The 57,671-nt window shown below is 72.5% G+C and carries 50 protein-coding genes (1 of these 50 only partly in view); 28 read left to right on the forward strand and 22 right to left on the reverse strand.

The features are described 5' to 3' along the window. Positions 1–464 carry the final stretch of a gamma-glutamyltransferase gene (ggt, locus tag ACIPUC_RS16170; protein ID WP_446589986.1) on the forward strand. Its footprint begins 1,336 nt before the window's first position, so the window shows 464 of its 1,800 coding nt (coding positions 1,337–1,800); its start codon lies beyond the left edge, outside the window; its stop codon occupies positions 462–464. Positions 465–467: 3 nt separating this feature from the next. On the opposite strand, the gene map is transcribed toward ggt, so the two are convergent. Further along, a complete protein-coding gene (map, locus tag ACIPUC_RS16175) occupies positions 468–1,235 on the reverse strand; it encodes a type I methionyl aminopeptidase (RefSeq protein ID WP_446589987.1) in 768 nt (255 codons plus the stop codon). A gap of 64 nt (positions 1,236–1,299) precedes the next feature. Between map and ACIPUC_RS16180 the strand changes: the two genes are divergently transcribed. The 8 genes from ACIPUC_RS16180 to ACIPUC_RS16215 all read left to right on the forward strand — a co-directional run bounded on the left by ACIPUC_RS16180 (position 1,300) and on the right by ACIPUC_RS16215 (position 9,320). Beyond that, a complete protein-coding gene (locus tag ACIPUC_RS16180; RefSeq protein WP_446589989.1) occupies positions 1,300–1,569 on the forward strand; it encodes a helix-turn-helix domain-containing protein in 270 nt (89 codons plus the stop codon). A gap of 282 nt (positions 1,570–1,851) precedes the next feature. Next, positions 1,852–2,232 (forward strand): PPOX class F420-dependent oxidoreductase, encoded by a 381-nt coding sequence (locus tag ACIPUC_RS16185; RefSeq protein ID WP_446589990.1) that lies wholly within the window; start codon positions 1,852–1,854, stop codon positions 2,230–2,232. 46 nt (positions 2,233–2,278) lie between these two features. After that, on the forward strand, positions 2,279–3,883 hold the full coding sequence (locus tag ACIPUC_RS16190; protein ID WP_446589991.1) for a hypothetical protein: 1,605 nt from the start codon (positions 2,279–2,281) through the stop codon (positions 3,881–3,883). A gap of 167 nt (positions 3,884–4,050) precedes the next feature. After that, positions 4,051–4,893: a nitrilase-related carbon-nitrogen hydrolase gene (locus ACIPUC_RS16195; RefSeq protein WP_446589993.1), complete on the forward strand. Its 843-nt coding sequence runs from the start codon at positions 4,051–4,053 to the stop codon at positions 4,891–4,893. Between the two features lie 8 nt (positions 4,894–4,901). Then, positions 4,902–6,185, forward strand: coding sequence for an aspartate aminotransferase family protein (locus ACIPUC_RS16200; protein WP_446590436.1), 1,284 nt, complete (start codon positions 4,902–4,904; stop codon positions 6,183–6,185). Positions 6,186–6,195: 10 nt separating this feature from the next. After that, positions 6,196–7,596, forward strand: coding sequence for a dihydropyrimidinase (gene hydA / locus ACIPUC_RS16205; protein WP_446589994.1), 1,401 nt, complete (start codon positions 6,196–6,198; stop codon positions 7,594–7,596). Between the two features lie 21 nt (positions 7,597–7,617). Beyond that, positions 7,618–8,616, forward strand: coding sequence for a TIGR03842 family LLM class F420-dependent oxidoreductase (locus ACIPUC_RS16210; RefSeq protein WP_446589996.1), 999 nt, complete (start codon positions 7,618–7,620; stop codon positions 8,614–8,616). Positions 8,617–8,786: 170 nt separating this feature from the next. After that, positions 8,787–9,320 carry a hypothetical protein gene (locus ACIPUC_RS16215; RefSeq protein ID WP_446589997.1) on the forward strand — a complete coding sequence of 178 codons (534 nt, stop codon included), beginning with the start codon at positions 8,787–8,789 and terminating at the stop codon, positions 9,318–9,320. A 44-nt stretch (positions 9,321–9,364) separates the two neighbouring features. Here ACIPUC_RS16215 and ACIPUC_RS16220 read toward each other — a convergent pair whose 3' ends face one another. Further along, a complete protein-coding gene (locus ACIPUC_RS16220) occupies positions 9,365–10,432 on the reverse strand; it encodes a lactonase family protein (protein ID WP_446589999.1) in 1,068 nt (355 codons plus the stop codon). A gap of 132 nt (positions 10,433–10,564) precedes the next feature. Further along, entirely contained in the window at positions 10,565–11,602 is a 1,038-nt protein-coding gene (locus ACIPUC_RS16225) for a PP2C family protein-serine/threonine phosphatase (protein WP_446590001.1), read from the reverse strand. A 228-nt stretch (positions 11,603–11,830) separates the two neighbouring features. Between ACIPUC_RS16225 and ACIPUC_RS16230 the strand changes: the two genes are divergently transcribed. Both ACIPUC_RS16230 and ACIPUC_RS16235 read left to right on the forward strand, forming a co-directional pair. Continuing rightward, on the forward strand, positions 11,831–13,258 hold the full coding sequence (locus ACIPUC_RS16230) for a lipase maturation factor family protein (protein WP_446590002.1): 1,428 nt from the start codon (positions 11,831–11,833) through the stop codon (positions 13,256–13,258). A gap of 97 nt (positions 13,259–13,355) precedes the next feature. Then, positions 13,356–13,739: a hypothetical protein gene (locus ACIPUC_RS16235; protein WP_446590003.1), complete on the forward strand. Its 384-nt coding sequence runs from the start codon at positions 13,356–13,358 to the stop codon at positions 13,737–13,739. A 27-nt stretch (positions 13,740–13,766) separates the two neighbouring features. Here ACIPUC_RS16235 and ACIPUC_RS16240 read toward each other — a convergent pair whose 3' ends face one another. The 3 genes from ACIPUC_RS16240 to ACIPUC_RS16250 all read right to left on the reverse strand — a co-directional run bounded on the left by ACIPUC_RS16240 (position 13,767) and on the right by ACIPUC_RS16250 (position 16,038). Beyond that, complete coding sequence (locus tag ACIPUC_RS16240) at positions 13,767–13,976, reverse strand: hypothetical protein (protein WP_446590005.1); 210 nt, start codon at positions 13,974–13,976, stop codon at positions 13,767–13,769. A 95-nt stretch (positions 13,977–14,071) separates the two neighbouring features. Beyond that, a complete protein-coding gene (locus ACIPUC_RS16245; RefSeq protein WP_446590006.1) occupies positions 14,072–14,851 on the reverse strand; it encodes a hypothetical protein in 780 nt (259 codons plus the stop codon). Continuing rightward, a complete protein-coding gene (locus ACIPUC_RS16250) occupies positions 14,848–16,038 on the reverse strand; it encodes an ATP-binding protein (RefSeq protein WP_446590007.1) in 1,191 nt (396 codons plus the stop codon). The genes ACIPUC_RS16245 and ACIPUC_RS16250 overlap by 4 nt, the downstream gene beginning before the upstream one ends. Positions 16,039–16,242: 204 nt before the next feature. Here ACIPUC_RS16250 and ACIPUC_RS16255 point away from each other — a divergent pair, with 204 nt between their 5' ends. The 4 genes from ACIPUC_RS16255 to ACIPUC_RS16270 all read left to right on the forward strand — a co-directional run bounded on the left by ACIPUC_RS16255 (position 16,243) and on the right by ACIPUC_RS16270 (position 20,588). Beyond that, positions 16,243–17,631, forward strand: coding sequence for a cytochrome P450 (locus ACIPUC_RS16255; protein WP_446590437.1), 1,389 nt, complete (start codon positions 16,243–16,245; stop codon positions 17,629–17,631). Between the two features lie 139 nt (positions 17,632–17,770). Continuing rightward, on the forward strand, positions 17,771–18,592 hold the full coding sequence (locus ACIPUC_RS16260; RefSeq protein ID WP_446590008.1) for an inositol monophosphatase family protein: 822 nt from the start codon (positions 17,771–17,773) through the stop codon (positions 18,590–18,592). A 59-nt stretch (positions 18,593–18,651) separates the two neighbouring features. Beyond that, positions 18,652–20,070: a phytoene desaturase family protein gene (locus tag ACIPUC_RS16265; protein WP_446590010.1), complete on the forward strand. Its 1,419-nt coding sequence runs from the start codon at positions 18,652–18,654 to the stop codon at positions 20,068–20,070. Next, positions 20,070–20,588, forward strand: coding sequence for an O-acetyl-ADP-ribose deacetylase (locus ACIPUC_RS16270; protein WP_446590011.1), 519 nt, complete (start codon positions 20,070–20,072; stop codon positions 20,586–20,588). Before ACIPUC_RS16265 ends, ACIPUC_RS16270 begins: the two co-directional genes overlap by 1 nt. Positions 20,589–20,595: 7 nt before the next feature. On the opposite strand, the gene ACIPUC_RS16275 is transcribed toward ACIPUC_RS16270, so the two are convergent. Then, positions 20,596–21,585: a GlxA family transcriptional regulator gene (locus ACIPUC_RS16275; RefSeq protein WP_446590012.1), complete on the reverse strand. Its 990-nt coding sequence runs from the start codon at positions 21,583–21,585 to the stop codon at positions 20,596–20,598. Between the two features lie 147 nt (positions 21,586–21,732). Here ACIPUC_RS16275 and ACIPUC_RS16280 point away from each other — a divergent pair, with 147 nt between their 5' ends. After that, entirely contained in the window at positions 21,733–22,323 is a 591-nt protein-coding gene (locus tag ACIPUC_RS16280) for an isochorismatase family protein (protein WP_446590013.1), read from the forward strand. Here the strand turns inward: ACIPUC_RS16280 and ACIPUC_RS16285 are convergent. After that, a complete protein-coding gene (locus ACIPUC_RS16285) occupies positions 22,309–22,800 on the reverse strand; it encodes an Lrp/AsnC family transcriptional regulator (protein ID WP_446590014.1) in 492 nt (163 codons plus the stop codon). The genes ACIPUC_RS16280 and ACIPUC_RS16285 overlap by 15 nt on opposite strands. Positions 22,801–22,957: 157 nt before the next feature. Here ACIPUC_RS16285 and ACIPUC_RS16290 point away from each other — a divergent pair, with 157 nt between their 5' ends. The 4 genes from ACIPUC_RS16290 to ACIPUC_RS16305 all read left to right on the forward strand — a co-directional run bounded on the left by ACIPUC_RS16290 (position 22,958) and on the right by ACIPUC_RS16305 (position 30,864). Next, positions 22,958–23,962 carry a DMT family transporter gene (locus ACIPUC_RS16290; protein WP_446590015.1) on the forward strand — a complete coding sequence of 335 codons (1,005 nt, stop codon included), beginning with the start codon at positions 22,958–22,960 and terminating at the stop codon, positions 23,960–23,962. Then, positions 23,955–25,175 carry an aromatic amino acid transaminase gene (locus ACIPUC_RS16295; protein WP_446590016.1) on the forward strand — a complete coding sequence of 407 codons (1,221 nt, stop codon included), beginning with the start codon at positions 23,955–23,957 and terminating at the stop codon, positions 25,173–25,175. Before ACIPUC_RS16290 ends, ACIPUC_RS16295 begins: the two co-directional genes overlap by 8 nt. Positions 25,176–25,499: 324 nt before the next feature. Next, entirely contained in the window at positions 25,500–28,766 is a 3,267-nt protein-coding gene (locus ACIPUC_RS16300; RefSeq protein ID WP_446590017.1) for a DUF3376 domain-containing protein, read from the forward strand. A 31-nt stretch (positions 28,767–28,797) separates the two neighbouring features. After that, positions 28,798–30,864, forward strand: coding sequence for a SpoIIE family protein phosphatase (locus ACIPUC_RS16305; RefSeq protein WP_446590018.1), 2,067 nt, complete (start codon positions 28,798–28,800; stop codon positions 30,862–30,864). 55 nt (positions 30,865–30,919) lie between these two features. Here the strand turns inward: ACIPUC_RS16305 and ACIPUC_RS16310 are convergent, their stop codons facing one another. Further along, positions 30,920–33,715 (reverse strand): SpoIIE family protein phosphatase, encoded by a 2,796-nt coding sequence (locus ACIPUC_RS16310; RefSeq protein WP_446590019.1) that lies wholly within the window; start codon positions 33,713–33,715, stop codon positions 30,920–30,922. A 176-nt stretch (positions 33,716–33,891) separates the two neighbouring features. Beyond that, the gene (locus tag ACIPUC_RS16315; RefSeq protein WP_446590020.1) at positions 33,892–35,040 is read right to left on the reverse strand and encodes a glycerate kinase; all 1,149 of its coding nucleotides are present in this window, start codon (positions 35,038–35,040) and stop codon (positions 33,892–33,894) included. Between the two features lie 143 nt (positions 35,041–35,183). Between ACIPUC_RS16315 and ACIPUC_RS16320 the strand changes: the two genes are divergently transcribed. From ACIPUC_RS16320 to ACIPUC_RS16330, 3 genes are read left to right on the forward strand one after another with little or no spacing between them, the layout of a single operon-like run. Next, complete coding sequence (locus ACIPUC_RS16320; protein WP_446590021.1) at positions 35,184–36,899, forward strand: BCCT family transporter; 1,716 nt, start codon at positions 35,184–35,186, stop codon at positions 36,897–36,899. Between the two features lie 24 nt (positions 36,900–36,923). Then, on the forward strand, positions 36,924–37,424 hold the full coding sequence (locus ACIPUC_RS16325) for an NUDIX domain-containing protein (protein WP_446590022.1): 501 nt from the start codon (positions 36,924–36,926) through the stop codon (positions 37,422–37,424). 52 nt (positions 37,425–37,476) lie between these two features. Next, positions 37,477–37,905, forward strand: a complete 429-nt coding sequence (locus ACIPUC_RS16330; RefSeq protein WP_446590023.1) for a hypothetical protein — start codon at positions 37,477–37,479, stop codon at positions 37,903–37,905. On the opposite strand, the gene ACIPUC_RS16335 is transcribed toward ACIPUC_RS16330, so the two are convergent. From ACIPUC_RS16335 to ACIPUC_RS16345, 3 genes are all read right to left on the reverse strand, one after another. Next, positions 37,902–38,411, reverse strand: coding sequence for a methylated-DNA--[protein]-cysteine S-methyltransferase (locus ACIPUC_RS16335; RefSeq protein ID WP_446590025.1), 510 nt, complete (start codon positions 38,409–38,411; stop codon positions 37,902–37,904). The genes ACIPUC_RS16330 and ACIPUC_RS16335 overlap by 4 nt on opposite strands. A 10-nt stretch (positions 38,412–38,421) precedes the next feature. Next, positions 38,422–39,897 (reverse strand): AlkA N-terminal domain-containing protein, encoded by a 1,476-nt coding sequence (locus ACIPUC_RS16340; protein ID WP_446590026.1) that lies wholly within the window; start codon positions 39,895–39,897, stop codon positions 38,422–38,424. Positions 39,898–40,061: 164 nt separating this feature from the next. Continuing rightward, positions 40,062–41,261: a PucR family transcriptional regulator gene (locus ACIPUC_RS16345; protein WP_446590028.1), complete on the reverse strand. Its 1,200-nt coding sequence runs from the start codon at positions 41,259–41,261 to the stop codon at positions 40,062–40,064. 195 nt (positions 41,262–41,456) lie between these two features. On the opposite strand from ACIPUC_RS16345, the gene ACIPUC_RS16350 reads away from it, so the two are divergent. The 5 genes from ACIPUC_RS16350 to ACIPUC_RS16370 are packed head-to-tail and all read left to right on the forward strand — an operon-like array spanning position 41,457 to position 46,311. Next, entirely contained in the window at positions 41,457–42,245 is a 789-nt protein-coding gene (locus tag ACIPUC_RS16350) for an ABC transporter ATP-binding protein (RefSeq protein ID WP_446590029.1), read from the forward strand. Next, a complete protein-coding gene (locus ACIPUC_RS16355; RefSeq protein WP_446590031.1) occupies positions 42,242–43,048 on the forward strand; it encodes an ABC transporter ATP-binding protein in 807 nt (268 codons plus the stop codon). The genes ACIPUC_RS16350 and ACIPUC_RS16355 overlap by 4 nt, the downstream gene beginning before the upstream one ends. Further along, positions 43,045–43,935 carry a branched-chain amino acid ABC transporter permease gene (locus tag ACIPUC_RS16360; RefSeq protein WP_446590033.1) on the forward strand — a complete coding sequence of 297 codons (891 nt, stop codon included), beginning with the start codon at positions 43,045–43,047 and terminating at the stop codon, positions 43,933–43,935. The genes ACIPUC_RS16355 and ACIPUC_RS16360 overlap by 4 nt, the downstream gene beginning before the upstream one ends. Before the next feature lie 16 nt (positions 43,936–43,951). Next, positions 43,952–45,034: a branched-chain amino acid ABC transporter permease gene (locus ACIPUC_RS16365; protein WP_446590439.1), complete on the forward strand. Its 1,083-nt coding sequence runs from the start codon at positions 43,952–43,954 to the stop codon at positions 45,032–45,034. Continuing rightward, the gene (locus tag ACIPUC_RS16370; protein WP_446590035.1) at positions 45,031–46,311 is read left to right on the forward strand and encodes an ABC transporter substrate-binding protein; all 1,281 of its coding nucleotides are present in this window, start codon (positions 45,031–45,033) and stop codon (positions 46,309–46,311) included. The genes ACIPUC_RS16365 and ACIPUC_RS16370 overlap by 4 nt, the downstream gene beginning before the upstream one ends. 179 nt (positions 46,312–46,490) lie before the next feature. On the opposite strand, the gene pssA is transcribed toward ACIPUC_RS16370, so the two are convergent. From pssA to ACIPUC_RS16415, 9 genes are all read right to left on the reverse strand, one after another. Beyond that, a complete protein-coding gene (gene pssA, locus ACIPUC_RS16375) occupies positions 46,491–47,351 on the reverse strand; it encodes a CDP-diacylglycerol--serine O-phosphatidyltransferase (RefSeq protein WP_446590036.1) in 861 nt (286 codons plus the stop codon). Further along, positions 47,338–47,994, reverse strand: a complete 657-nt coding sequence (locus ACIPUC_RS16380) for a phosphatidylserine decarboxylase (RefSeq protein ID WP_446590037.1) — start codon at positions 47,992–47,994, stop codon at positions 47,338–47,340. Before ACIPUC_RS16380 ends, pssA begins: the two co-directional genes overlap by 14 nt. Positions 47,995–48,180: 186 nt before the next feature. Further along, positions 48,181–49,386 (reverse strand): acyl-CoA dehydrogenase family protein, encoded by a 1,206-nt coding sequence (locus ACIPUC_RS16385; RefSeq protein WP_030868030.1) that lies wholly within the window; start codon positions 49,384–49,386, stop codon positions 48,181–48,183. 2 nt (positions 49,387–49,388) lie between these two features. Beyond that, complete coding sequence (locus tag ACIPUC_RS16390) at positions 49,389–49,901, reverse strand: MaoC family dehydratase (RefSeq protein ID WP_030155134.1); 513 nt, start codon at positions 49,899–49,901, stop codon at positions 49,389–49,391. A 5-nt stretch (positions 49,902–49,906) separates the two neighbouring features. Further along, positions 49,907–50,881, reverse strand: a complete 975-nt coding sequence (locus ACIPUC_RS16395) for an HpcH/HpaI aldolase/citrate lyase family protein (protein WP_249768874.1) — start codon at positions 50,879–50,881, stop codon at positions 49,907–49,909. Then, entirely contained in the window at positions 50,878–52,947 is a 2,070-nt protein-coding gene (locus tag ACIPUC_RS16400) for a protein meaA (protein ID WP_446590038.1), read from the reverse strand. The genes ACIPUC_RS16395 and ACIPUC_RS16400 overlap by 4 nt, the downstream gene beginning before the upstream one ends. 22 nt (positions 52,948–52,969) lie before the next feature. Beyond that, positions 52,970–54,307: a crotonyl-CoA carboxylase/reductase gene (gene ccrA, locus ACIPUC_RS16405; RefSeq protein WP_446590040.1), complete on the reverse strand. Its 1,338-nt coding sequence runs from the start codon at positions 54,305–54,307 to the stop codon at positions 52,970–52,972. A gap of 414 nt (positions 54,308–54,721) precedes the next feature. Continuing rightward, positions 54,722–55,537, reverse strand: coding sequence for a TetR family transcriptional regulator (locus ACIPUC_RS16410; protein WP_446590041.1), 816 nt, complete (start codon positions 55,535–55,537; stop codon positions 54,722–54,724). Between the two features lie 178 nt (positions 55,538–55,715). Continuing rightward, entirely contained in the window at positions 55,716–57,512 is a 1,797-nt protein-coding gene (locus ACIPUC_RS16415) for a 3-hydroxyacyl-CoA dehydrogenase family protein (RefSeq protein ID WP_446590043.1), read from the reverse strand. Between the last annotated feature and the right edge of the window lie 159 nt (positions 57,513–57,671).

The raw sequence follows: 57,671 nt of genomic DNA on the forward strand, positions 1-57,671 counted from the left end.
ACGAGCTGACCGACTTCTCCTTCGCCCCGGCCGCGCCCGGCGTCCCGGACCCGAACCTGCCCGGTCCCGGCAAGCGGCCGAGGTCCTCCATGTCACCGACGATCGTGCTCGAACACGGGCGGCCGGTGCTCGCGCTGGGGTCCCCGGGCGGGGCCACCATCATCACCACCGTCCTGCAGACCCTGACCGGCCATCTGGACCGGGGCCTGCCGCTGGTCGACGCGATCGCCGCGCCGCGGGCCAGCCAGCGCAACCAGACCACCACCGAGCTGGAACCGGGCCTGTGGAACAGCCCGTTGCGGGCGGAGCTGGAAGCGCTCGGCCAGGGCTTCCGGCAGAACCCGGAGATCGGCGCCGCGACCGGTGTGCAGCGGCTGCCGGACGGGCGCTGGCTGGCGGCGGCCGAGACGAGCCGCCGGGGCGGCGGGTCGGCGATGGTGGTCCACCCGCACGGGAGGCCGTAGGCGCTACGGGGCGGTGAGGATCCTCGGGCCGTCCGCCGTGATCGCGACCGTGTGCTCCGCGTGCGCGGCGCGGCTGCCGTCGGCGGTGCGCAGGGTCCAGCCGTCCCCGTCGCACGTGTAGTCGTCGGTGCCGCCCGCGGTCAGCATCGGCTCGATCGCGAGGACCATGCCGGGGCGCAGCTTCATGCCGCGTCCCGGCGGGCCCTCGTTGGGCACGCCCGGGTCCTCGTGCATGCGGCGGCCGATGCCGTGGCCCCCGAAGCCGTCGGGGATGCCGTATCCGGCGGCGCGGCCGACCGTGCCCACCGCGTGGGCGATGTCGCCGATCCGGTTGCCGGGTACGGCCGCCGCGATGCCGGCGGCGAGGGCCGCCTCGGCCGTCTCGATCAGCCGCACGTCCTCGGGCCGGGCGCGGCCGACGGTGAAGCTGATGGCGGAGTCCCCCGCCCAGCCGCCGAGCTGCGCCCCGCAGTCGATGCTGACCAGGTCGCCGTCGCGCAGCCGGTACCGGTCGGGGATGCCGTGCACGATCGCGTCGTTGACCGAGGCGCACACCACGGCGGGGAAGGGCACGGGCGCGAACCGCGGCCGGTAGCCGAGGAAGGGCGAGGTCGCGCCGGCCTCCTCGAGCACCGTGCGGGCCACCCCGTCCAGGTCCAGCAGGCTCACCCCGACGTGCGCGGCCTCCCGTACGGCCGCGAGGGCGTGCGCGACCACCCGGCCCGCCGCGCGCATCTCGTCGATCTGTGTGTCCGTCTTCAGTTCCACCATGCCAATAACTATACCGGTATAACTGTAACGGGATACTTATTGGGGTGCGGGGTAGGATGAGGGCATGGTCCGAACCCCCCTGACCCCCGAAGAGCGCGAGCGCGGCGAGCGGCTGGGCGCGCTGCTGCGCGAGGCGCGCGGTCCGCGCAGCATGGTCGAGATCGCGGCGGGGGCCGGGCTCTCGGCCGAGACCCTCCGCAAGATCGAGACCGGCCGGGCGCCCACCCCCGCCTTCTTCACCGTGGCAGCCCTCGCCGAGGTCCTCGGGCTCTCCCTGGACGAGGTCCTGCGCCGCTGCGCGCCGGCACCCGGGTCCGTGCCCGTACCGGCCTGAGAACACCCGCCTCCAGGGAGTGTCCGGCGGCCGAACGGCCCAATCGGCGATGGGGCGGCCGGGGCGCGGGGCAAGCGTGAGGGCGTGTCAGCCACCAACGCACCCCAGAGACTCGGTTTCGGACTCCTCGGCGCGCTCCTCGCGGGAGGTCTCCTCCTCGCGGCCTGCGCCGCGCCCGACGGCCGGGCGTCGCCGTCGGCCACACCCGGCTCGAGCGCGCGCACCAGATGACCGCGGCGCCGGCGGGGGCGAGCCGTCCGGCCGCAGCACTAGGGTTCCGGCATGGATCTCGAAGAGCTGGGCAGGGCGCGGTACGTCAGTCTCACCACCTTCCGCAAGGACGGCACGCCCGTGGCGACGCCGGTGTGGGCGGTGGCCGACGGCGCGGAGCTGTACGTGTGGACGCGCAGCGACGCGTGGAAGGTCAAGCGGATACGCAACAACGGGCGGGTCACCGTCACCGCATGTGACGTGCGCGGACGCGTGCCGGAAGGGGCGCCCGTGCGGGAGGGCGAGGCCCGGCTGCTCGACGCGGCGGGTCTGAAGCGGGTGCGCGGGCTCATGCTGCGCAAGTACACCTGGCAGTTCTGGGCGGTGGACGTGCCCGCGATGCTGGCGCGGCGGGGGCGGCGGCCGCACACCGCGATCGCCGTCAAGCTTTGAGGTGCCCGTAGCCCGCCCGTAACACGGGTGGGGTCCAATGCGGGTCATGGAGACCGCGACTTCGCTGGTGATCGGTCAATTCGCCGAGTATCTGAGGGGGTTGACCGAGCGGCTGGACCCCGGCACGGGCTGGTACGGCGAGTTCCTGCGCCGAGATCCGGAGGGCGTGCGGGCCTGTCTCGACGGGGCCGCGATGCCCCCGTGGGACGTGGTCGAGTCACTGCTGCGGGATCTGGCGGCGGCGCGCGGCGAGGAGCTCGCGGCGCGGGAGAGCGCGTACGCCGCCCGGCTGCGGGCCGCGGCGGTCACCGCGTGGGACGGGCTGCCGGGCGGCGCGGAGCAGCTCCGGATCCAGTACACGGCGGCCGTCGAGCAGCGGGCCGCCACCCAGGCGGCCGTGCGGAGCATGACGGCCCGGCTCGGCGGCGCCGCCGACCCGGCGGAGGCCGACGCCCTCGCCCGGGAACTCTCCTGGACCCACGACGACGCGGCCCGCGCCACGGCCCGCCACGAGGACCTCGCGGCCCGCCTGTCCACCCTGCGGTCCCGCGCCCGGGACGAGGCGGTGTGGCCCGGCGGGCCGGAGGCCGCGGAGCCGCTCCCGGGCGTTCCCCGGCAGCGGCCGGCCCCGCCGCAGGCCAACGGCCAGGAACGGTCCTGGCCGCAGGCGCATGCCCAGGGCCCGGTGTGGCCGCCGGCCGACGCCGTGGTGGCGCCGCCCGCCGAGGACCCGGTGGCGGCGCCTGCCGACGACCCGGTGCGGGAGCACACGCAGGCCCAGGCGCCGGCCGGACGGGCCGAGGCGCGGTGGCTGCGCCGTGGGCGGCGGGCCGGGGGTGCCCGGTACGCGGGCTCGGCGGCGCCCGAACCCGCGGCTTTCACCCCGCCGCCCGGCTACCCCGACGGGGACCCCGCCCCGGGCGGGCCGCACTCCGGATCCGCTCCCCGCGGGGCGCGCTCCGGCCACCTCGAATCCGGGGTCCCGGCCCCGCGCGGTGCCCGGTTCGGCCGCCCCGCAGACGGGCCGGCACATGACGCCCCGGCCGAACGGCACCCGGCCACCGGGCCCGGCCCCGTACCGAGGGAGCAGCCGGCATCCGGGGCCGGCGACGTGGCCGCGCCCCCGGCCGGGAACGCACGGGCGGTCGTCGCCGAACTGATCGCGCTGCGCGCGCAGGGCCGCGGCGGCGAGGCCCACGCGCTGCTCTGCGAGATCGCCGCCTGGCCCGCGGACCGGCTGCCCGGCCTCGCCGACCAGCTGGCCCGCGCCGGACTCGCGGCCGACTGGGCCACCCTGCTGTGGGAGGCGGCCTCGCTGCCGCCCGAGCGGCTCGCCGCGGCCGCGGCCGCCCTCGGCGAGTCCGGCCGCGAGGCCGACTGCGACCGCCTGCTGCGCCAGGGCGTGGCCCGCCCCACTGCCGAGATCGCCGAGGCCGCGCTCGCCCTCGGCGCGGCCGGCCGGATCCGGGAGGCCGACGCCCTGCTCGGCGCCTTCGTCCGGATCCGCACCGCGGAGGAGGCCGCCGCGCTCGCCCGCAGGGACCCGCAGTGGTTCGTCCCGCGGCTGCTCCAGGCGGCCGGGGAGGCATCCGCGACCCACCGCCGGGACCTGGTCCACGCGCTCCGGGTGGCGGGTGTCGGCACGGCGTAACGCGCCCGTCGCCTGACCGCAATCGACCGCGGGGCGACGTAACTTGATCGACTACTCCAACCGCGCAACGCGGTCTTGCCCCACGCTGTGACGAGGCCTACGTTCTACTCCCTACGGACACCGTCTACGTGCGTAGAACCCGGCGTTCCCGTCGCGAGGAGCAGCTCATGGCCCAAGTCGTCCGCGCCGCGCTGGTCCAGGCCACCTGGACCGGAGACACCGAATCGATGATCGCCAAACACGAGGAGCACGCCCGGCGGGCCGCCGCCCAGGGCGCGCGGATCATCGGCTTCCAGGAGGTGTTCAACGCCCCCTACTTCTGCCAGGTCCAGGAGCCCGAGCACTACCGCTGGGCCGAGGCCGTCCCGGACGGCCCGACGGTCCGCCGCATGCAGGACCTGGCCCGCGAGACCGGCATGGTCATCGTCGTACCGGTCTTCGAGCTGGAGCGCGCCGGCTTCTACTACAACACCGCCGCCGTCATCGACGCCGACGGAAGCTACCTCGGCAAGTACCGCAAACACCACATCCCCCAGGTCAAGGGGTTCTGGGAGAAGTACTACTTCCGCCCGGGGAACCTAGGCTGGCCGGTCTTCGACACCGCCGTCGGCAAGGTCGGGGTGTACATCTGCTACGACCGCCACTTCCCGGAGGGATGGCGCCAACTGGGCCTGGCCGGCGCCCAGCTGGTCTACAACCCGTCCGCCACCCACCGCGGCCTGTCCTCGCACCTCTGGCAGCTGGAACAGCCGGCCTCCGCCGTCGCCAACGAGTACTTCATCGCCGCCATCAACCGGGTCGGCCAAGAGGAGTACGGCGACAACGACTTCTACGGCACCAGCTACTTCGTCGACCCCCGCGGCCAGTTCGTCGGCGAGGTCGCCAGCGACAAGCAGGAGGAACTCCTCGTCCGCGACCTCGACTTCGGCCTCATCGACGAGGTCCGCACCCAATGGGCCTTCTACCGCGACCGCCGCCCCGACGCCTACGGAGGGCTCGTACAGCCGTGACCAACCCGATGCCCCTGCACAGCCGCCACCGCACCGTCCTGCCCGACTGGCTCGCGCTGTACTACGACCGCCCCATCGAGCTCACCCACGGCGAGGGCCGCCACGTCTGGGACGCGGACGGCAACCGCTACCTCGACTTCTTCGGCGGCATCCTCACCACGATGACCGCCCACGCGCTGCCCGAGGTCACCAAGGCCGTCTCCGAACAGGCCGGGCGGATCATCCACTCCTCCACCCTGTACCTGAACCGCCCGATGATCGAGCTGGCCGAACGGGTCGCCGCGCTCTCCGGGATCCCCGAGGCCCGGGTCTTCTTCACCACCTCGGGCACCGAGGCCAACGACACGGCGCTGCTGCTCGCGACGACGTACCGCCGCTCCAACCAGATCCTGGCGATGCGCAACAGCTACCACGGCCGGTCCTTCTCCACCGTCTCCATCACGGGCAACCGGGGCTGGTCCCCGACCAGCCTCTCGCCGCTCCAGACGTACTACGTCCACGGCGCCGTCCGCACCCGCGGCCCCCTCGCGCACCTCGACGACACGGCCTTCACCGCCGCGGCCGTCGCCGACCTCGAGGACGTACTCGGGCAGGCCCGCGGGGGAGTGGCCGCGCTCATCGCCGAGCCGATCCAGGGCGTCGGCGGGTTCACCTCCCCGCCCGACGGCCTGTACGGGGCCTTCCGCGAGGTCCTGGACCGGCACGGCATCCTGTGGATCAGCGACGAGGTGCAGACCGGCTGGGGACGCACCGGCGAACACTTCTGGGGCTGGCAGGCCCACGCCCAGAGCGGCCCGCCGGACATCCTCACCTTCGCCAAGGGCATCGGCAACGGCATGTCCATCGGCGGGGTCGTGGCCCGGGCCGAGGTGATGAACTGCCTCGACTCCAACTCCATCTCCACCTTCGGCGGTTCCCCGGTCACCATGGCGGCCGGCCTGGCCAACCTCACGTACCTGCTCGAGCACGACCTCCAGGGCAACGCCCGCCGCGTCGGCGGCCTCCTCCTGGAGCGGCTGCGCGCCGTCGCCGCCCACTCGCCCGCCGTACGGGAAGTACGCGGACGCGGCCTGATGGCCGGGCTGGAACTGACCAGGCCCGGCACCGACCAGGCAGACCCGGACGCGGCCACCGCCGTACAGGAGGCCGCCCGTGCGGGCGGCCTGCTGATCGGGAAGGGCGGCGGACACAACACCAGCGTGCTGCGCATCGCGCCGCCGCTCTCCCTCACCGTCGCCGAGGCGGAAGAGGGCGCCGAGATCCTCGAGCAGGCATTCCGCAGCATCCAGTAGGGGGACTCCGATGAGCATCCGCACCCTGATCAGCGGCGGCCTCGTCGTCACGGCCGCCGATGAACTGCACGCGGACGTCCTGATCGAGGACGGCCGCGTGGCGGCCCTCGCCGCGCACGGCTCGGCGGCCGCCGCGGCCTGGACGGCCGACCGGACGATCGACGCGAGCGGGAAGTACGTCATCCCGGGCGGGGTCGACGCGCACACCCACATGGAGCTCCCCTTCGGCGGCACCTCCGCCTCGGACACCTTCGAGACCGGAACCCGGGCCGCCGCCTGGGGCGGCACCACCACCATCGTCGACTTCGCCGTCCAGAGCGTGGGCCGCGCCCTGCGCGAGGGCCTCGACGCCTGGTACGACAAGGCCGACGGCAACTGCGCCATCGACTACGCCTTCCACATGATCCTCTCGGACGTCAACGAGGGCACCCTCAAGGAGATGGACCTCCTGGTCGGGGAAGGGGTCACCTCCTTCAAGCTGTTCATGGCCTACCCGGGCGTCTTCTACAGCGACGACGGGCAGATCCTGCGCGCCATGCAGCGGGCCTCCGGCAACGGCGGGCTGATCATGATGCACGCCGAGAACGGCATCGCCATCGACGTCCTCGTCGAACAGGCCCTGGCGCGCGGCGAGACCGACCCCCGCCACCACGGCGAGGTCCGCAAGGTGCTCCTGGAGGCCGAGGCCACCCACCGCGCCATCCAGCTCGCCCGGGTCGCCGGCTCCCCCCTGTACGTCGTCCACGTCTCGGCCGAGGAGGCGGTCGCGGAGCTGGCCGCCGCCCGCGACAAGGGCCTGCCCGTCTTCGGGGAGACCTGCCCGCAGTACCTCTTCCTGTCCACCGACAACCTCGCGGAGCCCGACTTCCAGGGCGCCAAGTACGTCTGCTCCACCCCGCTGCGCCCCAAGGAGCACCAGGCGGCGCTGTGGCGGGGGCTGCGGACCAACGACCTCCAGGTGGTCTCCACCGACCACTGCCCCTTCTGCTTCCGCGGCCAGAAGGAGCTCGGCCGCGGCGACTTCTCCAAGATCCCCAACGGGCTGCCGGGGGTGGAGAACCGGATGGACCTCCTGCACCAGGCCGTCCTGGACGGGCACATCAGCCGCCGCCGATGGATCGAGATCGCCTGCGCGACCCCGGCCCGGATGTTCGGCCTCTACCCGCAGAAGGGCACCATCGCGCCCGGCTCCGACGCCGACATCGTCCTCTACGATCCGCACGCCGAGCAGGTCATCTCCGCCGAGACGCACCACATGAACGTGGACTACTCGGCGTACGAGGGCAGGCGGATCACCGGACGCGTCGACACCGTGCTCTCGCGCGGCGAACTCGTCATCGACCGGCGCGAGTACACCGGCCGGCCCGGCCACGGCGTGTTCATCCCGCGCTCCACCTGCCAGTACCTGTAAGCCCCGTAAGGAGCCGCACGTATGGACTTCGGCCTCGTCCTGCAGACCGACCCGCCCGCCTCCCAGGTCGTCAGCCTCATGAAGCGTGCCGAGCGCAACGGCTTCCGCTACGGCTGGACCTTCGACTCCGCCGTACTGTGGCAGGAGCCGTTCGTCATCTACAGCCAGATCCTCGCCCACACGCAGAAGATGCACGTCGGCCCGATGGTCACCAACCCGGGCACCCGCACCTGGGAGGTCACCGCCTCCACCTTCGCCACCCTCAACGACATGTACGGCAACCGCACCGTGTGCGGGATCGGGCGCGGGGACTCGGCGATGCGGGTCGCCGGGCGCGCCCCCAACACCCTGGCCCGGCTCGGCGAGGCCATCGACGTCATCCGCGACCTCGCCGAGGGCCGCGAGGCGTCCGTCGACGGCAACCCGGTCCGCATCCCCTGGATCCGGGACGGGAAGCTGCCCGTCTGGATGGCCGCGTACGGGCCGAAGGCGCTGGAGCTGGCCGGCACGAAGGCGGACGGGTTCATCCTCCAGCTCGCGGACCCCTACCTCACCGAGTGGATGGTCAAGTCGGTCCGGGAGGCCGCCGTTGCGGCCGGACGCGATCCGGACGCGATCACCATCTGCGTGGCGGCGCCGGCGTACGTGGGCGAGGACCTCGCGCACGCCCGTGACCAGTGCCGCTGGTTCGGCGGGATGGTCGGCAACCACGTGGCCGACCTGGTCGGCCGCTACGGCGAGCACTCGGGGGTGATCCCGGACGAACTGACGGACTACATCAAGGCCCGCCAGGGCTACGACTACAGCCACCACGGCCGCGCCGACAACCCCGACACAGCCTTCGTGCCGGACGAGATCGTCGACCGCTTCTGCCTCCTGGGACCGCCCGAGGCCCACATCGAGAAGCTGCGCGCCCTGCGCGACCTCGGCGTCGACCAGTTCGCGCTCTACGACATGCACGACGCTCGGGAGGCGACCATCGACGCGTACGGCTCCGACATCATCCCGTCGTTCACCTGACGGCGGGCGGGACGCCTCGGGGCACCGGGATGATGCGGGGTCCCCGGCCGTCCCGGCATCTATGGGCAAGGTCACCGTCCGGCTGCGGTGCACGTCATAGGCCGCCGGCCGGCGCGTCCGTTACCGTGCATTCGTCCCTTTCCGCCCCTTCACCGCTCGGACGGCCGGCCGTGCCCGCAGACCCTCTTTCCCCGCTCATAGCGGCGACGACGCAGTGGCTCCTGTGCGCCTACCCGCCCGGGCCAGGTGCGCTTCGACGCGCCCTGGCCGAGGCGCAGGCGCAGCAGGCCGTGACGATCGCGGCCTGGTTGCGGTACCCGACGGAGTTGGATGCGCAGCTGGTCGCGTTCACCGGACCGGGAGGGTCGAACCGGCTCGACTGGATCACCGGAGGCGACGTCCGTGCGGCGGAGGGGCCGGACGAGCCGGACGCGTGGCGCTCCTGGGTGGACGAGGTCGTCGCCAGCTGGGCGGCGTGCCTTCTCGGTGCACCGCCCCTCGCCTCGGCCGCGGCAGCTGCCCTGGCCGGTACGGTGCACTGCGGCGCCGTTCCGATGGCGTTCGCGCGGCTCACGGAACCCGCCGAGGGCGACCGGCGCGCGGCCGCCCTGCTGAGGCATCCCGACCTCCTCGCGCCGATAGCGGAGCTGCACCGCGCCGAATTGCTGGGGCGCCTGAGCGCGGAGTCCGCCCCGGCCGAATGACGAGCGGTGCGGGGCATGCCATGCGCGGACCCCTTGCCCCCTGCTCAGGAGAGGACGACGCAGGCGGCGGCCGGGACCTCCAGCCTGCCGGCCAGGCGCAGGCTTCCGCTCTCGGGGTCGGTGTCGAACCAGGTGACGTCACCCGTCCATTCGTTGGACACGTACACCTGTCGATCCGACGGACCGGCTACCAGGTGCCGTGGCCATTGGCCACCGCAGGGCGCGGCATCGCTGACCCGAGGCTTCTCGGGGCCGTCGGACAGCGAAAGGGTGCTGATGAGGTTGCTGCCCCGGATCGCCGCCCAGACGAAGCGGCCGTTGCCCGAGACCACCGCGACGGAGGGGTGCTCCTTGGTGTCCGCACCGGCGCCGGCCGAACCCAGGGAAACCTCACCGGTCGGATGCAGGCGCCCGGAGTCGGCGTTCCATCGGCAAACCGTCAGCTGGGGCTCCAGCTCGTGAATCACGTACGCCACGTCCCCGCACGGGTGGAAGACCACCTCCCGGGGACCGCTCCCGGCACGCAGCGGCGTCTCGGCATGTACGCGGAGGGGCCCGCCGTCCTTGCCGATGACGCACACGCGCACGGAGTCGGTGCCGAGGTCCACGCTGAGTACCCAGCGGCCGCTCGGATCGGGCGCCACATGATGGGCATGCGGGCCGGCCTGCCGCTCGCGGTCGGGGCCCACGCCCTGGTGGCCGAGGACGGCGGCGGGGCCCGCCACACTGCCGTCACCCGCGAGCCGGAGACTGCTGACGCTGCCGGACGCGTAATTCGCGATCAGCAGCCGGTCCCCGACGACGCTCAGGTGGACGGGACCGAGGCCGCCGACGGGGACGGGCTGCCCGAGGGGAGCGAGACCGTCGGCCGTGACCCGGAATGCGGCCGCCAGCCCGGAGTCGGTCCCGCCGGCGGCGTAGAGCACCTGCCGGTCGGGGGACAGGGCCAGTGACGAGGCGTCCCCGAAGCCGTCCATGACGTCCAGCACGGAGAGGGCCCCCGTTACGGGGTCCACGGCCGCGGTGGTGATGCCGCGGCCTCCCCCCGAGGCGAAGGAACCGATGTGGGCGCGCTGTCCGGCGCCCCGATACGTGCCTGCCGCGACGTCCACTGGGTGGTCCTTCTGTCGTTCCGGTCCACTGCTCGTGGCCGAAGCTAACAGCCGGCTGCCGCTGACCGGCGTGGCCGGGCCGATGCGCGGCCCCACACTCAGCCGCTCGGAGGCCTTGGCTCCACGCCGGCCTCAGCGCTCGCGCAGGCGAACGGCGAGGGCGGCGACGTCGTCGTCGAGGCGTCCTTTGCTGTAGCGCAGGAGGTCGCGGTGGAGAGCCGAAAGCAGTTCGCGGGGCGGTGTCGGGGGCTGTCGACGCATCCACGTGGCCAGCGGGAAGAACTCGCCGTCGCGGGCGCGGGCCTCCGCGATCCCGTCGGTGTAAAGAAGCAGCAGGTCTCCGGGGGCGAAGTCGAAGGCGTCGACGGTGTAGTGATCGCCGATCAGCTCGGCGAGGCTGAGCAGTGGCGATGGGGTGGCCGACTCCAGGGTGCGGACTTCCCCGCGGTTCAGGAGCAGAGGCGGGGGGTGTCCGCAGTTGAGGATGTCGATGCGTCTGCCCTCGTGCGGGATCTCGACGAGCAGGGCGGTGGCGAAGCGCTCCATCGGCCCCTCGGGGGGAAAGGCGGCGTTGTAGCGGGTGCTGCTGGCGTCCAGCCGGCGTGCGATGTCGACCATGTCGGTCTCGCCGTAGGCCGCCTCCCGGAAGGCGTTGACGATCGCCGCGGCCGCCCCCACTGCCGGCAGGCCCTTGCCCCGCACGTCACCGATGAGCAGCCTGACACCGTACGGGGTGTCGACCACCTCGTAGAAGTCCCCGCCGATGCGGGCCTCCGCCGCGGCCGCGAGATACAGCGACTCGATCTCGATACTCCCGAAGCGGCGCGGCATGGGGCTCAGCACCACCTGCTGCGCCGCTTCGGCGACGAGCCGCACCTGGAAGAGGGTGCGCTCCCGCTGGAGCCGGACGTGGCTTCCGTACGCGGCGGCCACGGTGACCGCGATGATCCCCGCGGCCGTCCACCACGTCCCCAGATCGGGGAAGACGAGGCTGAGGCCGATCATCAGAAAGAGGCAGACCGTCCCGAGCAGGACGGTGGGGAGCACCGGCCACATGGCGGCGGCGAGGGCCGGCGCCGCGGGCAGGAGGCGGCTGAAGGCCATTTCCGGCGGAGTGGTGTATGCCAGGCTGGCGATGACGACGGTCAGGATGACCGGCGACAGCCGCACAAGTCTTCCCGGGCCGGGGCGCCTACGGAGCCGTGGCCGTCCAGACTCGATCACACTTCACAGACTATCCGCGCAATGCGGGCATAGCGCTCTGACGGACAGGGCCTTCGCCATGAAATCGAACGCATGCGCGACATCCGGACGGGGTCCTCCTGTGACCTGCTCAGCCCGCCGGAATGAACTGCTCGATCCACGGGCAGGCGCCAGGGCGAAGGCGGGAGGGCTGCTGTGGAGTGGTTCACCGACGACGGTTACTGGCTGGGAAGACTGATCTTCCAGCGGGGCTTGGCCGCGTTGTACCTCGTCGCCTTCCTGAGCTCCGCCAACCAGTTCCGGGCGCTCATCGGTGAGCGCGGCATGCAGCCCGTGCCGCGCTTCGTGGCGGCCGTGCCCTTCCGCCGGTCGCCCAGCATCTTCCACCTCCACTACTCGGACCGGTTCTTCGCGATCGTCGCGTGGACGGGTGTGGCGCTCTCCGCCGCCCTGGTGGCCGGAGCGGCCGACCGGGTGCCGTTGTGGGCTTCCATGCTGCTGTGGGCCCTCCTGTGGGCCCTGTACGTGTCGATCGTGAATGTCGGGCAGACCTGGTACGCCTTCATGTGGGAGTCGCTGCTGCTGGAAGCGGGCTTCCTGGCGATCTTTCTGGGGAACGAGCACACGGCGCCCCCGGTCCTGGTGCTGTGGATGCTGCGCTGGCTGCTGTTCCGTCTGGAGTTCGGCGCCGGGATGATCAAGATGCGCGGCGACCCGTGCTGGCGCGACCTGACCTGCCTGTACTACCACCATGAGACCCAGCCGATGCCCGGCCCGCTCAGCCGGCTCTTCCACCGCCTGCCCAGACCGCTGCACCGGGCCGAGACCGCCGCGAACCACTGTGCGCAGCTCGTGGTCCCCGTGGTCCTGTTCGCACCGCAACCGGCCGCGAGCGCGGCCGCCGGCGTCATCGTCGTGACGCAGCTGTGGCTCGTGGCGTCGGGCAACTTCGCCTGGCTCAACTGGCTGGCCATGCTGCTCGCCCTCACCGCGGTCGACGGGGCCCTGGCCGCCGCAGTCCTGCCGCTGCCCGGGCCGCCCGCCTTCGCCGCCCCACCGGCCTGGTACCAGGGCATCGTGCTGGCGGTGACCGTGGTGGTGGCCCTCCTCAGTTACTGGCCGGTCCGGAACCTGCTGTCGCGGCAGCAGGTGATGAACACGTCCTTCAACCCGCTCCACCTGGTCAACACCTACGGCGCCTTCGGCAGCGTCGGCCGCATCCGGCACGAGGTGGTGATCGAGGGCACCGACGAGCAGGAGATCACCGACGAGACGGTGTGGAAGGAGTACGGGTTCAAGGGCAAGCCGGGCGACCCCCGCCGGCTGCCGCCGCAGGTGGCCCCGTACCACCTGCGGCTCGACTGGCTGATGTGGTTCGCGGCGATCTCCCCCGGGTACGCGCGGCCCTGGTTCGGGGCGTTCGTCGGACTCCTCCTCGAAAACGACCGGGCCACGCTCAAACTGCTGCGGGACAATCCCTTCCCGGCCTCTCCACCCGCCTGCATCCGCGCCCGCCTCTACCGCTACGCGTTCACCGACCGGAGCGAACGGCGAAGGACCCGGGCCCGGTGGCACCGCACGCTCCTGGGCGACTTCCTCCCCCCGGTCACCAAGGCACGATGACGACTTGCCTCCCCGGTGCGGGTTTATCCCGTGGCGGGCCGGACAGTCGCCGCACACAGGCCCTGTGGAACACCTTTCGCCCTTCGGAGGCCGGTCGATGGCCCGCATGCATCGTTTCCACGTGGATCTGGAGGGGCACTCCGTCTCCGTTCTCCTCGAATGGCCGGGGCGTGAGATCGAGGTCCTGGTGGACGGCAAGGTGGTCGCCTACCAGCGCAAGCCCGCCAGGAACGGCACGGTGCTGCACGCGGAGCTGCCCACCGACCCGCCGCAGCCGCTCACGGTCCTCGTGGAGGACATGGGGGACACCCCCTTCTGCTCGCTGGTGACGCCCGATGCCCGCTACCGCCGCTTCCTCATGCCCGAGGAGCCCTTGGTCACGCCCCGGAGCGGAGCGCCGAGGCCCGGCAGGACGCTTCGGCAGCTGGTCCGACAGCTGCTCCGCCGACTGCGTCGAGTCCTGCGCCGGGTGCGCAGGTGACCCGGGGCACGTCCCGGGAAAGTGGGGTCAGCCGCCGTACCGGGCACGGAACCACCAGGCAGCCAGGCCGACCACCGTGGTGCCGGCCCCGTAGGAGGCGCCCCGGAGGAACTGGTGCGCCACCACGCCGCGGCGGCGCACCGCCCAGGCCGACGTTCGCCGTGCCCCCTGACGGCACGCGCGGACCGGGCCGGAGAGGAAGCGGGAGAGGAAGCGGGAGAGGGAACGGAAGTTCACTGCATTGCTCCTTGGTGTGATCGGATTCCCGTGCACCTACAGGGTGTCGATCACGGCCCCGGACGGGCCAGGACAGATGTCCCTCGCCCGCCGAGTCAGGGGTATTCGGCCCGGACGGCCTCGTCCAGGAAGAACTGCCAGTTCCCCGCCACGTAGCGGACCAGGTCGACGAAGGGCGTCCGGCTCTCCGCGAGGCCGATGTCGAACTCCCTGAGGGCCGAGTACATTTCGGGAATGAGCCGCCCCACCGTGCGCGGCGCGTAGCCGGCCAGCCGCCCGATCTCCTCCCGGGTGGGCGCACCCAGCGCGATGGCCCGCCAGATGGCCCTCTTGTTCTCCTCCTGGAAGAGGATCCCGCTGGTCGACCGGGCTCGGTCGGACGGCAGATAGGGGTTGAGGACGGGATCGACGTGGTAGCGGCCGGCCGCGGCTTCCCGCACCGCCGTCTCGAGGGTGTCGAGGCGCCCGGTCCCCGGGCTCTTGGAGCAGTAGCTGCGCACGCCGAGGTTCTGGTAGGCGTAGAGCAGGTGGAGCCGCCGGTTCGCCTCGCCCGACGTCCAGACCACGGTCGGTACCGGCGCCGGGCGGCGGGCGTTCAGGGTGCGGACCGCGGTCAGTCCGCTGACCAGCAGCGCGTCGCCGCGCACCCGGAGCCGTCCGGACAGCCTGAGTGCGTCGAAGTCCCTGTTCAGGTGCTCGTAGAGCAGGTCGACGACGGCCGCGTCGAAATGCTCCGCGGCCAGCATCGTGTCCAGGTCCAAGGGGTCGCGGACGGCCGTCACCGTATGTCCGTACTCCCGCTCGAGCTCCCGGCTCACCGCACCTGCCAACAGATCGGAGTCCTCCACGAGGAGGATCCGCAGGCCCTGATTCATGACGAGGTCCTCTTGCTCTGCAGTGGAACGTCCAGTTGCATGACCGTGCCCGTCCCGTCCGCGCCGGGGCGCGCGGTCAGTTCGCCGCCGAGTGACCGGGCGGCGCCGCGCAGGTGGTTGAGACTGCGCGACTCGTCGTCCAGCACCCCCTCGGGCAGCCCCGGGCCGTCGTCCGCCACCTCGATCAAGATGCGGCTCCGGGTGAGGTCGCACGCGATGTCCACCGCGGTCGCCCCGTACTTCGCCGAGTTGGACAGCAGGTCGCCGAGGGCCCGTCCCACCAGGACACCGATCGGGCGGCCGACGGAGGCAGGACCGACGCGCGGGGTGGAGGCGATGCGCAGCACCCCGGAGAACGTACGGATCCGTTCGCTGAGCAAGGCGGCGAGCGGTACCTGCTCGCGGGTCAGGAGCAGCTCGATCCGGTAGTTGCTGACCGCCACTTCGAGCTCGTCGAGCTTCTCGTGGACCCGGGGCGGATCGGCCACGTCGGCTCTGATGGACGCGATTCCCGACTTCACATGGGAGTGGAGGAAGTCGAAGAACTCGGCGAAGTTCTGCTGCTGGACCTCGATCTGCTTCTCCGCCGCGGCCATGCACATCTTGCTGATGGCCATGCCGAGGATGAACCCGACGGACAGCCACATCGCGGAGACGGCGGCCGACACCACGTGCGCCCGTGCGAGCCCGCCGTTGTTCACGTACGCCAGGAGCAGGAAGTACGAGAAGTATCCGGCGAGCGCGGCCGCCTCCGCCGCCCGTCGCCATCGCACCAGTCTTCCCCACGGCCAGGGGTAGTAGGCGAGGAACAGCCACATCGGGGCGGAGTAGTTGCATCCCGGTACGCACAGGATCGACTCCCCGAACGTCCCCGGTTCGGACATGGCCATGAGCAGCGCGTTGATCAGCAGGGCCTGGACCGGATAGCCGATCGTCCACCAGCCGCCGCGGGCCAGCGGGCCGTATCCGCGGAGGTAGAACGGTACGAACGCGAGGTGCGCGAAAGCCAGGAACAGCACGATCGTGTTTCCGCTGCCGCCGTACGGGTCGAAGACCGAGCTGACGAACAAGGTCATGGCCTGGAACACCGGCCCGGACCACTCGAGGTTGCCGACCATGTACCTGATGGTCGTGCTGGTCAGTTGCTCCCGGTCCGCGAGGCGGCGGACCTCTGAATCAGTAGCCACACAGACCGCCCGGTCATGCTCAACGGGTGGGACGCCGACGATGGTTGCACACCGGTGCCGTGCAAGGAGGGGACAAGTGTCCTTCATTCCGCGCGCGCTGCCCGGCCACTCTGGCGCCACCGTGTGAGGCGACCCGCAGGCCTCGGCACGGCGGTTCCCGGCGACGGGGACCGAAAGGAGCCCCGAGGAGTGCTAGTGGAACGCATGTTGGACACCTCGCTTCGCGCCGACATCGCCGGCCCGTCCGGCAACCGCCTGGTCAACTACGTCAGGTTCCTGCGCAACCCGGCGCGCTACCTGCTCGGCCGGGTCGCGCCGCTGGCCTCCGAAGGCCTCACCCCCGTGAGCGGCCGTGACGGCGCCCTCATGGTCGCCCGCGGCCAGGAGGCCGTACGGACGTTCTTCACCGACGGGGAGGCGTTCCAGCGTGCGGACGGCGGCATCTTCTCGCTGCCCGGCGGACAGAGCTGGTCCGGCATGTTCGACACGGTCCTCACCGCCACGGGCCAGGACCACCGCCGTCGCCGGAAGCTGATCGCGCCGGCGTTCCACGGCAACCTGATGGAGGTCTACCGGAGCGTCTTCGAGGACACGTTCGAAGGGTCGAGGTTCGCCGACGCCGGCGCCGGCCCGTTCGACCTCGTGGCGGAGTACCGCCACATCGCCAGGATGAACATGCTCGTCTGCCTCCTCGGCCTGGAACCCACCCCGCGCAACCTGCGGCTCGCCGGTGACATCACCGACCTGCTGAACTCCATGTTCCGACCCTCCGTGATCATGTTCCGGTCGTACCGGACGTGGACGCCCTACGGCCGCTGGGCCGGCCGGGTCGAGAGCGCCCACCTCCGGCTGGCCGCTCTCATCGAGCAGAGGCGGCAGGAGCCGCCGAAGTGGGACGCCCTGTCGGTGCTGTGCCACGCGGTCGACGAGGAGGGCGGCCGGCTCACCACCGCGGAGATCGCGGGCGAGCTGCACGGCCTGTTCGCGGCGGGGTACGAGACCACGGCGAGCGCCATGATCTGGTCGACGCTGACGTCCATGAGCCGTCCCGACCTCCTGCCGGACGGCCTGGACGCCGTCGTCAAGGAGACCCAGCGGATGCTCCCGTCGGTGGCCCTCTCGCTGCCGCGCCGCGCGCTCCGCGAAGTCCGCCTCGGCGGTTCGGCCGTCGCGCCCGCGGGCGCGGTGGTGTTCGTCTCGCCGCTGTTGGAGCACCGGAACCCGGAGGTCTTCCCCGATCCCGGCCGGTTCCGGCCGGAGCGCTGGACGGACTTCCGTCCTTCCCCGTTCGCGTTCCTGCCCTTCGGGATCGGAAGGCGGCGGTGCCCCGGCGCCGGCTTCGCGGACCTGCAGGTGCGGACGACCCTCGCGCTGGTCTTCGAGCGCTCCGGGTGGCGGCTCTCCGACACGCGCATCGGCTTCCGGACCGAGAGCGGTGTGATCCTGCTGCCCGACCGTCCGCTCCCGGTACGGCGGGGGCCGCGCCGGCGACGGCTGGACCGGATCACGGGACCGCTGGCGGGCCTCTGGCAGCCTGACGGGATCGCGCGGCCCGCGGCGCGGCCGGAGGGCGTGGGGCGTACGGACGCGTAGGGCGCGCTCCCCGTAGCCCGGCAGGCCGGGCAGGCCCGGCCCCGGCGCCGGCCCGGTTCACCCCCGGTACATCCCGAGTCCAGCCGTCCGTCGGGGATTGTCGGTGGGGTTTGCCGGTCGGGCGTGATGTGATGGGTGCATGATCGATGAGTTCCTTACCCATGGCCTGTCCGACGTGGAAGAGGCCGTCCGCAAGGCGGCGGCGATCGAGATCATGCCGAGATTCCGGCAGCTCGCCGAGCACGAGGTCGACGAGAAGAGCGGCCCGCACGACCTGGTGACGGTCGCCGACCGCAGGGCCGAGGAACACCTCACCGCGTCCCTCCAGCGGCTGCTCCCCGGCTCGGCCGTGGTCGGCGAGGAGGCCGTGCACGCCGACCCGACCGTGTACGGGGCGCTGCGCGCCGACGCCCCGGTGTGGATCGTGGACCCGGTCGACGGCACCCGGCAGTTCGTCTCCGGCGACCCGGCCTTCTGCACCTTGGTGGCACTGGCCCAGCGCGGGGAGATCCTCGCTTCGTGGACCTTCGCCCCGGCCCTGGAGGAGCTGGCGACCGCCGTGCGCGGGCAGGGCGCGTACGTCAACGGAGAGCGGATCCGCAGCGGCTCGCCCGAGCCGGGCGCCGACCTGCGGGTCGCCATGGCGCACCCGCTGTACACCTCCGGGGAGGACAAGCGGACCCTCGGCCGCCTGGACGTGCCGGGCGTGGCGGCCAGGCCCTGCGGATCGGCCGGTCTGGAGTACCTGAAGGTGGCCCGCGGCGAGATGGACGGCCTGGCCTTCACCTGGCCCTCGGCCTGGGACCATGCGGCGGGGCTGCTGCTGGTCGCGGAGGCCGGCGGGGCGCAGAGCACCGTCGACGGGGTCCCCTTCCGGGTGGACCGGGACAACGCGCTGCCGTTCGCCGTCGGACGGGACGAGGCCACCACCGTCCGCATCCGCGACCTGCTGAGGGGCTAAGTCCGCGGCAAGCCGGAATATCCTGGGGGCGGTGGCGCCGCCGGACGAAGGAGTCGCAAGTGCCGTCGATTCTCGATGCGGTCGTGGTGGGGGCGGGGCCCAACGGGCTGACGGCCGCCGTCGAACTGGCCCGGCGGGGCTTCTCGGTGGCCCTCTTCGAAGCCGCGGACACGGTCGGCGGCGGGGCGCGGACCGAGGAGCTCACCCTCCCCGGCTTCCGCCACGACCCCTGCTCGGCGGTGCACCCGCTCGGCGTGGGCTCGCCGGTCTTCGCGACGATGCCGCTGAAGCGGTACGGGCTGGAGTGGCTGCACCCCCCGCTGCCCATGGCGCACCCCTTCGACGACGGCACGGCAGCGGTCCTGTCCCGCTCGGTCGCCGAGACGGCGGCGTCCTTCGGCCCGCGCGACGCCGGCACGTACCGGCGCCTCGTCGAGCCGTTCCTCGGCAAGTGGGACACCCTGGCCCGGGACTTCATGTCGCTGCCCGGTACGGCCCTGCCCCGCGACCCCGTCACCCTGGCCCGCTTCGGGCTCGCCGGGCTGCCGCCCTCCACCTGGCTCCTGCGCCGCTTCCGCGACGAGCGGGCCCGTGCGCTGTTCGCCGGGCTGGTGGCGCACGTCATCGCGCCGCTCGACGGGATCGCCACCAGCGCCGTCGGCCTGATCTTCGCGCTGGCCGCGCACGCGAACGGCTGGCCGATGCCGCGCGGCGGCTCGCAGTCGATCTCCGACGCCCTCGCGGCGTACCTGCGCGACCTCGGCGCCGCCGTCCACACCGGTTTCGAGGTCAAACGGCTCGACGACCTCCCGCCCGCCCGCGCCTACGTCTTCGACACCTCGCCGACCGCGCTGGCCCGCATCGCCCGCCTGGGCCGCGCCTACGACGGCTACCGGTACGGCGCCGCCGTGTACAAGATCGACTACGCGCTCGACGGCCCCGTCCCGTGGACCGCCGAGGAGCCGCGCCGGGCCGGGACCGTCCAGATCGGCCCGCGCACCCGCGACATCGACGCCGCCCTGCAGCTGGCCTCGGGGGGCCGGGCTCCCCGTACGCCCTTCCTCATCACCTCCCAGCCCAGCCTCGTCGACCCCGGCCGCGCACCCGAGGGCAAGCACGTGTTCTGGGCGTACGGCCACGTGCCCAAGGGCTGGCACGGCGACCTCACCGACGCCGTCGAGCGCCAACTGGAGCGCTTCGCACCGGGCTTCCGCGACCTGGTCCTGGCCCGCGCCACGGCCGGCCCGCCCGAGCTCGCCGCCCGCAACCCCAACTACGTCGGCGGGGACATCGCCTGCGGCGCGGCGTCGGGACTCCAACTCATGCTGCGCCCCAAGCTCACGCTCTCCCCGTACACGACGGCCCACCCGGCGGTCTTCCTGTGCTCCTCGGCCACCCCGCCCGGCCCCGGGGTGCACGGCATGTCCGGCCACAACGCCGCCAAGGCCGTGTGGCGCCACCTGCGAAAGGGCTCCTGATGGTCCGCATCACCCTGGTCCGCGGCGACATCACCGCCGAGAAGGCCGACGCGATCGTCAACGCCGCCAACTCCTCCCTGCTCGGCGGCGGCGGGGTCGACGGCGCCATCCACCGGCGCGGCGGCCCGGAGATCCTCGCCGCCTGCGAGGACCTGCGCCGCTCGCACTACGGCAAGGGCCTGCCGACGGGCAAGGCCGTCGCCACCACCGCCGGGCGGCTCCCGGCGGAGCACGTCATCCACACCGTCGGCCCGGTCTGGTCGCGCGAGGACGACCGCTCCGAGCTGCTGGCCTCCTGCTACCGGGAATCCCTGCGGGTCGCCGACGAGCTGGGAGCCCGTACGGTCGCCTTCCCGGCCATCTCCACCGGGATCTACGGGTGGCCCATGGACGACGGCGCGCGGATCGCCGTGGAGACCGTAAGGGCGGCCCGGACGGAGGTGGACGAGGTGAGGTTCGTGCTCTTCGACGAAAAGGCCTACGCGGCCTTCGCGGCGGCCGTCGAGGCCGCGGACTAGGCAGGGGCTACGAGGACGACCGGAATCGGTTGCGGTATTCCGTCGGCGTCGTGTCGAGCTGCCGGCGGAACGCCCGGATGAGGGTGTCGGTCGTGTTGAAGCCGCAGGCGGACGCGACGCGTTCGAGGGTGGCGTCCGTGGATTCGAGCTGGTTGCGCGCGACTTCGACGCGGGCGGATTCGATGTAGGCCGCCGGGGTCATGCCCAGTTCCGTCTTGAAGATCCGGGTCAGCTGCCGCTCGCTCACGTGGGCGTGCGCGGCGAGGTCGGTGACCGTGAGCTGCTCGGCGATGTTGCGGGTGATGTGGTGGCGCAGGTCCTCGACGCGGCGCGTCGTCGAGACGGGTTCGAGCGGGACGCTGAACTGGCTCTGCCCGCTGGGCCGCTTCAGGTACATCACCAGCTGCCGGGCGATGCGCAGCGCGACGGCCTCGCCGAAGTCGTCGGCCACGAGGGCCAGTGACAGGTCGAGGCAGGCGCTGATGCCCGCGCCCGTCCACACGTCCTGGTCGCGGATGAAGATCGGATCGGCGTCGACCTCGACCCGGGGGTGCTCGGCGGCGAGTTGCCGCGCGGTCGACCAGTGGGTCGTGGCGCGCCTGCCGTCCAGCAGGCCGGCCTCCGCGAGGATGTGGGCCCCCACGCAGACGGAGGCGACGCGCCGGGCCTGCCCGGCGAGCGCCTTCACCCGGCTGACGACGGCGGGGTCGCTCACGGCGCGCACGCGGCCCTCGGCGTCGAGTTCGACCGCGCCGGGCACCAGGAGGGTGTCGATGCTCCTCCCCGCGACCTCCTGGAAGGTCGTGTCGGGAAGGATGCGCACCCCGGCGGAGGTGGTGACGGGGTCCATGGTCTCGGCGGCCAGGACGACGTCGTAGCCCGTCGCCTCGCCCGTCTCGCGCCGCAGCAGGGCGAACACCTCCGGCGGTCCGGTGACGTCCAGCAGGTCGACGCCGTCGAAGAGGACGATGACGACGAATCGTCTGACGGGGCTCAACTGGTCTCCGTTCGGCAGGCTCAGGCGATGTCCGTATCTGCAAGTCACATGACATTGCCGACACGTCCGGTGGGTCATAGCGTTCCATACGAGGCCGCCGGCCAGCGGCCCGGATCTTCCAATGCGACTTCCGAGGACGGTACTTCCATGCCTTCGACCACCCTGCGCGAGCTCAGCGGCCTCGATCGGACTCCGGCCTCGCTGGCCGACGCGACGCTGATCCTGGTCGACTACCAGAACACCTACACCCGCGGCGTGATGGAGCTGGCGGGCTGGCAGGCCGCCCTCGACTCCGCCGCCGCGCTGCTGGCCAGGGCCCGGGAGGCCGGCACGACGGTCATCCACGTCGTGAACGACGGCGGCGTGGGGACCCCGTACGACATACGGGACGAGATCGGCCGGATCCACCCCGGCGTGGCTCCCGTCGAGGGCGAAACCGTCGTGGTCAAGACGGTCCCCAACGCCTTCGTCGAGACCGACCTGGGCGAACACGTCGACGCCGCGGGCAACAAGAACGTCATCGTCATCGGCTTCATGACCCACATGTGCGTGGCCTTCACCGCGGAAGGCGCGTTCCTGCGCGGCAACCAGCCCACCGTGGTCGCCGACGCCTGCGCGACCCGGCCCCTGGGCACGGCGGTCGCCGACCTGACCGCCGAACAGGTCCACCACGCCGCGCTCGCGACGATCGCCGATCTGTACGGGGTCGTCGTCCCGTCCGGCTCATCGCTGAGCTGAGGCCCTCGGGGAGGACCGGGGGGAGGGGCGGGGGTAGGTACGGGACTGCTTGACGCTGCCGTACGCGAAGCTCGACTCGATCGAGGCGATGCCGGGGATGGCGTGGATCCGGTGGCGCACCAGGGCCTCGTACGCCTCCAGGTCCTCGATGACCACGCGCAGCAGGTAGTCGCTGCTGCCCGCCATCAGGTAGCAGTCCTGGATGTGCTCGATGACCGCGACGTGCTCCTCGAAGATCCGGACCGCCTCCGCCGTGTGGCGCTCGAGCCGGATCCGGACGAAGACGGTCACCGGGAGCCCGAAGGCGACCTGGTCGACCATGGCCGTGTAGCCGCGGATCAGACCCGCCTCCTCCAGGCGCCGGACCCGGCGCAGGCAGGGCGACGGGGAGAGCCGGACGCGGTCGGCCAGGTCCTGGTTGGACAGGCGCCCGTCGGCCTGCAATTCCCGGATGATCTGCAGATCGACTGCGTCCATGGCCACTCCTCGACGGATCATCGGCGGTTCTTGGCAGATCCTGCCCCAAACGTATGTCCGAGCGGCAGAACTGGCAATCGGCTGCCCCGGCCGAAGCCCTAGCGTTGCCCGGGAACGGACCAGACCGGTCCGGTCTCGTAAGGCTGGAGCAACGACCGTGGTCGCAACGCACATCCCCGGGGCGACCGCGCCTCCCCACACGGCGGGCCCGCCGACCGGACACCCCGGTCGGCGCAGGCTCTCCCCGCAGACGGGCCGGCGCAGGCTCTCCCCGCAGACCGAGGGCGTCCTGGCCCTGCTGGTGACCGTGTCGATCTGGGCCGCCTTCGCGCTCAGCGCCCGGGCCCTGAGCACCTCCACCCTGCTGCCGGCCGACGCCGCACTGCTGCGCTTCGGCGTCCCGCTCGTCGTCCTGCTCCCCGCGCTGTGGCGGCGCCGCCACAGCATCGCGGCGGTCCGGCCCGGCCCCGCCCTGAAGATCGTCTGCGGTGCCGGGGTGCCGTTCTTCCTGGCGGCCATGCACGGCGGCGCCCTGACCTCGGCGGCCTTCGTGGGCTCGATCGTCCCCGGGATGGTCCCGCTGTTCGTCTCCGCGCTGATGGTCGCCCGCGGGCACGGCGCCCCGCGGGGAACGCAGGCGGCCGGGCTCACGCTGATCGCGGTCGGCGTCGCCGCCCTGGTCTGGCGCTACGTCGTCCCGGTGGACGCGGACGTCCTGGAGGGGGCCGGCACGCTCCTGGTGGCCAGCGGCCTGTGGGCCCTGTACACCGTGGGCCTGCGCGACGTCGCCCTCGACCCCGTCGGATCGATCGGCCTGCTGTGCCTGCCCTCCTTCGCGATCGTCGGGGTCCTGGTCCTGACCGGCGTGCTCCCGACCGGCCTCGCGCACGCCGCGGGCGCCGACATCGCCCTGTTCCTCGTCGTACAGGGGCTCGGAGTCGGCCTCTGCGCCGGCCTGCTGTACGCGGTCGCCATCCGCAGGCTCGGCGCGGAGCGCAGCTCCGTCGGCGGCAGCCTCAGCCCCGTGGCCGTCGTCCTGCTGGCCATCCCCCTGCTCGGGGAGACACCCGGCCTCGCCGTGCTCATCGGCGTCCCCCTCATCACCGCCGGCGTCGTCCTCGCCAACCGACGCCCACGACCCAAGGTTCCCGCACATGCTTGAGCTCCTCCCGCCGCCGCCCACCGACCCGCTGTGGGACCTGACCGCCGAGTTCGCCGCCGACGAGCGGCCCGAACGCCTCAACCTCGTCCTCGGCGTCTACCGCGACCACACGGGCCGCACGCCCGTGATGACGGCCGTCCGCGAGGCGGAGATCCGCCTGGCGGAGCGGGCCGAGTCCAAGGAGTACCGCGGGCTCTCCGGCAGCACCGCCTTCAACCGCGCGATGCAGGCGATGGTCCTGGGGCCCGAGGCGCCGGCCGACCGGGCCGTGACCGTCCAGACCGTCGCCGGCTCCGGCGCGCTGCGGCTGCTGGCCGACCTGATCCGCCGGACCCGCCCGGGCACCACGGTGTGGATCAGCGACCCGGCCTACGTCAACCACCGGCCCATCCTGGAGGCCGCCGGGCTCGAGGTCCGTACCTTCGGCTGGCGCGACGCCGAGGGCGGCTTCGACGCGGAGGGCGTACTGCGGGAACTGAGCGCGGCGCGGCGCGACGACGTGGTCCTGCTCCAGGGCTGCTGCCACAACCCGACCGGAGCCGACCCCACGCTGGACGCCTGGGAGGCGCTGGCCGAACGCGCCGCGCGCGACGGCTGGGTTCCGTTCGTCGACCTCGCCTACCACGGGCTCGGCGACGGCCTGGAGGCCGACCTGCTGCCCACGCGCATCCTGGCCGCACGCGTGCCCGAGATGCTGATCGCCGTCAGCTGTTCGAAGAACTTCGGGCTCTACAGCGACCGCACGGGCTGCGCCATCGTGCTCGGCACGTCCGCCCGGGCACTGGGGCACGCCGAGACGGCCCTGCAGAACGCGGCCCGGACGCTGTACTCCATGCCGCCCGAGCACGGCGCCGCCGTCGTGGCGACGATCCTGGAGGACGACGGGCTGCGGTCGCTGTGGCGGGCGGAGCTGGAGGTCATGCGGGGCAGGATCACGGCCAACCGGGCCGACCTGACGACCCACCTGAGGGCTCTGGGCCACGACCCGCAGGCCCGTGCACTCGACCGCCAGAAGGGCATGTTCTCGATGCTGCCGCTCACGGCGGAGCAGATGCTCGAACTGCGCCACGGGCACGCCGTCTACGGCACCACCTCGGGCCGGATCAACATCGCCGGGATAGCCGGGCACCGGATCCCGCGGCTCGCGCAGGCCGTCGCCGCGGTGCTGGACGCGGCGCACGCGCCGCGGCCCCTCGAAGGCCTCGCGCGCTAGGGCGAGGACACCGCCGGAACACACCGCCGGAACACACCGCCGGAACACACGACAGTCCCCGGCAGTCCCGCCGCTTCCATGAGCCATCCGCCGTCGCCGATGGCTCCCGTGGATCGCGGAGATCTGCCGGGGGCCTGGCCAGAGCCTGGACAAGGGTCACGCGGGCCTCTGGACGTCTCCGGAGGGAGGTGCGGCTCTTTCCGGTTTTCCGGTATATTGATGAGTTTCCTCCGTATTTCCGGCTAGTCAAGACATTTCTCCCAGGTTGCCGGTCCGGCAGGAGTCGCGCTGCGCCCTCCCTCGTTCCGGGGTGACGCTGAGGGTATGAACGCCACCGCTCAGGGCACGGGCACGCGCAGTTCGGAACTGCGGCTGGCTCTCGCGATGCGGGGAGGGGTGAGCCTCGCCGTCTGGATGGGCGGGGCCTGCTGCGAGACGGCGGCGCTGCGGCGGGCGGCCGACCCGCCCCCGGCCCCCGGGGAGCAGCCGGAGCCGGAAACGGCCGTCTACCGGTCCCTGCTCCGGTCCTGCGGCTACACGGACGTCGACATCGACGTCGTCGTCGGCACCAGCGCCGGCGGCCTCAACGGAGTGCTGCTCGCCTGCCACCTCGTGTACGGGATGCCCTTCGGCGCGGGCGTACGGGACGTCTGGCTGCGCCTGGGCGACCTCGAAGGCCTGCTGCGCCGCTCGATCCCCTTCCGCGTACCGGACTCCCTGATGCGCGGGGACGAGGTGCTCTACGGCGAACTGCGCAGGTCCCTCGACGTCCTGCTGGCCGACGCCCCGGAACCGAAGCGCCCCGCCGGATCGCTCCGGCTGATCCTGACGGCGACCCGGCTGCGGCCCCGCCGCGACTGGGTACGGCCCACCCGCGGGGTGCCGTTGCTGGTCGGCCGCTCGAACGCCTACTTCCGGTTCCGCCACCGGGCTCCCCTGACCGACTTCCCCAGCGGCGCCGCCGCCCGGAAGGCGGCCCTGGACCGGCTGGCCTTCGCCGCCCGGACCACCTCCTCCTTCCCCGGTGCCTTCGAGCCGGGCAGGCTGTACGTCGGCGGCGCCCCGCCGCCGGCGGACGAACCCGGGCCGGTGGACCTGCGCGGCGTCAGCAGCGAGACCGGCTACCCGGACAACGACCTCGACGGCTGCGTCGAACTCGTCGACGGCGGCCTGCTCGACAACATCCCGGTGGCGTGGGCGGTCCGCGCCATCGCCGGAGCCCCCGCCACGCAGAAGACCGACCGGTGGCTGCTGTTCCTCCAACCCGTACCGCCCTTCCCGCCGAAACCGGAGCCGGCCGGCAGCCGCCGGGTCACCCGGCTGGTCCGGATGGCCCTGAAGTCCGTGACGGTGAAGACCGGTTCGGAATCCCTGCGCGACGACGCCCTCGAACTCCGGGCCACCGACGCCGCCGCCCAGCAGGCCCGCGCGGTCACCGGCGCCCTCCCGCCGAACCTCTCGGCCCTGGAGTTCGCCGCGGCGGCCCGGATGGGCGCCTACCGCCGTACCGTCGGCACCGGCGAGGCGAAGCGGCTCGTCCGCCTCCTGGAGGACCCGGCGGACGTGACCGGCCCGGACCCGCTGCCGCTGCCCCCCGGACCGGGCCCGCTCGACCCGCTGGACGCCGGCCCGGGGGAGGGCTCGGTGTCCCTCTTCGCGCGACTGTGCGCCGCCGGGGGCACCATGACGCTCCCCGACGTGTGCGGTCCGCTCCCCTTCCCGGGGCGCTCCCCCCTGGCCCTGGCCCGTACCGTGCGGCTGCTCATGGACTGGCTGCGGGCGTACGAGGCCGGGGCGCCGGCCGCGGACCCGCACGCGATGGCGGACTGCCGCGAGCGCCTGTACGCGTACCGGTTCGCCATCGCCACGCTCATCGCCGCGCGGGACCGCCTGCTGCTGCGCACGTACGGGGCGGCACTGGCCGGCGGTACGCTCCCCGCCCGCCCCACCGGTCCGCTGTACGAGGCCACGGCCCTGCTGGGCGACCTCCTGCCCGCGGTCCCGGCGGCCGGGGCGGACCCCGCCGACTGGCGTGCCTGGTCGGGCTCGCTGGCCGCGGCCCTCGACCGGGCCGACGCCGCTCCGGCCACGGCCGCCTCCGGGCAGTGGCCCGAAGGCCTCTACCGCGACCTGTGGGAACGGGCCGGGGAACTCGGGCGCCACCTCGGCCAGGCCATGGCCCCCGCGGCCGTCGACGGGTACCAGGCGCTCCACGAAGCCGCCGCCGGCGACGGCCCCCAGATGAGGGACGCGCTGGCCGCCGCCGAAGTGCTGCTCGGCCCGCTGCGGCCGGACCCGCTCGCCGAGGCCTCCGACATCGCCTTCCACACCATGTCGGCCGCCAGCACCAGCTGGGCCACGCGCGAGGTGCTCAAGGACGCGGACCCCAACTCCCCGGAGGACATGGTCAAGGCCAAGCTCAGCGGCAACCAGCTCGCCAACTTCGCCGCGTTCCTCAGCGCCCGCTGGCGGCTGAGCGACTGGACCTGGGGCCGCCTGGACGCCGCCGCCTCCCTCGTGTCGGTGGTCGCCACGGACGAACGACTGGCGGCCGCCTTCGGGGGCGCCGACCCCGCCGACCCCGACTACCCCGGCGTCGAGGAACTCGGGGCGCTGGTCGCCGACTCCGTCCCGGATCCCGCCCTCTTCAAGGAGCTCTACCAGAAGGCCCTGGTCTCCCTGCCCGGGGCGAGCCGCTGGGACCGGGTGCGCGACACGCTCACCGCCCTGCGCCAGCGCGAGATCCTCGACCAGGAGCTGCCGCTGATCGCAGTCCTGCACCGCAAGGGCATCCGTGCCGGGAACCGGCCCCTCATCCCCGAAGCGCTGCCGCTGACCACGCCCGCCGACGTCGAGCGGGCCATGGACGCCTTCCGGGCGATCGGCGCCGAGAAGGTCGGCGCACTGGTCCGGGCCCGCGACCCGCGCCGGGCCGCCGTGCGCACCGGGCTGCTGGCCTGGCCCGCCCTCCAGCCCGCGAGGGGGTTCGTCGCCAGGCTGGCCCAAGGGGTGCTCGGGCTGGTGAAACCGGTGCTCTGCCTGGTGCCGATGGTCGCCGTGCTCGCACCCCTGCCGGCCGTGGTCGCGGCCGCCCTGATGTGGACCGCGGTCGCCTTCAGCACCGGGCAGTGGTCCTCCCTGCCCGGCCACGTCCCCGTCGCCGTCCTCGCCGCGATCTCCCTGGCGGCCTGGCCCTGGCCGAGGCTGCGCGCCGCCTGGCAGCGGTGGCCGGCGGTCGTCGTCCTCGCCGCCGTTCCGGCGTCGGCCCTGGTCCTGCTGCGCGGCGCGGCCGAGGACTCCGTCCACGGATGGCCCCTCACACCGATCGTCGGCGCCGCCTCCGTGCTCGCCGCCGGAGCCCTGCTGTACGTCGGGACGGAGCCGGCGCACTGGTGGCGCGGGGTTCTGCCCGCCCTGGCGGCCGGGGGAGCCGCCGCCCTCATCCAGTTCGGCCGTGCCGGGCTCGGCGGGTGGTGGGCGGCGCTCATCGTGTACGCCGTCCTCTTCGTGGTCACCGCCGTCCACCCCTGGCTCTACCCGGAGCCGGACACAGAGCCGCCCGGCCAGCCCTCGGATAGGGTGAATCGGTAGCAATGAGACCCCCCGGGGCGAGGTCGGTGCGGTGGACACTTACCAGTCGACGAGCGAAGTGCCGGACCCGCCGGCCGCAGCCGTCGGGTACGCGGGCGTGCTCCGCGAGCTGCTGCCGATCGCCCTGTGGCGCGAGGACGCGGACGGCCGCATCGTGGAGTGGTCGCTCGCCGCCCAGGACCTGCTCGGACACCGCCCGGAGGACATCCTCGGCCGCCCCGGCAGCTCCGTCCTCGTCCCCGAGGCCAACCGCGGGCTCGCCGACGACCTGACCCGCCGCGTCCAGGCGGGCGAGACCGTCGTCGGCACCCTGCCCGTGCGCCACCGCGACGGCCACCGCGTCGTGATGGAGATGTGGATCGTCCCCGCCGCCGACCCGCAGGGGCGTACGGGGGCCATGCTCATCGCCGTGGAGACCTCCGAGGTCCTCCACATGCGGGACTCGCTCGCCGCCCTCCAGAGCCTGTTCACCCAGTCGCCGATCGGCCTCGCCACCCTGGGCACCGACCTGCGCTTCCTCCGCGTCAACGACGCCCTGGCCCGGATGAACGGCGTGCCCGCCGCCGCGCACCTGGGAAAACGGCTCACCGAGGTGGTCCCGGGGGTCAACGCCACCGTCCTCGAGGCCACCATGCGCCAGGTCCTCGAACGGGGCACGGCCGTCGTCGACGTCCGCCGTACCGGACGCACCGCCGCCGACCCCGACCACGACCGGACCTGGTCCTGCTCCTACGCCCCGCTGCTCGACGGATCGGGACGGCCCCTGGGCCTGATCGCCTCCCTCATCGACATCACCGACGGACAGCGTGCCCAGGCCGAGGCGGAGCGGGCCCGGCACCGGTTCGCCCTCCTGGCGGAGGCCGGCACCCGCATCGGCACCACCCTGGACCTCCACCAGACCGCCCAGGAGATCGTGGACCTGCTGGTACCGCAGCTCGCGGACTCGGCCGACGTACAGCTCCTCGAATCGGTCCTGGGGCCGGACGAGGCCGCGGCGGCCGCGGCCTCCACCCGCGGCGTCATGCGCCGTCTGGCGGCCGCCTTCCCCGACCCGACCGCCCCCACCGCGAAGCTCCAGGCGGGCCAGACCTTCCAGATCCCCGCGGACAGCGTCTACGAGCGGGTCATCGCCGAAGGCCGGCCGATGGACCTCTACACGCCCGACATCCCGGCCCTGATCACCGACCCACGCGCCGACGCCCTGCGCACCTATCTGGCCACCCTGGGCTCCGCCCGGATGATCCCGCTGGTCGCCCGCGGGCAGGTGCTCGGCGCGGTCGCGGTGACCCGGCTGCGCGAGCGGGAGCCCTTCGACGACGAGGACCGCGTACTCGTCGACGAGCTGGTCGCCCGCGCCGCCCTCAACATCGACAACGCCCGGATGTACACCCGCCAGCGGCACGCCGCCCTGACCCTCCAGCGCAGCCTCACCAACAGCGAGCTCCCCCGGGTCGCAGGCCTCGAGCTGACCGGGCGCTACCTGCCCGCCAGCGACCACGACGTCGGCGGGGACTGGTTCGACGTCATCCAGCTGCCCGGCGGCCGGACCGGTCTGGTCATCGGCGACGTCATGGGCCACGGGATCCACGCGGCGGCCGTCATGGGCCAGCTGCGCACGGCGGTACGGACCCTCGCGCGCCTGGACGTGCCCCCGGAGCAGATGCTCCGCTCGCTCGACGCCGTGGTGGCCGACCTCGGCGAGGACGAGATGGCCACCTGCGTCTACGCCGTCCACGACCCGGCGTCCGGCAGCTGCGTGATCGCCCGCGCCGGCCACCCGCCGCCGGCCGTGGTCGCAGCCGACGGGACGACCACCTTCCTGCACGGCCCGCCGGGCACCCCGCTCGGCACCGGCGGCCAGGACTTCCGCACCGAAGAGGTGCGCCTGCCCCCGGGGAGCCTGCTCGTGCTCTACACCGACGGCCTGATCGAGGCCCGCGACCGGGATCTCGACGAGGGCATGGACCAGCTGGCACGGGTCCTCGCGGCGGCGCGGCAGCCGCTCGGCGAGCTGTGCGACAGGATCCTGGAGCAGCTGCTGCCGTTCGACCCGCAGGACGACGTCGCGGTACTCCTGGCCCGGACCTGCCCGGCGTGAACACGGCCGGTGTGGACACGGCCGGTGTGACGCCGCCCGTCACGGCGACGCGCCGTCACCAGGCCAGGTCCTCCAGCGCGTTCAGGTCCAGCGGGGCCGGAGCCGGCGGCTCCGTGCCCGCGGTCAGCGGCAGCTCGGCCCAGATGACCTTGCCCCGGTCCGTGTAGCGGACGCCCCACCGGTCGGCGTACTGCGCGACGAGGAACAGCCCGCGCCCGCCCTCGTCGGTCGTGGCCGCGTACCGCAGGTGCGGGGAGGTGCTGCTGCCGTCGGAGACCTCGCAGATCAGGGTGCGGTCGCGCAGCAGGCGGACCCGGACGGGCGCGGACCCGTAGCGGATGGCGTTGGTGACCAGCTCGCTGAGGATCAGCTCGGTGGTGAAGGAGACGTCCTCCAGGCCCCAGGCGGCGAGCTGCGCCGCACCGGCGTTGCGCACGCGGGAGACGGCCGCCGCCTCGCCCGGCACGTCCCACTCGGCGATGCGGTCCGCCTCCAGCCGCCGGGTGTCGGCGATCAGCAGGGCGATGTCGTCGCCCGGCACCGGGGAGAGCAGGGCGGCCAGTACGTCCGAGCAGGCCTGGTCGGGGCTGCGGCCGGACCGGGACAGCGACTCCCGCAGCATTGCCAGACCGCTGTCGAAGTCGCGGTGGCGGTCCTCCACCAGGCCGTCGGTGAACAGCACGAGCCGGCTCCCCTCGGGCAGCCGGAACTCGGTCGCCTCGAAGGGCATGCCGCCGACCCCGAGCGGCAGCCCGGCGGGCAGCTCCGGGAACTCCACGTCCCCGGCGGGGCGGATCACCGCCGGCCCGGGATGCCCGGCGCTGGCCATCGCGCACCGCCCCGAGACCGGGTCGTAGACCGCGTACAGGCAGGTGGCACCCGTGATCCCGGTGGGCTCCTGCCCGCTCTCCCCGACGGCTTCGTCCCCCTCGGCCGCACCGCCGCCGGTGCCGCTCTGGTCGATCCGGTTGATCAGCTCGTCCAGGTGCCCGAGCAGCTCGTCGGGCGGCAGGTCCAGGGTGGAGAAGTTGTGCACGGCGGTGCGCAGCCGGCCCATCGTGGCGGCCGCGTGCACCCCGTGGCCGACGACGTCGCCGACGACCAGCGCCACCCGGGCGCCGGGCAGCGGGATCACGTCGAACCAGTCCCCGCCGACCCCCGCCTTCGCCGGCAGGTAGCGGAAGGCGACGTCCACGGCGGTCAGCTCCGGCAGCACCCGGGGGAGCAGGCTGCGCTGGAGGGCCACGGCCGTCGCGTGCTCCCGGGTGAAACGGCGGGCGTTGTCGATCGAGACGGCCGCGCGCGCCACGAGCTCCATCGCGAAGGACCGGTCCTCCTCGTCGAAGGCCTCCGGGGTGTCCGCTGCCCGCCAGAAGTTGGCCATGCCGAGGACCACACCGCGCGCCTGGAGGGGGACGCTGATCAGGGAGTGCAGCCCGTAGTCCAGGGCTTGCCGGGTCCCTTGCGAATCCTGGGCCCGCCAGCCCATGGCGGCGTGCAGATCCGGCGCGAGCACGGCCTGCCCGGCGCCCAGGGCGGCGGCCATCGGAGCCGTCGGCACCTCGAAGCGGATGATGTCGCCGACCGGCTGGAGCGGCTGGTCGGCGCGGATACCGCTCATGGCCGTGCGCCGCATCTCGGTGTACATGCCGGCGGACGACGAGGGCTCGTCACCGCGCAGCACCGGCTCCAGCAGCTCCACGGTGACGAAGTCCGCGAAGCGGGGGACGGCGACCTCCGACAGCTCCTCCGCGGTCCGCACCACGTCCAGGGTGGTACCGATCCGCACACCGGCGTCGTAGAGCAGCTGGAGCCGCCCGCGGGCCACCTCGGCCCGGCCGGAGAGCGCGGCGAGCTCGGTGGAGTCGCGCAGGGTCATGACGGTGCCGGAGGACTGGCCGCCGTACGGCTTGGCGGGCCGCACGTTGACCGCGAGCAGCCGGTCGCCCGCCAGGTGCACCTCGTCCGTCACGACCCGGCCCGAGGCGAGCAGCTCGGTGGTCCGGGCATCCAGGCCGAGGTCGGCGACGTGCCGGCCTTCGGCGTCGGGAGCCAGGCCGAGGAGCCGCCGGGCCTCGTCGTTCGCGAGGACCAGCCGGTGGTCGGTCCCCATGATGAGCACGCCCTCGCGGACGGCGTGCAGGACGGCCTCGTGGTGCTCGTTCATCCGGGCCATCTCGTCCGCCCGCAGCCCGTGGGTCTGGCGCCGCAGCCGGCGGCTCACCAGGAAGGCGCCGCCCGTGCCGAGCAGCAGGGCGCACGCCGCGGCGCCGATGAGCAGGGGGAGCTGGTCCTCGACCACCTCGGACACGTTCTCCACCTCGATGCCGGTGCCGACCAGGCCCACGACGGTGCCCTGGGCGTCCCGGACGGGTACGACGGCCCGGACCGCGTCGCTGGGCTCGCCGGTGAACGTCTCGGTGAAGGACTGCCCGGCGACGGCCCGCGAGAGGTCGCCCGTCGCCCGCTGGCCGATCAGCTCGGGCCGCGAGTCGGTGTACCGGAGCCCGTCGGTGCTCATCACGGCGATGAAGTCGACGCCGGAGGCCCGGCGGGCGCCGTCGGCCAGCGGCTGGAGCACGGCGGTCGGGTCCGGTGCCTTCAGCGCCGCCGGGAGGCCGGGCGCGTGCGCGAAGGACTCGGCGGCCGCCAGCGAGCGGTTGCGGGCATCGCGGTGGCTGTCGTACCGGGACTGCAGGACCAGGGCCGCCGCGGCCGCGGTGGTCAGCAGCAGCACGATCACCGCCTGGAGGGCGAAGACCTGACCGGCGACGCTGCGGGCCCACCGGGACAGGCGCGCGAACAGGCGCGAGCCCCACCCGGTCGGCCAGCGACCAAAACGTCCGGTCATGAGCCCTTTTTAACACTGTCCAGTGGGTTTGGGGTCGGCGCGTCCCGGCCCCGCCGGCGTTTGAGGCGCGGGGTTCGGGGGCGGAGTCCGCGCAGGGGCGCCGCGCCCGCCCGCGGGAACGGCCGAGGCCCGGCACCCACAGCAGGGGCCGGGCCTCGGGCGAGGTGTGCGCCGGGTCAGAGGACGTCCGCGGCGATGGCGGCCGCCACCTGCTCCAGCAGGGGGCCGGCGTTCGGGATGGACTTCGCCGGGTCCGGCTCCAGGTCCGTCAGCGGGTACGCCTTGCGGATACCGGCGGCCTCGAGGGCCTCCTGGGTCAGCAGCAGCCGTCCGCACACCGCCACGACCGGCTTGCCGGCGGCCCGGGCCGCCGCCGCGACACCGGCCGGGGCCTTCCCGTGCAGGGTCTGCTCGTCCAGCGAGCCCTCACCGGTGATGACCAGCGTGGCGCGCTCCAGCGCCGGCGCGAAGCCCAGCACCTCCAGCATCAGCTCGATTCCGGGCCGGAACGTGGCACCGAGCAGCAGCGCACCGTAGCCGATGCCGCCCGCGCCGCCCGCACCCGGGAGCACCGCGCACTCGGCGGCCTTCGCGCCGATCGACTTCTCGAGGACCGTGGCGAAGTGCGCCAGCGCCGCGTCGAGCGTCGCGACGTCCTGCGGCGACGCCCCCTTCTGCGGTCCGTACACCGCCGCGCAGCCCTTCGGACCGGTCAGCGGGTTGTCCACGTCGCTGGCCAGGACGAAGTCGACCTCCGCGAAGCGCGGGTCGATCCCCGACAGGTCGGCCGAGGCCAGCCCCGCCAGCGCCCCGCCGCCCGGACCGACCGGTTCGCCGTTCGCATCCAGGAACACCGCGCCCAGTGCCGCCAGCATGCCGGCGCCGCCGTCGGTGGTGGCGCTGCCGCCCACGCCGAAGACGATGGAGCGCGCGCCCGCGTCCAGCGCGGCCTTCAGCAGCTCGCCCGAGCCGTACGTGGTGGCCGTCAGCGGGGCGAAGGTGCCCGCCGGCAGCAGCTGCAGTCCGGAGGCCTCCGCCATCTCGACCACCGCGGTGCCCTCGCGCAGCGCGAAGGCGGCCGTGACCTGGTCGCCGAGGGGCCCGGTGACCCGTACCTCCCGGCGCTCGAAACCGGCCGCCACCGCGGCCGCGACCGTGCCGTCTCCGCCGTCCGCGACCGGGAGGGTCTCGATCTCCACGCCCGGTACGGCCTTGCGGAGGCCCGCCGTCACCCGCTCCGCGACCTGAACGGCCGTGAGCGAGCCCTTGAATTTGTCCGCGGCGATGAGCACGCGCGCGGCCTCAGTTACTGCTCCGTCCGTCACCTTGCTATTCCCTTGCTATCGAACAGTGCAGTCGCGCCGCCATGAGCTTATCCGGAGGATCCTCCTATGCCCATGAGTGGCCTGGGCCACACCCGGCGCGCCATACGGCCAAATAGGGATATACGCCTGCATAGTGTGGCCGCATGAGCGCGGATTCACTGGAACAGCCACGTCCGGATACCCCAGGTGACGGGCCCGTGGGTCCGGCGGACGGCACTCCCGACCGCACCGTCGTCACCGTGGGCGTGATCGCCGTACTGGCCGTGGTCGCCTGGGCGGCCCTCGCCAAGGGCTCCTTCGACACCGCGTCGAGCACCGCGCTCGCCTGGGTCCTGGACAACTTCGCCTGGCTGTTCGTGATCGCCGCCGACGCCTTCCTCGTGATGTGCGTCCTGCTCGCCGTCAGCCGCTTCGGCCGGATCCGGCTCGGCGCCGACGACTCCGAGCCGGAGTTCACCAACCTCGCGTGGATCGCGATGATGTTCAGCGCCGGCATGGGCATCGGCCTGATGTTCTACGGGGTGGGGGAGCCGCTCACCCACTACCTGAACCCGCCCCCGGCCTCCGGCGCGGCCCCGGCCACCGGCGCCTCCGCCCTCGCGGCGATGGAGTACTCCTTCTTCCACTGGACCCTCACCCCCTGGGCGATCTACGGCATCGCCGGCCTCGCCCTCGCCTACGCGACCTTCCGCAAGGGCCGCGGCAACCGGCTCAGCTCCGCCTTCGTCCCCCTCATGGGTGAGCAACGGGCAGACGGGTGGGCCGGCAAGTCCATCGACCTGCTCGCCGTCTTCGCCACCGTCTTCGGCACCGCGACCAGCCTCGGGCTCGGCGCGCTCCAGGTGTCCAAGGGCCTCAGCATCACCACGGGCGTCGAGGACTCCACCACCGTCGAGCTGATCATCATCGGCTCGCTCTCGGCGGCCTTCGTGCTCTCCGCCTTCTCCGGCCTGCACAAGGGGGTGAAGTGGCTCAGCACCGTCAACATCGTGCTCGCCGCCACCCTGATGCTCTTCGTCTTCCTGCTCGGCCCCACCGTCTACATCCTCGACGTGATCCCCTCCAGCGTCGGCGGCTACCTGCACCAGCTGCTGCCCATGGCCAGCCGGACCGGCGCCTTCACCGACGCCGAGTGGCTCGGCGCGTGGACCGTCTTCTACTGGGCGTGGTGGCTCTCCTGGGCGCCCTTCGTCGGCACCTTCATCGCCCGCATCTCGCGCGGCCGCACCATCCGCGAGTTCCTGGTCGGCGTCCTGTTCGTGCCCAGCGGCGCCACCGTCATCTGGTTCTGCGTGATGGGCGGCACCGCCATCCGCCTCGACTCCACCGGCGCCGTGGACTTCGCCGCCAAGATCAAGGACGGTACGGAGGCCTCGCTGTTCGCGATGCTGGACGCCCTGCCGCTCTCCACGGTCACCTCCTGGGTGGCCATGGCCCTGGTCATGACCTACTTCGTCACCAGCGCCGACTCGGCCTCCCTGGTCATGGGCTCGCTCACCAGCCGCGGCTCGCTCCACCCGCCGACCTGGCTCGTCGTCACCTGGGGCGTGCTGATGGCGGCCGTCGCCGCCGTGCTCCTCGTGGCCGGAGGACTCAAGTCCCTGCAGACCGCCACCATCCTGGTCGCACTGCCCTTCGTCGTCGTCATGCTGCTGCTCTGCTGGGCCCTGCTGACGGAACTGCGCGAGGACCCCGGAGCCGGACCCGCCCGCCACCACGCGCTGCACGGACTGCGGGACGCGGTACGGGCCATGGTCGGCGACGCCATCACCGAACAGGGCCCGGCCCGCCATCCGCGGCTGCGGCGCGTCGCCGAGTCCCGGGGCCGGGACCGCGGAGACGGGCCGGACGTTCCGTAACGGATGTCTGGGTAGGGTGGCGAGGTGACCACCACCGATGACTACGCCACCTACATCGCGAGCCTGCCCCGGGTGCTGGCCGGCGCGGCCGCCCTCTACCGGGACGCCGAGGGCAGGGTCCTGCTCGTCGAGCCCAACTACCGCGAGGGCTGGGCCCTGCCGGGCGGCACCATCGAGTCGGACCAGGGCGAGTCGCCGCGCACCGCCGCCCGCCGCGAGAGCGCCGAGGAGATCGGCATCGACGTGCCGCTCGGCCGGCTGCTCGCCGTGGACTGGACCCTCGGCGCGGGCCGCCCGCCGCTGGTCGCCTACCTCTACGACGGCGGGGTGCTCGACGCCGGGCAGCTCGCGTCCATCACGCTCCAGGAGGAGGAGCTGATCTCCTGGCGGCTGGTCGACCCCGCCGAACTCCCCGCGTACCTCCCCGGATCGCTCGGCCTGCGCACCCAAGAGGCCTACCGGGTCCTGCAGTCGGGCGAGGGCGCCGCCGAACTCGAGAACGGCCGCCGCCCCCTCCCGTTGTAGCAAAGGCCGCCTCGTCACACCGGGCTTACTGCGAGCAGGACAGAATCAGCTGATGATCACGATGTACGCCTGGCCCAGCACCGCCGACGGTCCCGACGCCCTCCCCATGGTCCACTTCACCACCGACCAGCAGTCCGCCGGCGAGGTGACCCCGGAGGGGATGCCGGTCTGGCTGTTCGACACCGCGATCCGCGACGGCGGCTGGTGCCAGTTCACCGACTTCGACGGCTGGTCGGTGCCGGCCGCCCAGTGGCAGGCCGTGTACCGCCGCGAGGACGACCTGCTCGCGGTCAGCGGCCCCGGCTCCTGCGAGGGCTGGTACCAGGGCAACCTCGGCGCCGACGCCGACTGGGTGGCGGCCGCGGCCGCCCAGCAGAGCGTGGTCCTGCTCGCCGCCCCCGTCCAGCACCCCTCGCTGTACGGCTACGCGGTCGAGGCGGGCGCCGCCTTCGCCCTGCTGGTCCCGCTGCTCGTGGTCTAGGCCTGCAGCTGCCCGGCCGCCGCCTCGAAGCCGAGCAGCCGGACCTTGCGCTCGACGCCCCCGCCGTAGCCGGTCATGCCGCCCGAGGCGCCGATCACGCGGTGGCACGGCACGATGATCCCGATCGGGTTCTTCCCGTTCGCCAGGCCCACGGCGCGCGAGGCGTTCGGCTTGCCGAGCTCGGCCGCGAGCTGCCCGTACGACCAGGTCTCGCCGTAGGGGATCCGCACGAGCTGGTCCCACACGCTGCGCTGGAAGTCGGTGCCCTCCAGCCGCAGCGGCAGGTCGAACTCGGTGAGCTCCCCGGCGAAGTACGCGGCCAGCTGCCGCACCACTTCGGGGAAGGGCTCCTCGGCGGCGGCCACCCGCTCCCCGAAGGACTCGTCGGCCGGGCGGTGGCGCTGTCCCGTCATGTACAGGCCGCTGAGGACGCCGCCCGTGGCGACGAGGGTGAGCGGACCGTACGGGCTGTCGACGACGGTGTGCTGCTTGCTGCTGGTGTTCACGGTGTGCTCCTCAGGCGGGCAGGTGGTTGATGGCGTGGTCGTCGGTGGCCCACAAGTACTGGACGGCGTACGCGCGCCAGGGCCGCCAGCCGGCCGCCCGGGCGGTCAGCGCCGAGGGCGTGGACGGCAGCCCGAGCCCCCGCGCCGCCCGCCGGACACCCAGGTCGGAGGGCAGGAACGCGTCCGGGTCGCCGAGCGCCCGCATCGCGATGACCTCGGTGGTCCACGGGCCGAAACCCGGCAGCGCGGACAGCCTGGCGCGCGCCGCGTCCCAGTCGCTGTCGACGCCGAGCGGCAGCGAGCCGTCGGCGAGCGCCGAGACCAGGGTGGTGAACGTGGTGCGCCGGGTGCGCGGCATGGCCAGGGACTCCGGGTCCAGCGCGGCGAGGGCCTGCGGGGACGGGAAGAGGTGGGTCAGCCCGCCCAGCGGGTCCTCCACGGGCTCCCCGTGCGCCGTGACCAGCCGGGCCGCGTGCGTGCGCGCCGCCGCGGTGGACACCTGCTGGCCGAGGACCGCCCGTACGGCGAACTCCGCCGCGTCGACCGTACGGGGAACCCGGCGCCCGGGAGCCTTGTCCACGAGCGGGGCCAGCAGCGGGTCCGCGCGCAGCTGCTCGTCGACCGCCTCGGGATCGGCGTCCAGATCGAGCATCCAGCGGCAGCGGCTGATCGCGATGGTGAGGTCGCGCAGGTCGGTCAGGGCGAGGCGGCAGCCGATGTGGTCCGGCTGCGGGGTCAGTGCGACGACCCCGGTGCCGTAGGGCAGGCGCAGGGTGCGGCGGTAGGCGCCGTCGCGCCACTCCTCCACGCCGGGGACGGCGGTCGCGGCCAGGTGCCCGAAGAGGTTGTCCGGGGTCAGGGGGGCCCGGAACGGCAGCCGCAGGCTGATCGTCCCGGGGATCCGGGGCTGATGGCGGCCGGCCTTGTCGGCGCGCAGCCGCAGCTCGCTGGGGGAGAGGGCGAAGACCTCGCGGACGGTGTCGTTGAAGGTGCGGATGGAGGAGAAGCCGGCGGCGAACGCCACGTCGCCCATCGGGAGCTCGGAGGTCTCGATGAGCAGCCGGGCGGCCTGGGCGCGCTGGGCCCGTGCGAGGGCCAGCGGGCCGGCCCCGAGCTCGGCGCTGAGCTGCCGCTCCACCTGGCGGGTGGAGTAGCCGAGCCGGGCGGCGAGCCCCGGCACCCCCTCGCGGTCCACCACTCCGTCCTGGATCAGCCGCATCGCGCGGGCGACGGCATCGGCGCGGGCGTTCCACTCGGGGGAGCCCGGGCTGGTGTCCGGCCGGCACCGCTTGCAGGCCCGGAACCCGGCCTGCTGGCAGGCGGCGGCGCTGGGCAGGAAGGTCATGTTCTCGACCTTGGGCGGTACGGCGGGGCAGCTGGGCCGGCAGTAGATCCGCGTGGTCAGGACGGCGGTGAAGAACCATCCGTCGAAGCGGGCGTCCTTCGACTGCACGGCCCTTACGCAGCGCTCGGTGTCGGTGTGCATGGCTCCAGGATCCGGGGCGAGACCCACCAAGGCTGGCGGTTTCCCGACATCAAGCCTACGGCTCGCCGCCGCCGCACAAGCCCCCCGGGGCTCCGCCCGGACCCTGCGTTGGAGGCCCGGGGGTTCTGGGGCGGAGCCCGTGACAGCGGCGGCGCCGCACCCGGTCAGGCAGGGCCCGCGGCGGCGGACAGGCGGTGGGCGTCGCGGGCCAGGGTCAGGGCTACCAGGTCGTGGGGGCGGGACAGGGAGCGGGAGGTCAGGTGTTCCAGGCGGCGCAGCCGGTTGAACACCGTGTTGCGGTGGCAATAGAGGCGGCTCGCCGCCCGCCCGGCGGAGCCCTCGGCCGCGAGCCACGCGTCGAGCGTCTCCAGCAGTACCGCCCGGTCCGCCGGGTCCAGCCCCAGCAGCGGCCCCAGCACCGCCTGGACCAGCTCCCCCGCCAGCTCCGGCTGGCCCACCACCAGAGCCGCGGGCAGCCGCTCAGACAGCCGGACCAGCCCCCGCTCCTCCGCACCGCAGGTGGCCAGCGCCGTCTCCGCCAGCCTCCGCGCCCGGCCCAGCTCCGCCAGCCCGTCCACCACCGGGCTGATCCCGCCGGGCCCGTGGCAGCGGTCGGCCAGCTCCGCCGCCAGTTCCTCCGGGGAGGAGGACCCGAGGGCCACCACCGCCAGCTCCTGCTCCGCCCGCATCCGCCAGAACAGCCGCATCCCGCCCACCGCCGCCACCCGGTGCACCGAGTCCCGCCGGTCCACGGGGAGCACGACCACCGCGTACCGCCCCTGCTCCGGCAGGTCCAGCCCCGCCGCCGCCCGCGCCGCCAGGCCCGGCGCCGCGGCCCCCTGGAGCAGCGCGTCCAGCAGGGCCTGCACCCGCTCGTCGCTGCGCCGCCGCATCTCCCGCTCGCCCGCCCGGTAGGCCTCCGCCGTCGTCGCTGCCTGCTGCTCGATCCCGGCCCACATCGCCCCGGCCGTCCGCGCCAGCACCGGCAGCGCGTCCGGGTCCTCCTCGGTCACGATGTCCAGCAGCACGTCCCAGGTCAGCCGGCCCGCGCGCCGGTACGCGTACAGCAACAGGTCCAGCGGCAGCCCCTGTTCGGCCCGCCGCCGCCCCAGCTCCTCCGCGTAGACCAGGTCCTTGCGCGCGTCCGAGCGGCGCGCGGCGAACGCCTCGATGCCGTACCGCATGGCCTCGCTGATCTGCTGCCAGTGCTCGTCCCGCGGCACCACCAGGTCGTACAGCGGCGAGTGCTGCGCCAGATCGCCGATCAGCCGCTCGGTCAGCTCCGGGACGCGCTCCAGCAGCACCTCGGCCGCCGTGAGCAGCACCGACCATTCCGCTTCCGTACGCGCCCTGCGTCCGCCCATGGCCGCTGAGGATGTCACCCGCGGCCCACCGGCGTAAGGGGCCCCGTACGCAGGTCTGTGCCGCTGCACAACCGGACCCCACCCCCGGCTGGTCATCGGCAGCGATTCCGCTGCGGGCCGTGGACGGCCGCCCCGGCCGGTGCTGGTCTGTGCGCCAGCACAACGCCCGAACAGGGCCTGGCAGTGGGAGGGGAAGTGGCCTCGCTCCAAGTGCGCGAGCTGTCCGTCGGCTACGGGCCGGTCCGGGCGCTGCGCGCCGTGTCGCTCGACGTACCCGAGGGCGCCGTGGTCGTCGTGCTCGGCGGGAACGGCGCGGGCAAGACGACCCTGCTGCGGGCGGTGTCCCGCACGCTCGCCTTCCACCGCGGCGCCGTCACCGCGGGGGGCGTGACCTTCGACGGCACGCCGCTGGACGGACTGGCCCCGGCCCGGGCGGTGGCCGCCGGAGTGGTGCAAGTCCCCGAAGGACGGCAGGTGTTCGCGCGGATGAGCGTCGCGGACAACCTGCGGGCGGGCGCCCTCGGGGCCCGGGCCGGCTCCCGGTCCGACACCGCCCGCTCGCTGGCCCGCGTCCACGAGCTCTTCCCGGTCCTCGCCAAACGGTCCCGGCAGCGGGCGGGGCTGCTCTCCGGGGGCGAGCAGCAGATGCTGGCCCTGGGCCGCGCCCTGATGGCCCGCCCCCGGCTGCTGCTCCTGGACGAGCCCTCACTGGGCCTGGCGCCGAAGATGGCCGCGACGATCGCCGCGACCATCACCGAGATCAACGCCTCGGGCACCTCGGTGCTGCTGGTGGAGCAGAACGCGGCCCTCGCGCTCCGGCTGGCCTCCCACGCCTACGTCCTGGAGGTCGGCGAGGTCACCCTGTCCGGCCCGGCCGCCGAACTGGCCGCCTCGGACGAGGTACGCCGCCGCTACCTCGGCATCACCGACGAGGCCGCCCCGGCCCCTGAGCAGACCCGCACCCTGCGCAGGTGGTCGGCATGACGGGGCTTCCCGGCCCCGGCGGCCACGGCACGCCGCCGCTCACCGTCACCGACGTCACCGTCCGCTTCGCCGGGCTCACCGCCCTCGACGGGGTCTCCTTCACCGTCGAGCCCGGCAGCCTGCACGCCGTCATCGGCCCCAATGGAGCAGGCAAGTCCACCTGCTTCAACGTGCTCTCCGGGGTCTACCGCGCGGCGACGGGCAGCGTCCGCTTCGGCGCCGACGAGCTCACCGGCCTGGCCCCGCACGCCGTCGCCGCGCTCGGCATCGCCCGGACCTTCCAGAACCTGGCCCTGCCCCCGCACACCACGGTCGCCGACAGCCTGCTGCTCGGCCGCCACCGTCTGATGCGCTCCGGATTCCTCGCCGCCGGGCTCCGGCTCCCGGCCGCCGTCCGCGAGGACCGCCGGCACCGCGAACGGGTCCGCGAGATCGCGGCCTTCGTCGGTCTGGAGGCCGACCTGGCCGCGCCCGCCGGCTCCCTCCCGTACGGGAAACAGAAACTCGTCGAGCTGGCCCGGGCCCTGTGCATGGAGCCCCGGCTGCTCCTCCTGGACGAACCCGTCGCCGGGATGACCGCCGACGAACGGCAGCGCACCGCCGCGGTCATCGCGGGCGTCCAGAGCGGCCTCGGCATCTCGATCGTGCTGGTCGAACACGACATGGGGGTGGTGATGCGGCTCGCGGACGCGGTGACCGTACTCGACTTCGGCAGACGGATCGGCGGCGGGACCCCCGCCCAGGTGCAGAGCGACCCGGCGGTCGTCCGCGCCTACCTCGGCGAGGAGGACCCGGCCGCGTGACCACCTTCCTGGAACTGCTGCTCGGCGGCCTGTCCATGGGCTCCGTGTACGCCCTGATCGCCCTCGGCTTCGTGGTCATCTTCAAGGCCACCGAAGTCGTCAACTTCGCCCACGCCTCGCTCCTGCTGGCGGGCGGCTGGGTCACCGCGGTCCTCCACGACGACATCGGCTTCTGGCCCGCCCTGGCCGTGGGAGTAGGCGCCGCCGCCGCGGTCGGTGCCGCGGTGGAGTTCCTCGTCATGCGCCGCTACCGCGGCCAGGACCAGAGCGTGCTCGCCATCGTCACCATCGGCGTGGACATCCTGCTCACCACCGACCTCACCCGTCGCATCGGTACGGACGTACTCGCCCTCGGCGACCCCTGGGGCGACGCCGTGGTCCACCTCGGCCCGGTCACCCTCCCGCAGACCCGGATCGCGGCCTTCGCCTCCGCCACCCTTCTGATCGGCGCGTTCCTGCTGCTGTTCCGGTACACCGCCTGGGGAGTGGCCATGCGCGCCGCCGCCGAGAAGCCGGAGACCGCCGCGCTGATGGGCGTCCGGCTGGGCCGTGTGTCCCTGGCGGCGTGGGCGGTCGCCGGGGCCCTGGCCGCCGTGGCGGCGCTCTTCCTCACCGTCTTTCCCACCCCAGGCCTGGAACGGGCCACCTCGCTGGCCGCCCTCAAGGCCTTCCCGGCGGCCATCCTCGGCGGCCTCGACTCCACCACCGGAGCCCTCGCGGGCGGCCTGATCGTCGGCGTCACCGAGGCCATGGCCACCGGCTACCAGAGCCAGCTCGCCTTCCTCGGCCGCGGCATCGGCGACCTCGCCCCGTACCTGGTCATGGTCGCGGTGCTGCTGCTGCGCCCGGCGGGCCTCTTCGGCACGAAGGAGCCCGCCCGTGTCTGACACCCCGCGCCCCGCCCTGAACCGCCCGAACCCGAGCCCCGCGACCCCGCGGCGTCCGAGCCCGAAGCGCCTGGTCCTGTGGGCCGCCGGGGCCGTCGTGCTCCTCGCGCTGCCCTTCTACCTGGAACGGTTCTGGCTCCAGGCCGGGCTGTTCGCCATCGCCGCGGCCATCGGGGCCATCGGCCTCAACCTGCTCACCGGAGCCACCGGCCAGCTGTCCATGGGGCACGCCTTCTTCCTCGCCGTCGGCGCGTACGGGTACTGCGCGCTGGCCGGGGACGGCGGACGCTCCGGCGGCCACGAGCTCGTCGGCCTCGGCCTGCCCAGCTGGCTGGCGGCCGTGCTCGCCGTCGCCCTCGCCGGAGCCGCCGGCGGGCTGTTCAGCCCCATCGCCGGCCGGCTGCGCGGCGCCTACCTCGGCATCGCCACCCTCGCGCTGATCTTCATCGGCCAGCACGTCCTGTTCAACGCGACCCCGCTCACCGGCGGCTTCAACGGCCGCGCCGTCGAACCGCTCTCCCTCCTCGGCATCACCTTCGACGACACCGAGACCGTGATCGCCGCCGTCCCCTTCCAGTCCGCCGAAAAGCTCTGGTACGTCGCCCTCGCCGCACTCCTCGCCTGCGCCCTCTTCGCCCGCGGCATCCTGCGCGGCCGCCCGGGCCGCGCCATGAACGCCATCCGCGACCACACCATCGCCGCCGGTGTCATGGGCGTCCCCGTCGCCCGCTACCGCGCCGCCGTCTTCGTCCTGTCCTCCATGTACGCGGGCCTGGCGGGGGTCCTGCTCGCCCTCGTCTTCCAGCGCACCGTGCCCGACTACTTCGGCATGGTCCTGTCCCTCGAATACCTCGCCATGATCGTGATCGGCGGGCTCGGCACGGTCGCGGGCGCCGTCATCGGCGCCGCGTTCGTCTCCCTGCTGCCCCAGCTGCTCACCCGATACAGCGACGCCCTCCCGCTCGTCGCCGCCCCCGGCGCCGGCGGTGTCTCCCCGGGAGAGGCGTCGCGCTACCTGTACGGCGCGGCCGTCGTCGCCGTCGTCCTGTTCCTCCCGGGCGGCCTCGCCCGGATCCGACCTCCGAAGGAGCCAGCGTGATCAGACCCGGCACGGACAAGCGAGCGCGACTCGGTACGGCAGCCCTCGCGGCCGCGCTCCTGCTCACCGGCGCCGCCGGGTGCAGCGGAAAGGCGAACACCTCGGGCGGCGACAAGCAGGGCGAGGGCGGCGTCAAGACCGGCAAGGGGGTCACCGCCACCGCCATCAAGCTCGGCGCCCTCACCGACATGACCGGCGTCTACGCCTCGCTCGGCAAGAGCGTCACCCAGGCCCAGCAGCTCTGGATCAAGCAGGCCAACGCCGCGGGCGGCATCTGCGGCCGGCAGCTGGAGCTGACGGTCCGCGACCACGGCTACGACCCGCAGAAGGCCCTCGCCGGCTACACCGAGCTGGAACCCGACGTGCTCGGCTTCGCCCAGTTCATCGGCTCCCCGTTCGTCGCCGCGGTCAAGGACCGCATCGACGGCCAGGACAAGGGCCTGGTCATCCCGCAGGCCTGGTCCGCCTCGCTGCTGGGCAGCCCTGCCATCCGCACCGTGGGGGCCACGTACGACATCGAGACGGTCAACGCCATCGGGTACCTCCTCGAACAGAAGAGGATCTCCTCCGGCGACAAGATCGGCCAGGTCTACTTCGAGGGGGACTACGGCGAGAACGCCCTCGCGGGGGCCAAGCACGCGGCCAAGGAGGCCGGACTCACCATCGTCGAGCAGAAGATCAAGCCCACCGACAACGACATGTCCGCCCAGGTCGCGGCCCTCAAGCAGGCCGGGGTCAAGGCCGTGGTGATCAGCGCCGGCCCCCGGCAGGCGGCCTCGCTGGTGGGGGTCGCCGCGGCCGGCGGCTGGAACGTCCCGGTGGTCGGCAACAACTCGGCCTTCGCCCCCCAGCTGCTCGCCACCCCGGCGGGCGCGGCCCTGCAGAAGGACTACTACGTCGCGGCGTCCAGCCTGCCGATCGGCTCCCCGGCTCCCGGCCCGGCGGCCCTGGCCACGGCCTACAAGGAGGCCTATCCGGGTGCGGGCCTCGACAACGGCGTGGTGGCCGGCTACACGGCCGCGGCGGTTTACGGGGAGGCCCTGAAGAAGGCCTGCGCCGACAAGGACCTCACCCGCGAGGGCGTCGGCAAGGCCCTGCTGACCCTGAAGGCCTACGACAGCGGCTTCGGCATCACCCACGACTTCTCCGACCCGAAGTCCCCCTCCACCCGCCAAAGCGTGATCATGAAACCGGACGAGCAGACCCCGGGCGGCCTGAAGGTCGTCAAGGAAGCGGCGGTAGCCCCGGCGGCGGAAGGCTACACGCCCGGATCCTAATCCGGCACCTTCCGGCCCCCGCCAGGCACCAACAGCCCCGCCGGCATTTGAGGCGCGGGGTCCGGGGCGGAGCCCCAGGAAGCCCGGGCGCAGCCCGGGGACGCTTGCGCGGCGGCGCCGCACACGACGAGAGGGCCCCGGATGCCAGTGCATCCGGAGCCCTCTCACACGTGCCGAGCTCAGCGCAGCGTAGTGGCGCGAGCCTCACGACGGTTGTGCCGGAAGGTGTTGGCCCGCCGGGTCGTCGCGAACAGCGGAATGGTCGCCGCCATCGCGATCTGCAGCGCGCAGCCGGTCTGGAGCAGCAGCTGACCGCCCGGGGCGTCGAACGCCCAGGCCGCCAGCAGCCCCATCGCACCGATGATCCAGCAGAGCATCGCCACCGCGAGGACACCCCGCGGCTTGGGGTACTCGACCCGGCTCACCATCAGCCAGGCCACCCCGATGATCGCGAGCAGCGTCGGGACGAAGGGCAGCTCCAGCAGCACGATCGAGACGACCGTCAGCGCGCCGAAGGGGCTCGGCATGCCCTGGAACATGCCGTCCTTCATCGTCACGCAGCTGAATCTGGCGAGTCTGAGCACCACGGCCAGCAGCACCACGATCGCGGCCAGCGCCGACATCTTCTGCACCGCGTCGTCGGCGACCATGCCGTAGACGAGCACGAAGTACGCGGGAGCCAGGCCGAAGCTGATCAGGTCGGACAGGTTGTCCAGCTCGGCGCCCATCGGCGAGCTGCGCAGCTTGCGGGCCACGATGCCGTCGAAGAGGTCGAAGACCGCGGCGAGCAGCATCAGTATCACTGCCGTCGCGGCGCTGTTACGGGCCATGCCCGACTCGCCACTGCCGGTGAGGTGCGGGATGAGGATTCCGGTGGTGGTGAAGTACACCGCCATGAATCCGCACGTCGCGTTGCCGAGGGTGAGGGTGTCCGCTATCGACAGCCGCAGCGAGAGCGGCATGTCGTCCTCGGCGGCCTCGTCCTCGGCGGGCTCGGGCACCCAGCCGGCTGCCGGAGTCTCAGGGTCAGTCACGGTCAATTCGTGTCACCCCCGCGGTGGTGGCCTGACCGACCTCGACCGCGACCTCGACGCCCTCGGGGAGGTAGATGTCGACGCGGGAGCCGAAGCGGATCAGACCGATGCGTTCGCCCTGCTCGACCTTGGTACCGGCCGGCAGGTACGGAACGATGCGCCGGGCGACTGCGCCGGCGATCTGCACCATCTCGATGTCACCGAGCTCGGTGTCGAAGTGCCAGACAACGCGCTCGTTGTTCTCGCTCTCCTTGTTGAACGCCGGGACGAATCCGCCGGGGATGTGCTCCACGGACGTCACCGTGCCCGCGAGGGGCGCGCGGTTGACGTGGACGTTCAGCGGGCTCATGAAGATCGCGACCCGGGTCCGTCCGTCCTTCCACGGCATGATGCTCTGCACCACACCGTCGGCGGGCGAGATGACACGGCCCTGGGCGATCTCGCGCTCGGGGTCGCGGAAGAACCACAGCATGCCCGCCGCGAGCGCGGTGGTGGGCACGGCCGCCGCGGCCCAGCGCCCGGACTTGCGAGCCCGGGTGAGGCTGAGCGCCGCGGTGGCGAGGGTCGGCAGAAGCCACGGCGATGCTCCGCGCGCGAGGCGTACGCCAAGGAGGCTGTCGCGAGGTGCAGAGGTTTGGCTGTGGGGCATGGATGACCTTCGTAGCGGGTGATTGCCGCGCCGCAAACGGGGGGACGGGACGGCGGCTTTACTGGAATGCTATCGGTTGCGCGCAACAACTGGGCAAGCCAGAAGCCGAGTCGATGTCCGTCAGCCAGTGACTGCTAGTGACTCTTTCGCGGCGAATCGGTGGATGATTCGCCGCAAAAGGGACTTTCAGCCCTGGAGTCGGTACTCCTCGAGCAGGCGTCGCCCGATGATCATTTTCTGGATCTCGGCGGTACCTTCACCGATCAGCAGCATCGGAGCCTCCCGGTAGAGGCGCTCGATCTCGTACTCCTTGGAGAACCCGTAGCCGCCATGGATACGGAAGGCGTCCTCCACCACCTCCTTGCAGTACTCGGAGGCGAGGTACTTCGCCATCCCTGCTTCGAGGTCGTTTCGTTCCCCGGAGTCCTTTTTGCGTGCTGCATTCACCATCATGGCATGGGCGGCTTCGACCTTGGTAGCCATCTCGGCCAGCTTGAACTGGATGGCCTGGTGCTCGGCGATCGCCTTGCCGAAAGTGTGACGCTGCTGGGCATAAGAGACACCGAGCTCGAAAGCACGCTGAGCGACGCCGCAGCCACGCGCCGCCACGTTGACGCGGCCGACCTCGACCCCGTCCATCATTTGGTAAAACCCTCGGCCCGTCTGGCCTCCGAGGACCCGATTGGCCGGAATGCGCAGTCCGTCCATGATGAGCTCGGTCGTGTCGACGCCCTTGTAGCCCATCTTGTCGATCTTGCCGGGGATGGTCAGGCCCGGACGGACCTCACCGAAGCCCGGCTCCTTCTCGACGAGGAAGGTCGTCATCGACTTGTGGGGCGCGGTGCCCTCGGGGTGTCCTTCGTCACTTCGCACCAGAACGGCCACCAGCGTGGAGCTGCCGCCGTTCGTCAGCCACATCTTCTGGCCGTTCAGGACGTACTCGTCGCCGTCCTTCACCGCCTTCGACGTGATGGCCGACACATCGGAGCCCAGCCCCGGCTCGGACATCGAGAACGCGCCGCGCACCTCGCCCAGCGCCATGCGCGGGAGGAAGTGGTCCTTCTGCTCCTGCGTGCCGTGCTGCTTGAGCATGTACGCCACGATGAAGTGCGTGTTGATGATGCCCGAGACGGACATCCAGCCCCGCGCTATCTCCTCGACGCACAGGGCGTAGGTGAGGAGCGACTCACCCAGACCGCCGTACTCCTCCGGGATCATCAGGCCGAAGAGGCCGAGCTCCTTGAGGCCGTCGACGATCTGCTGCGGGTACTCGTCACGGTGTTCGAGCTCGGTCGCGACCGGGATGATCTCCTTGTCGACGAACTCCCGGACGGTCTTGAGGATCTCCCGCTGGACGTCCGTGAGCCCGGCGGTCTGGGCGAGTCGGGCCATGGCTACTTCCCCTGTTCCTTCAGCTGCGGGCGGCCGGGCTGCTCGCCGCCGCGCTCCTTGATGTACGTCTCGGTCGGGACCATCACCTTGCGCCGGAAGACGCAGACGAGGGTGCCGTCCTGCTTGTAGCCCTTGGTCTCGACGTAGACGATGCCGCGGTCGTTCTTCGACTTCGACGGGGTCTTGTCGAGGACCGTGGTCTCGCCGTAGATGGTGTCGCCGTGGAACGTCGGCGCCACGTGCCGCAGGGACTCGATCTCCAGGTTGGCGATGGCCTTCCCGGAGACGTCCGGCACGGACATGCCGAGCAGCAGCGAGTAGATGTAGTTGCCCACGACCACGTTCTTGCCGAAGTCGGTCGTGTTCTCGGCGTAGTTGCTGTCCATGTGGAGCGGGTGGTGGTTCATGGTCAGCAGACAGAAGAGGTGGTCGTCGTACTCCGTGACCGTCTTCCCGGGCCAGTGCTTGTAGACCGCCCCGACCTCGAACTCCTCGTACGTGCGTCCGAACTGCATGGGGATCAGGCCTCCGGAATCTCGAACTTGCTGGTGCGCTGCATGCCCGCCGCGCGCCCCTTGCCCGCGATGACCAGGGCCATCTTGCGGCTGGCCTCGTCGATCATCTCGTCGCCGAGCATCGCGGAGCCCTTCTTGCCGCCGGCCTCGGAGGTGCACCAGTCGTACGCGTCGAGGATCAGCTCGGCGTGGTCGTAGTCCTCCTGGGAGGGGGAGAAGACCTCGTTGGCCGCGTCGACCTGGCCCGGGTGCAGCACCCACTTGCCGTCGAAGCCCAGCGCCGCCGCCCGCCCGGCCACCTCGCGGTACGCGTCCACGTCGCGGATCTGCAGGAAGGGGCCGTCGATCGCCTGGAGGTTGTGCATGCGGGCCGCCATCAGGATCCGCATCAGGATGTAGTGGTAGGCGTCCGCGCCGTACCCGGGCGGCTGCATGCCCACGACCAGCGACTTCATGTTGATCGAGGCCATGAAGTCGGCCGGGCCGAAGATGATGGTCTCCAGCCGGGGGGAGGCGGCGGCGATCTCGTCGACGTTCACCAGGCCCTTGGCGTTCTCGATCTGCGCCTCGATGCCGATCTTGCCGACCTCGAAGCCCATGGTCTTCTCGATCTGGGTCAGCAGGAGGTCGAGGGCCACGACCTGCTGGGCGTCCTGGACCTTCGGCAGCATGATGCAGTCGAGGTTCTGGCCGGCGCCCTCGACGACCGTGATGACATCGCGGTACGTCCAGTGCGTGGTCCAGTCGTTGACGCGCACGACGCGGGTCTTGCCCGTCCAGTCACCGTTGTTCAGCGCGTCCACGATCGTGTGGCGGGCGCCTTCCTTGGCGAGCGGCGCGCAGGCGTCCTCCAGGTCCAGGAAGACCTGGTCGGCCGGCAGGCCCTGGGCCTTCTCCAGGAAGCGCGGGTTCGAACCCGGCACCGCGAGGCAGGAGCGACGCGGGCGAAGGCGGTTCACCGGGTGGACAGGCGTGGTCATGCGGGGACCTCCGTGCTTGCAACGATTTCGAGAGGGGCGAGCTTGTTGGCTTTGCGGATCTCGTCGACGATACGGCCGATGATCTCCGTGATGCCGAAGTCCTTCGGCGTGAAGACGGCGGCCACACCGGCTGCCTTGAGTGTGATGGCATCCGCGTTCGGAATGATGCCTCCGACGATGACGGGAATGTCACCCGCCCCCGCCGTGCGCAGCCGCTCCAGGACGTCCGGGACGAGCGCGCTGTGGGAGCCGGACAGGATGGACAGTCCCACGCAGTGCACGTCCTCGGCCAGCGCCGCGGAGGAGATCTCCTCAGGCGTCAGCCGGATGCCCTGGTAGACCACCTCGAAGCCGGCGTCGCGGGCCCGGACGGCGATCTGCTCGGCGCCGTTGGAGTGCCCGTCCAGGCCCGGCTTGCCGACCAGCAGGCGCAGCCGGCCCGAGCCGAGCTCGTCGGCCGTACGAGCGACCTTCGCGCGGACCTCGTGCATCGGCGTACCGGGCTCGGCGGTGACCGCCACCGGGGCCGAGGAGACCCCGGTCGGGGCGCGGAACTCGCCGAAGACCTCGCGCAGGGCGTTCGCCCACTCGCCGGTGGTGACACCCGCCCGGGCGCACTCCAGGGTGGCGTCCATCAGGTTCTCGGTGCCCGCCGCGGCCTCCTTGAGGCGCTCCAGGGCCTGCCGGGTGGTGGGGAAGACGAACGGGTCGCCGTTCCCCTGCCGCTGCGAGGACTCCTCGCGCTCGGCGCGCCAGCGGGCGATGCGCTCGACGGTGAGCGCCTCCACCGCCGGGTCCACCGTCATGATGGCGCCGTCCAGGTCCGAGGTGAGCGGGTTCTCCTCGGTCTGCTGGAAGCAGTTCACGCCGACGATCTTGTCCTCGCCGGCCTCGATCCGCGCCCGCCGCTCGGCGTGCGAGGAGACCAGCTGGGACTTCAGGTACCCGGACTCGACGGCCGCCATCGCGCCGCCCATCTCCTGGATCCGGTCGATCTCGGCCATGCAGTCGGCGACCAGGGAGTCGACTTTGGCCTCGATGACGGTGGATCCGGCGAATATGTCCTCGTACTCCAGCAGGTCGCTCTCGTGCGCCAGGACCTGCTGGATGCGCAGCGACCACTGCTGGTCCCAGGGGCGGGGCAGGCCCAGTGCCTCGTTCCAGGCGGGCAGCTGCACCGCGCGGGCGCGGGCGTCCTTGGAGAGGGTGACGGCCAGCATCTCGAGCACGATGCGCTGGACGTTGTTCTCCGGCTGCGCCTCCGTCAGGCCCAGGGAGTTGACCTGGACGCCGTAGCGGAAGCGGCGCTGCTTCTCGTTCTCGATGCCGTAGCGCTCACGGGTGACCTGGTCCCAGATGCGGCCGAAGGCGCGCATCTTGCACATCTCCTCGATGAAGCGGACGCCCGCGTTCACGAAGAAGGAGATCCGGGCGACCACCTCCCCGAAGCGCTCCTCGGGCACCTGGCCCGAGTCGCGCACCGAGTCCAGCACCGCGATCGCGGTGGACATCGCGTACGAGATCTCCTGGACCGGGGTGGCTCCGGCCTCCTGCAGGTGGTAGCTGCAGATGTTGATCGGGTTCCACTTCGGGATGTGGTTGACCGTGTACGCGATCATGTCCGTCGTCAGGCGGAGCGAGGGTCCCGGCGGGAAGACGTGCGTCCCGCGCGAGAGGTACTCCTTGACGATGTCGTTCTGGGTGGTGCCCTGGAGCTGGGAGACGTCCGCCCCCTGCTCCTCGGCGGCCACCTGGTAGAGCGCCAGCAGCCACATGGCGGTGGCGTTGATCGTCATCGAGGTGTTCATCTGCTCCAGGGGGATGTCCTGGAACAGCCGCCGCATGTCGCCCAGATGGGAGACGGGGACCCCGACCCGGCCCACCTCGCCGCGGGCGAGGACGTGGTCCGGGTCGTAGCCGGTCTGCGTCGGCAGGTCGAAGGCGACCGACAGGCCGGTCTGGCCCTTGGCGAGGTTGCGGCGGTACAGCTCGTTGGACGCCTCGGCCGTGGAGTGGCCGGCGTACGTCCGCATGAGCCACGGCCTGTCCTTCTGGCGCTCTGTCATCTCAGGCGATCCTCTGCGGACTTCAGATGTTGCGGAACCGGTTGATGGCGTCGACGTGCTGGGCGCGCAGCTCGTGGTCGCGGATGCCCAGACCCTCCTCGGGAGCCAGCGCCAGGACGCCGACCTTGCCCTGGTGCAGGTTGCGGTGGACGTCGTACGCGGCCTGGCCGGTCTCCTCCAGGGAGTAGACCTTCGACAGGGTGGGGTGGATCTTGCCCTTGGCGACCAGGCGGTTGGCCTCCCACGCCTCGCGGTAGTTCGCGAAGTGCGAGCCGACGATCCGCTTGAGCGACATCCACAGGTAGCGGTTGTCGTACTCGTGGTTGTAGCCGGAGGTCGAGGCGCAGGTGACGATCGTGCCGCCCTTGCGGGTGACGTAGACGGAGGCGCCGAAGGTCTCGCGGCCCGGGTGCTCGAAGACGATGTCCACGTCCTCGCCGCCGGTCAGCTCGCGGATGCGCTTGCCGAAGCGCTTCCACTCCTTCGGGTCCTGGGTGTGCTCGTCCTTCCAGAACTTGTAGCCCTCGGCGTTGCGGTCGATGACCGCCTCCGCGCCCATCGCGCGGCAGATGGCCGCCTTCTCGGGGCTGGAGACCACGCAGATCGGGTTCGCGCCGCCGGCGAGGGCGAACTGGGTGGCGTACGAGCCGAGTCCGCCGCTGGCGCCCCAGATCAGGACGTTGTCGCCCTGCTTCATGCCGGCGCCGTTGCGGGAGACCAGCTGGCGGTAGGCGGTGGAGTTGACCAGGCCGGGGGAGGCGGCCTCCTCCCAGCTGAGGTGGCCGGGCTTGGGCATCAGCTGGTTCGACTTGACGAGTGCGATCTCGGCCAGGCCGCCGAAGTTGGTCTCGAAGCCCCAGATGCGCTGCTCGGGGTCGAGCATCGTGTCGTTGTGGCCGTCCGAGGACTCCAGCTCGACCGACAGGCAGTGCGCGACGACCTCGTCGCCCGGCTTCCAGGCGTTCACGCCGGGGCCGGTGCGCAGCACGACGCCCGCGAGGTCGGAGCCGATGATGTGGTACGGGAGGTCGTGGCGCTTGGTGAGCTCCGACAGGCGCCCGTAGCGCTCCAGGAAGCTGAAGGTGGACACCGGCTCGAAGATCGAGGTCCACACGGAGTTGTAGTTGACCGACGAGGCCATGACGGCCACCAGGGCCTCGCCCGGGCCGAGTTCCGGCACCGGGACCTGGTCCAGGTGCAGGGACTTGCGCGGGTCCTTCTCGCGGGTGGTGAGCCCCGCGAACATCTCCGTCTCGTCCTTGTGCACGGTGATCGCGCGGTACGAGTCGGGGAGCGGCAGGGCCGCGAAGTCGGCGGCCGTAGCGGCCTGCGACTGGATCGCGTCCAGGATGTCCTTCACGGTAGAGCCTCCGGCTAGCGCTGATGAGGGTGCGCTGAGGTAAACAGGGGTGCGTGGAGCGGGTGCGGGTGTGCCGTCGGTCCGGCGGGTGCAGTGGTGCTGGCGACGCCTGTGGTGGGGCGTGCGGTGCCTGGTGACGCAGGCATCCGGGGCGCGTTCCGTGCCGAGTGGGCGTGGGTCGCGGGGACATCCGGACGAGATTCAACGTATGGCACCCCGTGTCACCCGGCAAGGCACCGCGTGCCAAAAGTTTCTCTCATTTGCCGATTGACCTGCGCGGATGAGCGATGATCGATCAGAGTTACCCGCGAGTAGGGGCAAGCCGGACATACAAAAGGGCCGCCCCCCGAGCGGGGGCGGCCCTGTGTGACGAGGATCGCGCGTGCTGCTCTTCGACGTGCGCTGCCTTTTTGGCTACGTGGTGCGCAGTGCTTCTTCGATGGTCCGCATGACCTCGTCCAGCGGGGCGTCCGTCCGGGCCACCGCCACCAGCACCTCGCCCTGCGTACGGACCGCGGCCGGCGCGGCGGGCGCCGCGGGGCTCAGCGTGCGGCCCGCGCCGATCCCCGTACCGAAGGTCTTGCGCACGATCGCGAAGGCGTGGTCCAGCTGGGCCTCCACGTCCCCCTCGCCGCCCGCCCGCAGCCAGCGCCGCAGCACGTGGTTGTGGGCGGTCACCACCGCGGAGGCGGCCACCTCGGCCAGCAGCGGGTCGTCGTTGCCGTCGTGGTGGTCCTGCTCGTCGAAGTGGGCGAGCAGGTAGCGGGTGAACAGCCGCTCGTAGCGGGCCACCGAGGCGATCTCCCGCTCCCGCAGCGCCGGCACCTCGCGGGTCAGCCGGTAGCGCTCCACCGACACCGCCGGCGAGGCGGCGTACATCTTCATGACTTCCTTGATCCCGCGGCACACCGTGTCGAGCGGGTGCTCGTGCGCCGGGGCCACGTCGAGGACGGCCTCGGCGCGGGTCAGGGTGTCGTCGTGGTCCGGGAAGATCGCCTCTTCCTTGGACCGGAAGTGCCGGAAGAAGGTGCGGCGCGCCACCCCGGCGGTCGCGGCGATCTCGTCGACCGTCGTCGCCTCGTACCCCTTGGTCGCGAACAGCTCCATCGCGGCCGCGGCGAGCTCGCGGCGCATCTTGAGCCGCTGTGCGGCCGCCTTGGTGCCGGCCGTGCTCTCCTGTGCGTCGGAGGCCGCGGCGGCGCGGGACGAGGTCTTGGCGGGCTGGGACATAGAGCGAACGTACTTCATCTGCGCCGCGGAGCGCGCCCGAGGGGGGTGGGACGGGGGTGGATGCGGGGGAGGACCGGCACTGGGCACACAGTGCTCGTCGGGAGGGTTCGCCCACCGTGAGGGTGCGGAGGGCCCGAGGAGCCCTCCCCACGCATCCGGCTCGTGGCCCGGCCGGGGGTTACCGGCGGGCGTACTCACGGAATCCGCGGCCGGTCTTCCGGCCCAGGCAGCCCGCCGCCACCAGGTGCTCGAGCAGCGGGGACGGGGCCAGGCCCGGGTCGCGGAACTCCTTGTGGAGGACCTTCTCGATGGCCAGCGAGACGTCGAGGCCGACCACGTCGAGGAGCTCGAAGGGCCCCATCGGGTACCCGCCGCCCAGCTTCATCGCCACGTCGATCTGGTCGAGGCTCGCGTAGTGCTGCTCGACCATCTTGATCGCGTTGTTGAGGTACGGGAACAGCAGCGCGTTCACGATGAAGCCGGCCCGGTCGCCGCAGTCCACCGGGTGCTTGCGCACCTTGACGCAGATCTCGCGGACCGTGGCGTGCACCTCGTCGGCCGTCAGGACCGTGCGGACCACCTCGACCAGCTTCATCGCCGGGGCCGGGTTGAAGAAGTGCATGCCGATCACGTCCTGCGGGCGCGAGGTCACGCGGGCCACGGCGATCACCGGCAGCGAGGAGGTGGTCGTCGCCAGCACGGCGCCCGGCTTGCAGACCTTGTCCAGGGCCGCGAACAGCTCCTGCTTGACCGCGAGGTCCTCGGCCACGGCCTCCACGGCCAGGTCCACCTCGGCGAAGGCGTCCAGCGAACCGGCCGGGGTGATCCGGCCCAGGGTCTGCGCGGCGGCCTCCTCGGTCAGCCGGCCCTTGGACACCGCACGGCCCAAGGACTTGCCGATCGCGGCCTTCGCGGCCTCCGCCTTCTCCTGGCTGCGGGCGGCCAGCACCACGTCGAACCCGGACTGCGCGAAGACCTGCGCGATCCCGCTCGCCATGGTGCCCGAGCCGGCCACGCCGACCGAGGTGACGGGACGGCCCGCGCCGAGCCGGGACTCCTCCGGCGGGGTCTGCTGGTCGCGGACGATCACGGAGCTGCCCGGGGCCTCGTACGTGTAGAAGCCGCGCCCGGACTTCTGCCCGGTCAGGCCCGCCTCGGCGAGGTGGCCCAGGATCGGGGCCGGGGCGTGCAGCCGGTCGCCGGAGGAGGTGTACATGGCCTCCAGGACGGTGCGCGCCGTGTCCACGCCGATCAGGTCGAGCAGCGCGAGCGGGCCCATGGGCAGACCGCAGCCGAGCCGCATCGCCGCGTCGATGTCCTCGCGGGAGGCGTACTTCGCCTCGTACATGGCGGCGGCCTGGTTGAGGTAGCCGAAGAGCAGGCCGTCGGCGACGAAGCCGGGCCGGTCGCCGACCGCGACGGGCTCCTTGCCGAGCTCGCGGGCGAGCTCGGTGACGGCCCCGACGGCCGGCGGGGCGGTCAGCACGCTGGAGACGACCTCGACCAGCTTCATCGCCGGAGCCGGGTTGAAGAAGTGCAGGCCGAGCACGCGCTCGGGGTGCTGGGACTCGGCGGCGAGGCGGGTCACCGACAGGGCGTTGGTGCCGGTGGCGAGGATCGTGTCGGGCCGGACGATCGCGTCGAGCTCGCGGAACACCTGCTGCTTGAGCTCGTAGGACTCCGGCACGACCTCGATGACGAGGTCGGCCTCGGCGGCGGCGCCCAGCTCGGTGAAGGTGCGGAAGCGGGCGAGCACGTCCGCCCGCTCCTGCTCGGTGAGGCGCTCCCGGGTGACGGAGCGCTCGGTGGCCGCCGCGAGCGAGTCCGCGGCCCGGCGGGTGGCGGCCTCGCTGACGTCGATGCCGATGACCTCGCGGCCGGCGCGGGCGAGGACCTCGGCGATGCCGGTGCCCATGGTGCCGAGGCCGACGACGGCGATGGTCTGGAGGGTGGGGTGACTGGACTGACGGTCCATCGAGGGACTCCAGTGGATGAGGGTGACGACTGAGGGGGCGCGCGGCGCACAGCGCGCGCAGTGCCGTACGGGAGATCCATGCGGAAACCGTGCGGAGGAAAGGCAGAGGAGGTGTCCGGAGCGGAACGCCCGGAGCGAGACGCCCGCAGGCAGGTGCCC

It is taken from the genome of Streptomyces sp. LARHCF249, assembly GCF_052871255.1.

Bases quoted from the DNA above. Each gene is read 5' to 3' on its own strand.
- ACIPUC_RS16395 (WP_249768874.1), bottom strand. From the start codon at position 50,881: ATGACCACGCCTGTCCACCCGGTGAACCGCCTTCGCCCGCGTCGCTCC.
- hydA (WP_446589994.1), top strand. From the start codon at position 6,196: ATGAGCATCCGCACCCTGATCAGCGGCGGCCTCGTCGTCACGGCCGCC.
- ACIPUC_RS16355 (WP_446590031.1), top strand. From the start codon at position 42,242: ATGACGGGGCTTCCCGGCCCCGGCGGCCACGGCACGCCGCCGCTCACC.
- ACIPUC_RS16320 (WP_446590021.1), top strand. From the start codon at position 35,184: ATGAGCGCGGATTCACTGGAACAGCCACGTCCGGATACCCCAGGTGAC.
- ACIPUC_RS16235 (WP_446590003.1), top strand. From the start codon at position 13,356: ATGGCCCGCATGCATCGTTTCCACGTGGATCTGGAGGGGCACTCCGTC.
- ACIPUC_RS16245 (WP_446590006.1), bottom strand. From the start codon at position 14,851: ATGAATCAGGGCCTGCGGATCCTCCTCGTGGAGGACTCCGATCTGTTG.
- ACIPUC_RS16200 (WP_446590436.1), top strand. From the start codon at position 4,902: ATGCCCCTGCACAGCCGCCACCGCACCGTCCTGCCCGACTGGCTCGCG.
- ACIPUC_RS16410 (WP_446590041.1), bottom strand. From the start codon at position 55,537: ATGTCCCAGCCCGCCAAGACCTCGTCCCGCGCCGCCGCGGCCTCCGAC.
- ACIPUC_RS16280 (WP_446590013.1), top strand. From the start codon at position 21,733: ATGCCTTCGACCACCCTGCGCGAGCTCAGCGGCCTCGATCGGACTCCG.
- ACIPUC_RS16190 (WP_446589991.1), top strand. From the start codon at position 2,279: ATGGAGACCGCGACTTCGCTGGTGATCGGTCAATTCGCCGAGTATCTG.
- ACIPUC_RS16300 (WP_446590017.1), top strand. From the start codon at position 25,500: ATGAACGCCACCGCTCAGGGCACGGGCACGCGCAGTTCGGAACTGCGG.
- ACIPUC_RS16260 (WP_446590008.1), top strand. From the start codon at position 17,771: ATGATCGATGAGTTCCTTACCCATGGCCTGTCCGACGTGGAAGAGGCC.
- ACIPUC_RS16295 (WP_446590016.1), top strand. From the start codon at position 23,955: ATGCTTGAGCTCCTCCCGCCGCCGCCCACCGACCCGCTGTGGGACCTG.
- ACIPUC_RS16340 (WP_446590026.1), bottom strand. From the start codon at position 39,897: ATGCACACCGACACCGAGCGCTGCGTAAGGGCCGTGCAGTCGAAGGAC.
- ACIPUC_RS16380 (WP_446590037.1), bottom strand. From the start codon at position 47,994: ATGCCCCACAGCCAAACCTCTGCACCTCGCGACAGCCTCCTTGGCGTA.
- ACIPUC_RS16345 (WP_446590028.1), bottom strand. From the start codon at position 41,261: ATGGGCGGACGCAGGGCGCGTACGGAAGCGGAATGGTCGGTGCTGCTC.
- ACIPUC_RS16390 (WP_030155134.1), bottom strand. From the start codon at position 49,901: ATGCAGTTCGGACGCACGTACGAGGAGTTCGAGGTCGGGGCGGTCTAC.
- ACIPUC_RS16210 (WP_446589996.1), top strand. From the start codon at position 7,618: ATGGACTTCGGCCTCGTCCTGCAGACCGACCCGCCCGCCTCCCAGGTC.
- ACIPUC_RS16330 (WP_446590023.1), top strand. From the start codon at position 37,477: ATGATCACGATGTACGCCTGGCCCAGCACCGCCGACGGTCCCGACGCC.
- ACIPUC_RS16385 (WP_030868030.1), bottom strand. From the start codon at position 49,386: ATGGCCCGACTCGCCCAGACCGCCGGGCTCACGGACGTCCAGCGGGAG.
- ACIPUC_RS16285 (WP_446590014.1), bottom strand. From the start codon at position 22,800: ATGGACGCAGTCGATCTGCAGATCATCCGGGAATTGCAGGCCGACGGG.
- ACIPUC_RS16270 (WP_446590011.1), top strand. From the start codon at position 20,070: ATGGTCCGCATCACCCTGGTCCGCGGCGACATCACCGCCGAGAAGGCC.
- ACIPUC_RS16400 (WP_446590038.1), bottom strand. From the start codon at position 52,947: ATGACAGAGCGCCAGAAGGACAGGCCGTGGCTCATGCGGACGTACGCC.
- ACIPUC_RS16255 (WP_446590437.1), top strand. From the start codon at position 16,243: ATGTTGGACACCTCGCTTCGCGCCGACATCGCCGGCCCGTCCGGCAAC.
- ACIPUC_RS16180 (WP_446589989.1), top strand. From the start codon at position 1,300: ATGGTCCGAACCCCCCTGACCCCCGAAGAGCGCGAGCGCGGCGAGCGG.
- map (WP_446589987.1), bottom strand. From the start codon at position 1,235: ATGGTGGAACTGAAGACGGACACACAGATCGACGAGATGCGCGCGGCG.
- ACIPUC_RS16195 (WP_446589993.1), top strand. From the start codon at position 4,051: ATGGCCCAAGTCGTCCGCGCCGCGCTGGTCCAGGCCACCTGGACCGGA.
- ACIPUC_RS16185 (WP_446589990.1), top strand. From the start codon at position 1,852: ATGGATCTCGAAGAGCTGGGCAGGGCGCGGTACGTCAGTCTCACCACC.
- ACIPUC_RS16310 (WP_446590019.1), bottom strand. From the start codon at position 33,715: ATGACCGGACGTTTTGGTCGCTGGCCGACCGGGTGGGGCTCGCGCCTG.
- ACIPUC_RS16415 (WP_446590043.1), bottom strand. From the start codon at position 57,512: ATGGACCGTCAGTCCAGTCACCCCACCCTCCAGACCATCGCCGTCGTC.